The sequence below is a fragment of the Mycobacterium sp. 29Ha genome, assembly GCF_032883055.1.
GTDB classification, from domain to species: domain Bacteria; phylum Actinomycetota; class Actinomycetes; order Mycobacteriales; family Mycobacteriaceae; genus Mycobacterium; species Mycobacterium gallinarum.
Window position 1 is genome coordinate 55,728 of record NZ_JAMQTI010000024.1, and the last position, 55,727, is coordinate 111,454.

Here is a 55,727-nt window from a genome sequence, read left to right on the forward strand (position 1 = left end):
TGCGACGAACTCGTGCCAGTCGTGCGCGGCCTGACGCGCATACTCGGCTTTGACACGCTCGTCGCTGCTGTAGGCGACGTGGATGTGGTCGGGGACCGGCGCGGGCACGCGGCTGAGCCATTGGATCGCCCACGAACTCCAACCCAGGTTGACGCTGTTGGACGGGAGGATCTGCGCGTAAAAGGAGCGACCCACGGCCGAGGCGAATGTCGCCGCATCTTTTCGCAGGTAACTGTCCGGGTCGTCACTGAGTGTCTTGAACAATGCCGTGAAGTCGTTGTCCGGCAGGTCGGTGTGGACGACCAGGATCGAATGGTCGTGTCGGGTTCGCTTGCGCAGCACAGCGATAGCCGCGCACATGGGCAGAAGAGAGTTGTGGCCGTTGGCTGCGCCGTAGTCGGCGACGACGATCGGCCCTGGTTGCTTGGGCAGCGGTACCGCGTCGGCCGCCTTCTCGAATATCGCCATGGCCGCAGGCAGTCCTGCGGCCTGAAGCCGGGAACTGGCCGTGTAGGAACCGCTCTCCATCGGTTCAGGCCGCACGACGATGCTTGACTCAGGCATCGCGACCTCCGGGACGTGTGGGCAACGGGCAGCTGGGGCGTACCCACGACCGTAGTCCCCTTACGCGGGATAGGTCACCGAAGTCAGTCGCTCCGAGATCTCCCACAACCTGCGTCCGTCGGCCTCGTCACTGGCGCGGGGGAGGATCTTGGCGTCGGTGACGCCGCCGCCGGCCAGTTCGAGGATGCCCCGTGGTCCGTAGAACGCGCCGCCCTGCGCCTCGGGGGCGGTCGCGCCGTACAGGCCGGGCAGAATTCCCTCGTCGATCTCCTGCCACATGAACGGCATCGCGGTCCGGCTGACGCGGTAGAAGCGTTCCAGCAGCGTCGGGTTGGCCTGACCGTGGGAGGGGCCGCTCAGCTGGAGGTTGGTCTTGCACAAGCCGGGATGCGACGCGTTGGACATGATGTTCCACCCGCCGTGGCGACTCCTGCGGTCCAACTCGATCGCGAACATCAGGTTCGCGGACTTGGACTGCGCGTACGCCTGGGTGGCGTTGTATCGCTTCTCCCACTGCAGATCGTCGAACCGAATGCCGCCGAAGCGCGCTGCAGAACTGCTCAACGAGTGCACCCGCGGCTGGTCGGCGGCACGCAGCAGCGGCAGCAGATGACCGGTGAGCGCGAAGTGGCCCAAATGGTTACAGCCGAACTGTAATTCGAATCCGTCGGCGGTGGTCTCCCGCTGCGGTGGCTGCATGATGCCTGCGTTGTTGATCAGGAGGTCGATCGGTCGTCCCTCGGCGTTCAGTTCGTCGCCGAGCGCCTTGACGCTGGCCAGCGAGGACAGGTCGAGCGCCTTGATGGACAGCTTGGCGTCGGGGACCGTCGCGCGGATCTGCTCGATCGCGGCCTCGCCCTTCGCGCGGTTGCGGATCGCCATGACGACGTCGGCGCCCGCGGCGGCCAGCCGGGTCGCGATGCCAAGCCCCAGCCCGGAGTTGGCGCCGGTGACGACCGCGAGCTTTCCGGACTGATCGGGGACCGTCACTGTGCGCACACGGACCATGAGTTTCTCCTCTACGTCGGATGGATAACCGAACAGTAACGGACCATTGGTCTGATAACAAGAGCCCGATGGTCTGATAATGTTGCTGTCTTGTGACGTCCTTCCAGCGTGCTCGCCGGCCGGAGCAGATGGCGGCCCGCCGGATGGCGATCATGAAGGTCGCGCGCGACATGCTTGCCGAGAAGACCGTCGGTGACATCAGCTTGCGGGAACTCTCGGACCGGGTCGGACTGGCCAAGTCGAACGTACTGAGATATTTCGACAGCCGCGAGGCGATCTTCCTCGAGGTGCTCGACGAGGAATTCACGATGTGGCTCGCTGACATCGAGAGTCGGCTGGGGCTGCCACGTGCCAGAAAATCGGGCTACGCCAACGAGATCCGGGTTGCGACCGTCGTCGCGGATTCGGTGATGGCGCGCCCGCTGCTCGGCGAGCTTCTCGGGTCGATGGCCTCGGTGCTGGAACGCAACATCTCGCATCGGTTCGCCCGCGACTTCAAGGCGCGCGCGATGGGGCGGATCGCGACATTGGCGGCCCTCGTGCACCGCCATCTGCCCTGGCTGCCTGAAGAGTTCACCGCGTTCTTCGCCGAGGGGTCGCTGATGTTGACAGCGGGCGCGTATCCGTTCTCGGTGCCCACCGAACCAGTGCGCGCCGCCATCGCAGAGATCGGGCTTCCCGATCCAGGTCAGCGATTCAGCGACGGCCTGCGATTGGGTCTGCAGACATGGATGATCGGCGCGGCGGCACAGACCGAGGCGTGACAGACATACGGCCGAAGTCGTGACACACTTTCGGCCATGAAGCGCGCGCCGCGGATCGCGATCGTGGTTTCTGTTCTCACGTTGGTCGTGTCTTTCGTCGGTTTCGTGGCATCGCTTGTCCTGAACGTCTTCGTGCTCGACGAGTACGACGCGTACGGCGAGATGACAATTCCGGGCTCCACGAGCCTGCAACTTCCTGCTGGCGAGATGACCGTGAGCTTCCATACCGTGGTGGCCGACAATCCGAGGAGCGGTTTCGCGATTCCCGATCTGAGTTTCGGGATCACCCCGACCGCCGGTCTGCCGGAGCCCACGGTCATCGAAGACATCGGCGGCACAACGACACACAACAACGATGTGCGCGTGCGGGTCTGGAAGGTTCAGGTTCGGGAGGCGGGCACCTACCAGGTCGAGGCCAAGGGGTCTGTCGACGGGTTCATCACGCCCAGAATGGCATTCGGACATGACGGCTCCCGCGGATGGCTGCCGTTCGTGTTCGGCGGTCTCTTCGGACTCGGCTTACTGCAGCTCGTCGTCTCGTTGATGTGGTCCGCGCGTGCGGCCAAGAAGCGTCGCATTCTCGACGAGGGCCGAGGAACCTAATCGCCGCGAGCGACCGCTTTTGTACGTCAGTTTCCGGAGTGTCGCCGTACAGACACGGTCGGTCGCGGTGCAAGGGGATGCTCAGCTGCCGCGCTTGACCCAGTCGTCGTAATTCACGAGCTCGTCACCGATGGTGGTGGTGTCGCCGTGTCCGGTGTAGACGACGGTGTCGTCGGGCAGCTTCCCAAGCCGGCCCGAGATCGACGAGAGGATCGTGGGGAAGTCCGAGTACGACCGTCCGGTGGCCCCCGGGCCGCCCTGGAACAGGGTGTCGCCGCTGAAGACCGCGTTCAACGCGGGAGCATGCCAACACACCGAGCCCGGCGAGTGTCCAGGAGTGTGCAGCGCGTGCAGCTCGATGCCACCGACAGCGAGCGTCTCGCCATCGCTGACGGTACGGAAATCCCTCTCGGGGTGAGTCATTCGCCACAGCACGTCGTCGGCCGGATGCAGAAGCACCGGCGCGTCGAGCGCATCCGACAGCTCAGGGGCGACCGTGACGTGGTCATTGTGCCCATGGGTGCAAACGACTGCCACCACGTTGCGGCCGCCGACGGCCATGACGATCGGCCCGGCGTCGTGGGCGGCGTCGAAGACGATGACGTCGTTGTCGTCGCCGACGAGCCAGATGTTGTTGTCGACTTCCCAGGATCCGCCGTCGAGTTCGAAGGTGCCGTGGGTGACCACGCGGGAGATGTTGTCGCTCACAGGATCACCACCGAGCGCAGCACAGCGTCTGCTTCGGAGCCGGCATGCATCTTGTGGAATGCGTCCTCGATACCGTCCAGACCGATGCGTTCGGAGACGAACTTCTCCAGCGGCAGCCTGCCTTGCAGGTAAAGGCTGATCAACGTGGGGAAGTCACGCTCGGGCAGGCAGTCGCCATACCACGACGATTTAAGTGAACCGCCGCGGGAGAAGAAGTCGATCAGCGGCATCTCCAATGTCATGTCCGGGGTCGGAACACCGACCAGGACAACGGTTCCGGCCAGATCGCGGGCATAGAACGCCTGTTTCCACGTTTCGGGCCGACCGACCGCGTCGATCACCACGTCCGCGCCGAAGCCGTCGGTCAAATCCTGGATCGTCGCCACCGGGTCGAGCTCTTTGGCGTTGATGGTGTGCGTGGCCCCGAACCCGCGCGCCCAGTCCAGCTTCTTGTTGTCGGTGTCCACCGCGATGATCCGCCGCGCCCCGACCAAGGCGGCACCGGCGATCGCGGCATCACCGACACCGCCGCAGCCGATCACGGCCACAGTGTCGTCACGGTTGACCGCGCCGGTGTTGATCGCCGCGCCGATACCGGCCATCACCCCGCAGCCCAACAGGCCCGCCACCGCGGGATCGGCGGCCGGATCGACCTTCGTGCACTGGCCCTCGTGCACCAATGTCTTGTCTGCGAAGGCGCCGATGCCCAGCGCGGGCGTCAACGGGGTGCCGTCGGTCAAGGTCATCGGCTGCTCGGCGTTGAATGCGTCAAAGCACAAATGTGGGCGACCGCGCTTGCACGCCCGGCACTGTCCACACACCGCACGCCAGTTCAGGATCACGAAGTCGCCGGGCTCCACGTTCGTCACACCCGCGCCGACCGACTCCACCGTGCCCGCCGCCTCATGACCCAGCAGGAAGGGGAACTCGTCGTTGATCCCGCCCTCGCGATACGTCAGATCGGTGTGGCACACCCCGCAGGCGATGATGTCGACCACCACCTCACCGGCACCCGGATCGGGGATGACCACCTCGACCACCTCGACCGGCTCACCCTTCTTACGCGAAATCACGCCCCGCACCGTCTGAGTCATGGGGATAACATAACGTTCTCAATTAATTCATGCCCGAAGGGGCATTTGAACTTCTCCGCCCGGATATACCGTTGTACTTCACTGACATGGATACCGGCGTAGGCACCCACGGCGACCTGCTGCTGACGGCGCGCACCGCGCACGTCCGCCGAGACTGGCATGCCTCCTATTCGGCATTCTCCCGGGCAGGCGAGGACACGCCGCTGGGTACCGACGACCTCGACGCGATGGCGACTGCGGCGTGGCAGCTGGGGCGCGGCAAGGAGTCCCTGCGCATCGCCGAACGTGTCTTCGGACAGTTGTCGCGCACCGACCCGCCGTCGGCGGCGATGAAAGCCGTCGAACTCGGCCTGGCGTGGTTCACCCGCGGGGACTTCGTCATCGCGCAGGGCTGGATGAACCGGGCACGCCGACTGCTCGACGGCGCCCCCGAGGGGCCCACCGACGGCTACCTGGCATATCTCGAGGCGCTCGTGGTGATGGCCGACGGCGATGCGCTCGCCGCGCGGGTGCAGAAGCTACGAGACGTCTGTCAGCGGCTGGACATGCCCGCGCTCAACGCGCTGTGCCGGGTCGCCGAGGCGCTGACCGCGATCAGCGAGGCCCGGGTGGCCGATGCGTACGGACTGATCGACGAGGCAATGTTGCCGATCCTTGCCGACGAGGTGCCCATCGACTGGGCGGGCGACATCTACTGCGTCGTCCTCAACCAATGTCATCGGCTGGCCGACCTGCCGCGGATGAGGGCATGGACCCAATCAATGGAGCGCTGGTGCAACGACTTTGCGGGGTCGTCGAACTACGGCGGGGTCTGCGATGTGCATCGGCTGCAGCTGTCGGCTGCCACCGATGACTACCGCCAGCTCGAGGACAGGCTTGCCGAGACCAGCCGGGCGCTGGAGGACGTCAACACCTGGGCCGCCGGTGAGGGGTACTTCCAGTTGGGGGAGGTGCGGCGGCTGCGCGGCGATGCCGATGGTGCGTTCGCGGCCTTCGCGCGCGCCCGGTCACTGGGTGTGGAGCCCCAACCCGGTGAGGCGTTGCTGCGTTGCCGGATGGGTGACCGCGAGACCGCGTGGACCGATTTGCGGCTGGCGCTTGCCGGCGCCGACCGGCCGGGCCGCATGCGATTGTTGCGCGCGTCGGTCGAAGTCGCGCTGGCACGTGGCAGCCTCGACGAAGGCGAAAGATACTGTGCGGAACTCGAATCCGGCGCCGAAGCGTTCGCTACCCCCGGATTCCGGGCGTGGGCAGCACATGCCCGCGGCGCGCTGTTGACACAGCAGGGGCAGCACGCGAGGGCACTGGGATTGCTCGAAGCGGCGCTGCGCGAGTATCGAACTCAGCAATCTCGGTACGAGACCGCGCAGATTTACGAGTGGATGGCCCTCGCGCACAAGGGCCTGGGCGACGAGCAGCTGGCCGCCGCGGACTCGGCGACCGCCGAGAACATCTACGCCCAGCTGGGAGTCGAGCCGGCCCAGATCTGCGTCACCAGCACAGCCCGGGGTCTGACCAAACGCGAAATCCAGATTTTGCAGCGAATCGCCGGGGGCGCGACCAACAAACAGGTCGCCGAGCAGATCTGCATCAGTGAGAAGACGGTCGGCCGTCATCTGGCCAACATCTACGCCAAACTCGACGTCTCCTCACGCACGGCCGCGGTGGCGTGGGCATACGACAACGACATCCTGCAATGACCAACTGCATCGTATGCACCACACGGGTGTCCGAAAAGATGCATCGTTTGCCCGATGCGGGCGGTGCGCGCCCCGCGTTTAGTTCAAGTGATCACCACTCGACCACCTCTCAAGGAGCAGGATGACCGCCATCGAAGAACAGCAATTCACCGACACCACAGAAGAATTCGCCGGCCGTATCGCGGGTGCCATTGACAGCGCCAGCCTGGCGATACTGCTGTCGATCGGGCATCAGACCAATTTGTTCGACACCCTGGCCGAACTTCCACCGGCCACCAGCGCGCAAATCGCCGACGCCGCCGGGCTCAACGAACGCTATGTGCGGGAATGGCTGGGTGGGGTGGTGTCCGGCCGCGTCGTCGAGTTCGACCCGGCCACGCAGACCTACACCCTTCCGCGGCACCGCGCGGCCGTGCTGACGCGGGCGGCGGGTCCGGACAATCTGGCCCGCGTCGCGCAGTTCATACCGATGCTCGGTGAGGTGGAACAGAAGGTTGTCGATTGCTTCCACAACGGCGGTGGTTTGTCGTACAGCGACTATCCACGCTTTCACAAGCTGATGGCCGAGGAGAGCGGTGAGGTGTTCGACGCCGCACTCGTCGAGGTCATTCTGCCGATGGCCGACGGCCTGCCCGAGCGGCTGCGCGCCGGAGCCGACGTGGCCGACATCGGCTGTGGCAGTGGCCACGCGATCAATGTCATGGCACAGGCGTTTCCGGCAAGTCGCTTCACCGGCATCGACTTCTCCGACGAAGGCCTCGCCGTCGGCCGGGCCGAAGCCCAACGGCTGAACCTGCCCAACGCGACGTTCGCCGCCATGGATGTGGCGGCGCTCGATATGAGCGAAACCTATGACGTCATCACGGTTTTCGATGCGATTCACGACCAAGCCCACCCGGCGCAGGTGCTCCAGAACATCTATGCCGCACTGCGGCCGGGCGGCGTGTTGTTGATGGTCGACATCAAGGCGTCGACTCGGTTGGAGGACAATATCGGCGTGCCGTTGGCGACGTATCTCTACACGGTGTCGACGATGCACTGCATGAGCGTGTCGCTGGGTCTGGGCGGAGATGGGCTAGGCACGTGTTGGGGTCGGCAACTGGCTACGTCGATGCTCGCCGATGCCGGCTTCGGGGACGTCACGGTCCGCGAGATCGAATCCGACGCGTTCAACTACTACTACATCGCGCGCAAATCATGAGCCGGCGCGGGAGCCTTCCTCAGCTGGGCGGCGGAATGTTCGTGACCGACGGCGGACTCGAAACCGAACTCGTCTTCCATGACGGCATCGACCTGCCGGCCTTCGCGGCGTTCCCGTTGCTTGACAGTCCGGACACCCGGGACCGGCTGCGGCGCTACTACGATGGGTACCTGGCGATCGCGCGCAGGCACGGCGCCGGCTTCGTCATCGAAACACCAACGTGGCGCGCCAATCCCGACTGGGCTTCACAGCTCGGATACTCGCCCGAGCGGCTCGACGCGGTGAACCGTTCGGCGGTGGAGCTCGCCGAGGAGGTCCGTGCGGCCGCGACGGCCGAGGGTCTCACCGCGGTGGTGAGCGGCTGCGTGGGCCCGCGAGGCGACGGCTATGACCCGCGCGACGCGATGACGGCCGAGGATGCCGAGCGTTATCACGCGGTCCAGATCGCGACGTTCGCCGACACGACCGCCGACCAGGTCACCGCGATCACGATGACCAATGCCGCAGAGGGAATCGGTGTGGTGCGGGCCGCTGCCGCGGCGGGCATTCCGGCGGCGGTTTCGTTCACGGTCGAGACCGATGGCCGGCTGCCGACAGGTCAGCCGTTGCACGAGGCGATCGAGCAGGTGGATGTCGAAACAGATAGCGGTGCAGCGTATTTCATGGTCAACTGTGCGCATCCGACACATTTCGCGGATGCGCTCGACCACGACGGGGCATGGAGGTCGCGGCTTGTCGGTCTGCGCGCGAACGCCTCATCGAAGAGCCACGCTGAACTCGACGAGTCCACCGAACTCGACGAGGGCGACCCCTACGACCTCGGGGCGCGGCATGCCGCCCTGCGGGATCGCTTACCCGCGGTGACGGTGCTCGGCGGGTGCTGCGGCACCGACGCGCGCCATGTGGCGGCCATCTGCGAGGCGTGGAGCGCCCAATAGGCTAGCTGATGTGGCAGCGCTTGATGCGATCGAAGAGTGGCCGGTCCCGACCGCCGCAGCCGCGGTAGTCGGACCATCCGGAATCCTGGCCCAGCACGGCGATGTCCGGCAGCGCTTCACGTTGGCGTCGGTGACCAAGCCGCTGGTGGCCCGGGCCGCGCAGATCGCGGTCGAGGAGGGCGCCGTCGACCTCGACACCGAAGCCGGCCCGCCCGGTTCCACGGTGCGTCACCTGCTGGCACACACGTCCGGCTATTCGATGCACTCGGCGGATCTGATGGCCGAGCCCGGCAAACGCCGGGTGTACTCGAACTACGGATTCGGGGTGCTCGCCGAGACGATTCAACGGGCGGCAGACATCGAGTTCGCGCAGTACCTGACCGAGGCGGTGTGCGAGCCGCTTGGCCTGTCGGACACCACGCTGGCGGGCGGTGCCGAGGCGGCCGGATTCGGAGCCACCTCGACCGTCGCTGACCTCGTCGCCTTCGCCGGCGACCTGCTGCGCCCCTCGACCGTGTCCGAACAGATGCACACCGAGGCCACCCAGGTGCAGTTTCCCGGCGTGTCGGGGGTGCTGCCCGGTTTCGGGACGCAGCGTCCCAACGACTGGGGTCTGGGCTTCGAGATCAGGGACGACAAGTCGCCGCACTGGACAGGTTCGGCGAACTCGGACGCCACCTACGGGCATTTCGGCCAGTCAGGGACGTTTTTGTGGGTGGACCCGCGGGCTGACCTAGCGCTCGTGGTGCTCACTGACCGCGATTTCGGCGACTGGGCATATTCGCGCTGGCCCGCGCTATCTGATGCCATCCTGAGAGAATTCGAAGCAGACTAGCGCAACAGGCGCCTCACAGGGCACAATAGACACGCACGACACATACATTTGCACATCATTCGGAACCGCCAGGTCGCTTGGGGAAGACGTCCCTCGTGGAGCCGAAGGAGCAGCAAATGCGTGCAGCGAACCAATTCGCCGACGCGGCGACTGGCGTGGTGTACATCCATGCTTCTCCCGCGGCGGTAGCCCCTCATGTCGAGTGGGCGCTGTCGTCGACGCTTTCGGCGAGAGCAAACCTGAAGTGGACGCCCCAGCCTGCCATGCCCGGGCAGCTGCGCGCCGTCACCAACTGGATCGGGCCGGTGGGCACCGGGGCGGCCCTGGCGAACGCACTGCGGTCCTGGTCGGTGTTGCGCTTTGAAGTCACCGAGGACCCCAGCGCAGGCGTCGACGGTCATCGCTGGTGCCACACCCCGCAACTGGGCATGTGGAGCGGCGCGATGAGCGCCAACGGCGACGTGATGGTCGGCGAGATGCGGCTTCGGACGTTGATGCAATCGGGGGCCGACATGTTGGCGGCCGAACTCGATTCGGTGCTCGGCACCGCATGGGACGAGGCGCTCGAGCCCTACCGTGACGGCGGCGACGCCGCCGAGGTCAGCTGGCTGAGCCGGGGAGTCGGCTAGCCGCGTGTGCACGTCGTCGGTGCGCCGCGAAGATTCACCGGCAAATTTCGCAGTAGTTGCACCTTCGACTTCGAGATCGCTGAGACTGTCGTCATCTCCCTAGGAGGCGACAATGTTCACGATCCGCGTACTCACCGCAGCGACCTTCGCCACCGGCGCGCTTCTCACCGCTGCAACCGCATCGGCATCACCGGCTACCGACGCGCTGTTCGGCGCGCTTGACGGGCTCGGGTTGCCGATTTCGGGACCCGCCGTCATCACGGCGGGCAATCTGGCCTGCGATTCCTCGACCAGCGGCCTGGCCCGCGATCTGATTGCATCGCGGATCTCCAGCGAGTTCGGCCTGGACCCGGGTCAGGCGAACCAGTTCGTCGGGATCAGCCTCGCGGTCTACTGCCCGCTGCGGTAATCGCTACGGGGCCGGCGTCAGGATCTTCAGCGCGGCCGGCACCGCCGACACCTCGACGGGAAGCGGACAGGCGTACTCGCCATCGGCGTAGGCGTTGATGCCCGGCGAGTCGACGGTGATGGTGCGGGCACGCTCGGTGCGGACCTCGTCGAGGTCGACGTGCGTGCCCTTGAATACGGTGGGGAACAGTCGGATCAGCTTCGTGCGCGACGCCGATGACACCATCGTGACGTCCAGCAGTCCGTCGGTGGGGTCGGCTTTCGGGCAGATCAGCATGCCGCCGCCGTAGCTCTTGGTGTTGCCGAAGGCGGCCAACGTCAATTCGGTGTCCAGTTCGCGCCCGTCGAACGTCAGGCTGAATGGCAGCAGCCGCAATTTGGACAACTCGGCGACCATCGCGACGTTGTAGCGCATGCGGCCGTGCGGCCACTTCATCCGGTTGGTCCTGTCGGTCACCAGTGAGTCGAAGCCGGCGGCCATCACGGTGCCAAACCACTTCTGCGCGCCGTCGATGCTCCTGATGCGACCCAGGTCGACGGTCTTGGCCACGCCGTCGACGATGACGTCGGCCGCGGCCTCGGGATCCTTTGCCGGAATGCCGAATTCACGAGCGTGATCGTTGCCGGTGCCCGACGGGATGATGCCCAGCGGGATGTCGGTCTGCGCAAGCACCTGCAGCGCAAGCGAGACGATGCCGTCACCGCCGACGACAACCAGCGCATCCATCCCGCGTTCGAGTGCACCCTCGACGAGTCGTCTCGCGTGCTCGGCATCGGTACCCGCGATGGCGACGACGTCGATGCCGCGCTTGTGCAACCGTGCGACGGCGCGCTCGGCGGCGTGCGGAGCACTCCCGTGCCCCGATGCCGGATTCGTCAGCATCGTGACGCGGCCGAGCTCCGTCACGGAATCAGCTTGCCGGGGTTGAGAATTCCGGCCGGATCCAACGTCGCCTTGACGGCCCGCAGCACCTGGACGCCGAGATCGCCGATCTCGTCGCGCATCCACGGGCGGTGATCGGCGCCGACGGCGTGGTGGTGGGTGATCGTCGCGCCGGTGCGCATCATCGCCTCCGACGCGGCCGTCTTCGCCTTGTGCCACTGCTCTATCGGATTGCCGCGCTGCCCGGCAACAACCGTGAAGTACAACGAGGCTCCCGTCGGATACACATGCGAAATGTGGCACAGCACCAGAGCCGGTGTACCGGATTCGCCGAGAGACTTCGTCAGCGCCTCGGTGACCGCCGCCTTCAGCGCGGGCACATTGGACCAATTGGTCGCGGTCTCCAGCGTCTCGCACAAGGCGCCGGCCGACAGCAACGAGTCACGAAGGTAGGGCGCGTTGAACCGACCGTGCTCCCAGGCGCGGGCCGGCCCCTCACCCAGCGACGTGCCACCGGCGGCCTGCATCACCGCCTGTGTCTCGGCATGGCGACTCTCGACGTGGGCCTGGCTGCCCTCGAACGCGGTGATCGCCAGGCAGCCGCCGGTGATCTGCTCTTCGCCGATGTTCTCGGTGGTGGCCAGGTTCACCCCGGTCTCGGCCTCGTCGGACAATCGGATGACGGTCGGCCCGGCACCGGTCTGCACGACGGCGCGCAGCGCGTCGGCTCCGGTCGCGAAATCCGGGAACGACCACGCCTCATAGCGGGTCGCCGCGGGCACCGGGTGCACCTTGACCCGCACGCGGGTGATGATCCCGAACACGCCTTCCGAACCGATCATCAACTGGCGCAGGTCAGGACCGGCGGCCGACTCGGGGGCACGGCCGAGGTCGAGCACGCCCGCCGGGGTCACCGTGCGCAGTCCGCGCACCATGTCGTTGAAGCGGCCGTAACCCGCCGAATCTTGACCCGACGAGCGGGTGGCGGCGAATCCGCCGATGGTCGCGAACTGGAAACTCTGCGGGAAGTGGCCGAGGGAGAAGCCGCGTTCGCCGAGCAGGCGTTCGGCCTCGGGACCGGTCAGCCCGGCGCCGAGTTCGGCTTCGCCGGAGACCTCGTCGAGCGAATGCAGTTCGGTGAGGCGGCGCAGATCCAGCGAAATGACCGCGCCGAAGTCTCCGCGGATCGGGTCGAGGCCGCCGACCACGCTCGTTCCACCGCCGAACGGGACGATCGCGATTCCGTGCTCGGAGCAGTACCGCAGGATCGCGGCGATCTCGTCGTCACACTGGGGCAGTAGCACGGCATCGGGTGCGTCCTGCACGCCGGAGTCCTTGCGGCGCAAGAGGTCCAGAGTCGATTTGCCGCCGGCGCGAAGGAGTCGGCCGCGGTCGTCGACACGGCAGTAGTCGGCGCCCACGATGGCGGCCAGCCCGTCACGATCGGCGTCGGACAGCGCGGACGGGCGAAGGGTGACGTCCTCGGCCTCGAGATCGGGCGTAGCCGCACCGTCGACGCCGAGCGCCTGCTTCAGCAGGGTCTTTATCCCGTCGGACAGCGGTTTGGCCGCAGCGGGATCACCCCAGGCATTCCACTTCATCGGGGGCAGCAGTGCGGTCTGTTGGTCATCCGGACGCATCATGCGTTACAGTATTACACATGCTGTCAATCAGTAACGATTCACCGCAGACGATCGGAGATCGGATCCTCGCTGCGGCGGCCGAGTGCGTGTTGGCCTTCGGGGTGGACCGAGTGACGCTGGCCGAAATCGCTCGCCGCGCTGGTGTCAGTAGGCCCACGGTCTATCGGCGCTGGCCCGACACGCCTTCGGTGCTGGCGGCGCTGCTGACGTCGCGGGTCATCGGCGTGCTCGACGCCGTACCGAGCCGACAGGTCGGCCGCGGACCACTGGTCGAGCGCATCGTGACGGTTGCCGCACTGCTGCGTCGCGACGACGTGGTCATGTCGGTGCTGCGCAGCGCCCCCGATCTGGCGATGATCTACATCGCCGAGCGGTTGGGCACCAGCCAGCAGGTCCTGCTCGATGCCGTCGCCGCCGATATCAAGCTCGCGCAGGAAGAGGGCAGCGTGCGTGCCGGCGATCCCCGTCAGCTCGGAGCGATGTGCCTGCTGATCACCCAGTCGGTGATCCAGTCCGGCCAGATCGTCGCGCCGATCCTCGATGCCGACGCACTCGCCACCGAGCTCGCCCACTCACTGAACGGATACCTGAAACCGTGACCACCTCGACGGCACTCAACGAGGCCCGCCGCACCTCCGAACTTGCGGCACTGGCCGACGGCGCCACGATCGACGTTCTCGTGATCGGCGGCGGCATCACCGGTGTCGGTATCGCGCTGGACGCCGCGACGCGCGGGCTGAGCGTCGCACTGGTCGAGAAGCACGACCTGGCGTTCGGCACCAGCCGGTGGAGCAGCAAGCTGGTCCACGGCGGTCTGCGGTATCTGGCGACCGGCAACGTCGGCATCGCGCGACGCAGTGCGGTCGAACGCGGAATCCTGATGACGCGCAACGCCCCTCACCTCGTCGAGGCCATGCCCCAGCTGGTCCCGCTGCTGCCGTCGATGAACACTGCGTCGCGCGCACTCGTGCGGTTCGGTTTCGTGGCCGGCGACGGGCTGCGCAAGCTCGCGGGCACACCGTCGTCGACGCTGCCGCGGTCTCGGAGGATCGACACGAGCCGTGCCGTCGAACTCGCGCCGACCGTGCGTCGCGACGGCCTCGACGGTGCCCTGCTCGCCTATGACGGGCAGCTGATCGACGATGCACGCCTGGTCACCGCGGTGGCCCGCACGGCCGCCCAGCACGGCGCCGTGATCCTCACCCGCGTCGCGGCATCCGATGCGACAGGCACCTCGGTGACGTTGACCGATCAGCGTTCCGGGGAGTCGTTTCAGGTCTCGGCCCGGGTGGTCATCAACGCCACCGGTGTGTGGGCGGGTGAGGTGGACCCCTCGGTTCGCTTGCGTCCCAGTCGCGGAACGCATCTCGTGTTCGATGCCGAGGTGTTCGGGAATCCGGTTGCCGCCCTGACGATCCCGGTACCCGGCGAGATCAACCGCTTCGTGTTCGCGATGCCAGAGCAACTCGGTCGCGTGTACCTGGGGCTCACCGACGAGGATGCGCCCGGTCCAATACCCGACGTGCCGGAGCCCACAGCCGAGGAGACCAAGTTCCTGTTGGACACGGTCAACACCGCATTGGATGTCGCGCTCAGCGCCGGGGACGTGATCGGTGCGTATGCCGGTCTGCGGCCGCTGATCGACGCCGGAGCGGGACGCACCGCCGACGTGTCGCGCGAGCATCGGATCGTCGAGTCGCCGTCAGGTGTGCTCAGCGTCATCGGTGGCAAGCTGACCGAATACCGGTACATGGCAGAAGATGTGCTGGATCGGGCGGTCGCAGTGCGGGGTCTGACGGCCTCCGGTTGCCGCACCCGAAACCTGCCCCTGGTGGGTGCACCGTCGAATCCCGTTGCGACACTGCGCTCGCCGGCCGAACTGCCCGGCTCGTTGGTCGCGCGCTACGGTGCGGAAGCGCCGAATGTGATCGCCGCCGCGAGCTGCGACCGGCCCACGGAGCCGGTGGCCGACGGGATCGATGTCATTCGCGCGGAATTCGAATACGCCGTGACCCATGAGGGCGCGCTGACCGCCGACGACATCCTCGATCGTCGCACTCGCATCGGTTTGGTCGCCGCGGATCGCGACCGGGTCGCGGATGTGGCCGAGGAATTCGTGAATTCGGCGCGCTGATCAACCACCGCGGTGCGTATGCGCGCCGAATTCGCCTGTTATAGCGGGATGTTCTTGTGCCGGCCGCGGCGCGCGGGCGCCTCGGCCAAGGCCTGCGTCAGCCGGCTGCGAGTGTGCGACGGATCGATCTTCTCGTCGACCACGCCGATCTCGATGGCCGAATCCACGCCACCGGCGATCCGCTCGTGCTCGGCGGCCAGCTCCTCGTGCAGTGCCTCGCGCTCATCATCCGACGCTGCAGCCAGCTTCTTCTTGTGCAGGATGCCGACGGCGGCCTTGGCGCCCATGACGGCGACCTCGGCGTCGGGCCACGCAAACACCTTGGTGGCGTTCAGCGACCGCGAGTTCATCGCAATGTAGGCACCGCCGTAGATCTTGCGGGTGACCAGCGTGACACGCGGCACCGAGGACTCGCCGAACGCGTGCAGCAGCTTCGCGCCGCGACGCACGACGCCGCCCCACTCCTGGTCCACACCGGGCAGGTAGCCGGGCACGTCGACGATCACGACGAGCGGGATGCCGAAGGCGTCGCACAGGCGCACGAAACGTGCTGACTTCTCGGCACTTTCGGAGTTCAGGCAGCCACCGAGGCGCAGCGGGTTGTTGGCGATCACACCGACGGTGCGCCCGGCCAACCGGCCCAGGCCCACGACAATGGACGGCGCCCACTTGCCCTGGAACTCCTCGAACGGCACCCCCTCGTCCAGCAGGGCCTCGACGAGCGGATGCACGTCATAGGCCCGGCGTGCGGACTCCGGCAGCAGGGCGTGCAGGTCGCTGTCGCCCGCCTCGGCCTTGGTGCGGTCGAAATGGCCTTGCTGGCAGAACAATCCGACCAGGCGACGGCCGCGCTCATAAGCGTCGACCTCGTCGTCGGCGACGATGTGGCACACGCCGGATTTCTTGTGGTGGGCGTCGGGGCCGCCGAGCGACACCATGTCGACGTCCTCACCGGTGACGCTGCGGACCACATCGGGACCGGTGACGAAAACCTTGCTGTCCGGCGCCATCACGATGACGTCGGTCAGTGCCGGTCCGTACGCGGCGCCGCCGGCAGCGAAGCCGACCACCACCGAGATCTGCGGGATGTACCCGGAGGCGCGGATCATGGCCTCGAAGACCAAACCGACTGCGTGCAGCGCTTTTACGCCTTCGGCCAACCGTGCACCGCCCGAGTGCCAGATCCCGACAATCGGGCTCTGTTCCTCGATGGCGGTGTCGTACGCGTTGACGATGTGTGCACAACCCTCCACACCCATGGCGCCGCCCATGACGGTGCCGTCGGTGCAGAACGCGATCGTGCGCACGCCGTTGACGGTTCCGGCCGCGGCCAGCACGCCGGAGCGGTCCCGCTCGTGCAGCAACTCGACGGTGTTGTCGTCGAAGAACGTGCTAAGGCGCAACAGCGGATCGCGTGGATCGAGCGATTCGTTTACGGCTTCGGGAGCCATGATGGTCATTCAATCCTCCTGTAGCGCCGAGCTTGCCGGCGGGACGTCAGTACTTGCCGAACGCGAGCGCGACGTTGTGCCCACCGAATCCGAACGAGTTGTTGATCGCGTATTGATAGTTGCCGGGTCGCGGCGAGCCGGCGACCACATCGAGGTCGATCTCCGGATCGAGATTCTTCAGGTTGAGCGTCGGCGGGATGACGCCGTTCTTCAACGCCAACACGGTGAGGATGGACTCGACGGCGCCGACTGCGCCGACCGAGTGGCCCAGCGCCCCCTTCGGGGCATAGACCGCGGCCCGGTGAGAGCCCAGCGCATTGTGGATGGCCTTGCCTTCGGCCACGTCACCCACGGTGGTGCCGGTGGCGTGTGCGTTGATGTGGTCGATGTCCGCGGGGGACAGGCCCGCGAGTTGGATGGCCCGCGTCATCGCGTGGCCGGCCTGCTCGCCGTTGGGATCGGGCGCCACGATGTGGAAGCCGTCGGACGTGATGCTGGCGCCCATCAGCCGCGCGTGGATGGTGGCACCGCGAGCCTTGGCGTGTTCCTCGGTCTCGATCACCATCAATCCGGCGCCCTCACCGAAGACGAAACCGTTGCGGTCCTTGTCAAATGGGCGACAAGCTCCGGCGGGATCGTCGTTGGTGGTGGACAACACGATGCGCATCTGCGCGAAGCCGGCGATCGGCACCGCTTCGATCTTGGTTTCGACGCCACCACAGATCGCCACGTCGGCTTCGCCGAGAACGATCTGTCGCCACGCCTGCGCAATGCCCTCCGAACCCGAGGCGCAGGCCGAGATCGGCGTGCTGACGCCGGCCTTGGCCTTGCGCTCGAGCCCGACTGCGGCGGCGGCCGCGTTGGGCATGTACATCTGGACGGCGAGCGGTGACACCGCCCGAAGGCCCTTCGAGCGCAGCGCTTCGTAGGCGTAGAGCAATTCCTCGGTCGAGCCCATACCGGTGCCGATCGACACCATCAGGCGCCGCGGATCGACGTCCGGTGAACCGGCGTGGTCCCACGCACGTCTGCTCAGCACCGTGGACATCCGCTGCAGGTACGACAGCCGACGCAGTTCGACCCGCGTCAACTCCTCTTCGAAGTCCTCCAGCAGATGTCCGCCGATACGGACCGGCAGGTTGTATTGCTCGACGAACGGATCGTCGAGCAGCCGAATGCCACTCTGCCCATCCAGCAGTCGCTGCCAGGTGGTGTCCGCATCGGTCGCCAAAGCGGTCGTCATCGCAAAACCGGTGACGACCACGTTGGGGAAGCCGCTCCCCGTCGAAAGCTGGGTCAACGCTGCCATTACTGCTCTGAGATTTCCTTTCCTATCTCAGTAACGCCCGAACGCCAGGGCGACATTGTGTCCACCGAAGCCGAACGAGTTGTTGATGGCGTACTGGTATTCGCCGTATCGTGGCTCGCCCGCGACGACATCGAGATCGATCTCGGGGTCTGGGGTCTCGTAATTCAGTGTCGGTGGGATCACGCCGTCGCGCAGCGCGAGCACCGTCAGGATCGACTCCAGGGCACCGACCGCTCCGATGGAATGGCCGAGCGCCGACTTCGGTGCGTACACCGCCGCATGCTCCACTCCGGCAACGCGGATGGCGTTCGCCTCGGCGGTATCGCCGATTGGAGTAGCGGTGGCATGCGCGTTGACGTGGCTGATGTCCTTGGCATCGAGGCCTGCGGTCTCCATTGCACGCTTCATCGCGTGCCCGGCGCGCAGACCATCGGCGGCAGGCGCGACCATGTGGAACGCGTCCGACGTGATACCGGCACCCATCAACCGTGCCAGCGGCTTGGCGCCGCGAGCCTTGGCGTGCTCTTCGGTCTCGATGATCATGAGCGCACCGGCCTCACCGAAGACGAACCCGTCGCGGTTCTTGTCGAACGGCCTGGAGGCGCCCTCGGGATCGTCGTTGTTGGTCGACATCGCGCGCATCATCGAGAACGCCGCGATCGGCAGCGCCTCGATACCGCCTTCGACGCCGCCGCAGACGGCGATATCGGCGTCACCCATGACGATCTGGCGCCATGCGTGGGCGATGCCCTCTGAACCCGACGAGCAGGCCGAGACCGGGGTGATAACCCCGGCGCGGGCGCCCAATTCCAGGCCGATGACGGCAGCCGCGCCGTTGGGCATGATCATCTGAACAGCCAGCGGGGACACCTTGCGGGGCCCGCCCTCGTTCATCGCGTCATACGTCTCGACGATCTTCTCGCCGCCACCCAGACCGGTGCCGACCACGACCGCGAAACGATCGGGGTCGACCTCGGGCTTGCCCGCGGACTCCCAGAGCTGATTACCCAGGTACTTGGCCATGCGCTGGACGTACGACATGCGCCGCAGTTCCAGCCGTGTCATCAGCGGGTCAAGGGGCTCCTTGAGGTGCCCGCCGATGCGCACGGGCAGATCCCACTTGGTGACGAACTCGTCCTCGAGTACGTGGATGCCGCTTTCGCCTGCCAGCAGGCCCTTCCACGTGCTCTCGATGTCCGGTGCGATGGACGTCGTCGCAGTGACGGCGGTGACCACAACGCTGGGGAAACCGCCGTTAGCAGTGGAAGGTTTGGTCACTTGTTGTCCGACATCTGTGCGCGGATGGCGGCAGCGGCCTCGGGGTTCTCTTCCTCGAGCTTCTGGATGTAGGCAACGACGTCGCCGACGGTGCGCAGGCCCGCGAGGTCCTCGTCGGGGATCTTCACGCCGTACTTGTCCTCGGTCTGCACGGCGATCTCAACCATCGACAGCGAGTCGATGTCCAGGTCGTCGACGAAGGACTTCTCCGGGGTGACCTCGGAGGGCTCGATACCGGTGACCTCTTCGATGATCTCGGCGATGCCGGCGATGATTTCGTCCTGGGTGGTTGCCACGATGGCTCCTTCTAATTGGTTGTTACTGCCAACTGGTGTTGGTATGTGGTTGTTGCCTCCGACGGACGGAAAGCATTCCCTTTCAGAGCTCGGCGAGCCCGTCCAGGTCAGCGGGGGACTTGACGGCGTGCGTCGGTACCCCCCGAAGTTCGCGTTTGGCGATCCCCGTCAGGGCCCCGGCAGGCGGGAACTCGACGAGCGCCGTCACATTCTGTTGACGCATGGTCTCGGTGCACAGATCCCAGCGCACCGGCTTGGTCATCTGACCGACCAACTTGGCCATCGCGTCCGCGGCCGAGGCGACTGCTTGACCATCGGCGTTCGACAAGAGCGTCGTTGTCGGCTCAGCCGTTGTTACACCCTCGGCGGCGGCCGCGTACCCCTCGGCGGCGGTCGCCATGAAGTGCGTGTGGAACGCGCCTGCGGTTGCGAGCTTACGCACCCGCGCCTTCTCCGGCGGATCCTCGGCGAGCTTGTCCAGGGCTGCGATGCTGCCCGCGGCAACGATCTGACCGGCCGCGTTGCGGTTGGCGGGCACGAGATCGAGCGCCTCGAGACGGGCCAGCACCTCGGCCTCGTCACCGCCGAGCACCGCGGCCATCCCGGTGGGCTCGAGTGCACAGGCCTTGGCCATCTCGGCGCCGCGGGTCGCGGCCAGCTTGACTGCGTCGTCCGCGGAGATCACGCCAGCGATCGCGTATGCCGCGATCTCGCCGACCGAGTGGCCGGCGACCACGGTCTGCTTACCGTCCAGGACGCCGCGCCGACTCAGCTCTTCGTGGGCGAGCAGGGTGGCCGCCACCACCAGTGGCTGCGTGACGGCGGTATCGGTGATTTCCTCAGCGGTGGCGGTAGTTCCCAGCGTCGCGAGGTCCAGCCCGCTGATCGCCGACCACGCTGCGATGCGGTCAGCGGCACCCGACAGCTCGAGCCACGAGGCGAGCATGCCGGGAGTTTGAGAGCCCTGTCCGGGCGCAAGCAACGCAAGCACTCTCTAAGAGAACACTGTGAAACCACATTTGCGCGGTGTAAGAGATTATGAACCTGGTCTTAGGTTTTTGTAGGTAATCCACAAAAGCGCATGTGATGCGACGCCATCGATACCGGTCCGCGACCTTATTACTACCCGTGATCTTGAACTAGGCCCACGGAGTGACCTCCGTCACCTGGCTATGGCGGTGTTTCGCGTGCTGGCTAGGTGCGTTTGCCGACTCAGCCGGCCCAGGCTGGACGCTACCCGCAGGACGTAGGCGTCCCGCGGGACCGTCGGATCGCGACCCGTGAAGTCCGTGATCCGTTTGAGCCGGTAGCGCACGGTATTTGGATGAACGAACAATTTGCGCGCGCACGCCTCGATGGCGCCGCCCGAGTCCAGATAAGCGTCGAGGGTCTCGGCCAGCGCCGGACCCGCGTCTGCCAAGGGCCGCATGACCTCAGCTTCCAGTGCCGCGACCGCGGAGATGTCGCCCAGCAGCGCTCGTTCGGGCAGTAGCTCGCGGGCCGCGACCGGGCGCGGTGCGCCGGTCCAGCCGGCGACGGCGTTCATGCCGGCGATCGCCTCGGTGGCGCTGCGATGCGCGGCCGCCAAGGTGGTGGCGGTCGGGCCGATCACCACGGGGCCGTCGGCGAAGACCTTCATCAGATCGGTGAGAAAGCGGTCTGTCGCGGACAGTCCGCCCGACACGATCGCGACCAGCCAGGTGCCATGCACGTCGGACAGCGCGGCGCGGCCGTGACGGCTGGCGACATCGTGCACGTCGTCCCCGGCGAGGTCGTTCCGGTCCGGATGTGGAAGACCGACGATCACGGTGGCCGGGGCGGTCGCGTCCCAGTTCAATGCCGCGGCCTGCGACTGCAACTCCGGTCCGGTGTCCCCGCGGACGACCGCGTCGATGACATTGGCCTCCATCCGGGTGTCCCAGGCGCCGCGCGCTTCGGCCTGGTCGGCGTAGGCGGTGGCGGCGGCGAACGCGAGATCCCGGCTGTAGCGCAGGATTCCGGCCGTCAGCGCGGTCAACTGCTCGTCGGAGCGGGCCAACAGCGGCACCACCTCCTCGCAGTACTCCATGGTGACGCGAACCATCTCGACCGACTGCCGTAGCGCGATCTTGCGCCGGAGATCCTGTGGGACGACCTCGAACGCCTGGGCGGTGTAGCTGACATTGCTCTGCGGATTGCGCATCCACTCGACGAAGTTGACCACCGCGGCCTGCACGACCAACTGGACGCTCGCCCGCTGCGAGGCTTCGAGATCGGCGAAGAACGGTAGCCGTTGCTCGAGGGCGCGCACAGCCTCGGTGGCCAGTCGGCCCGAGTACTGCTTCAGCCGCCGCAGCACCACGTCGGGCACCGTTTCGAGCACCTCGACCGTGGACTTCGGCGGAACATACCGATTGTCGGGCATCTATAAAGGCTACGCCATCCTTCTGGAGGAATCCTCCAAGAACGCGGGTCAGGCGACGCCGGGATCCGACGTCTGTTCGGGCGCGGCCAAGACATCGTCGATCTGGTATTTGTTCGCCGCGTCGACGGCGACCGACTGATCGATGTTGCCGTCGCGCGCCAGTCCCTCGAGCACCGCGACCGCAATCGACTCGGCGTCGGTGTTGTAGTACCGCCGAGCCGCAGGCCGGGTGTCGGAGAACCCGAAGCCGTCGGTTCCGAGCGTGACGTAGGTGCCGGGCACCCACGGCCGGATCTGCTCGGGAACTGCGCGCATCCAGTCCGACACCGCGATGACCGGCCCGATCGCGTCGGCGAGGGCGGTCGTGACGAACGGCGTGCCGGCTTCCCGGTCGGGGTGGCGCAGTCGCTGCTTCTCGATCTCCACGCCGTCGCGATTGAGCTCATTCCAACTCGTCACCGACCACACATCGGCGGCGACGTCCCATTCGTCGCCCAACAGCTGCGCAGCGCGCAACGCTTCGGGCATCGCGACACCGGACGCCAGGATCTGAGCGGTGTGCGACCTCTTCTCCGGCGCGGGCCGGTAGCGGTAGATACCGCGCAGCAGCGCATCGACGTCGATCCCCTCCGGTTCGGCCGGCTGCACATACGGCTCGTTGTAGATCGTGATGTAGAAGTACACGTTCTCCGGGTCCTCGCCGTACATCCGCGCGAGGCCGCTCTCCACGATGTAGGCGATTTCGTAGGCGAACGCCGGGTCGTAGGCGACCACGGCCGGGTTGGACGACGCCAGCAGCAACGAATGCCCGTCGGCGTGCTGCAGGCCCTCGCCGACGAGGGTGGTGCGCCCTGCGGTGGCGCCGAGCACGAATCCGCGCGCCATCTGATCTGCGGCGGCCCAGAAGCCGTCGCCGGTGCGCTGGAAGCCGAACATCGAATAGAAGATGTAGAGCGGGATCATCGGCTCGTTGTGGGTGGAGTACGACGTGCCCACCGCGGTGAACGACGCCGTCGAACCGGCCTCGTTGATGCCCTCGTGCAGGATCTGGCCGATTTCACTTTCCTTGTACGCCAACATCAATTCGGCGTCGACGGCCGTGTACAGCTGCCCGTTGCGGTTGTAGATCTTCAGGCTCGGGAACCAGGAGTCCATGCCGAAGGTACGTGCCTCGTCGGGAATGATCGGAACGATGCGCTTCCCGATCTCCTTGTCGCGCAACAGTTCCTTGAACGTGCGCACGGTCGCCATGGTGGTGGCGACCTCCTGGTTACCCGAGCCCTTCTTCAGCGCTTTGTAGGTGTCGCGCGGAGGAAGGGGCAGCACCTTGGCGTGGGTGCGGCGCTCGGGTAGGAACCCGCCCAATGCCCGCCGCCGCTCCAGCATGTAGCGGATCTCGGGCGCCTCCGGGCCGGGGTGGTAGTACGGCGGGAGGTAGGGATTCTCTTCAAGCTGTTCGTCGCTGACCGGAATGCGTTGTGCGTCACGGAAATACTTGAGGTCGGCCAGCGCGAGCTTCTTCATTTGGTGCGTGGCGTTGCGGCCCTGGAAGTGCGCGCCCAGCGAGTAACCCTTGATGGTCTTGGCCAGGATGACGGTCGGCTGGCCCTTGTGATCCATCGCTGCGCGGTAGGCGGCATACACCTTGCGGTAGTCGTGGCCGCCGCGCTTGAGGTTCCAGATCTCGGCGTCCGACATCTTCTCGACAAGCTGCTTGGTGCGCGGGTCGCGGCCGAAGAAGTGGTCGCGAACGTAGGCGCCGTCGTTGGCCTTGTAGGTCTGGTAGTCACCGTCGGGCGTCGTGTTCATCAGGTTCACCAGCGCGCCGTCACGGTCGGCGTGCAGCAGGGTGTCCCATTCGCGGCCCCACACGACCTTGATGACGTTCCAGCCGGCGCCGCGGAAGAACGACTCCAGCTCCTGGATGATCTTGCCGTTGCCGCGCACCGGGCCGTCGAGGCGCTGCAGGTTGCAGTTGATGACGAACGTCAGGTTGTCCAGACCCTCGTTGGCCGCGACCTGGATCAGGCCGCGTGATTCGGGCTCGTCCATCTCGCCGTCGCCGAGGAACGCCCACACGTGCTGGTCGGAGGTGTCCTTGATGCCGCGGTCGTCCAGGTAGTGGTTGAAGCGGGCCTGGTAGATCGCGTTCATCGGGCCCAGGCCCATCGACACCGTCGGGAACTCCCAGAAGTCCGGCATCAGGCGTGGATGTGGGTACGACGGCAGCCCGCCGCCGGGGTGGCTGTGCTCCTGCCGGAAGCCGTCGAGGTCATCGGCGGTCAGCCGGCCCTCGAGGAACGCGCGCGCGTAGATGCCCGGCGAGGCGTGGCCCTGGATGAAGATCTGGTCGCCGCCGCCGGGGTGTGCCTTGCCGCGGAAGAAGTGGTTGAACCCGACCTCGTAGAGCGCCGCAGAGGATGCGTATGTCGAGATATGCCCTCCGACACCGACTCCCGGTCGCTGCGCGCGGTGCACCATGATCGCGGCGTTCCAGCGGATCCAGGCCCGGTAGCGGCGTTCGACGTCCTCGTCGCCGGGAAACCACGGCTCGAGTTCGGTCGGGATCGTGTTGACGTAGTCGGTGGACGTCAGCGCCGGGATGGCCACCCGCTGTTCGCCGGCGCGCTCCAGCAGCCGCAGCATCAGGTAGCGGGCGCGGGCGGGCCCGGACCGCTCGAGCAGCTTGTCGAACGACTCCAGCCACTCGCCGGTCTCTTCGGTGTCGATGTCGGGCAGATACGACGCGACACCTTCCCGGATCACCCGAACGCGGTCGGGTTCGGCTGCACTGCTGGAGTTTTGGGCCAGGTCCTGGCGCGCGAACTCGGTGGTCAACTTCCGCTCCTTGTTAGGCGGTATACGTGCTGCGGTGGTCGGTGTGGATGTTTTCCGCACCTCTCACCTGTGGTCACTTTGCACTCTTGTGTGCGCGGTTCCTCCATCCTTCTCCAATCCTGCATGACTTGCACCGGTGGGGTACGGGACTGGAATGAACCCGCGGTCGCGAATGGGACCCGGTAACCTCTGCAGACCGTGGTGACCGGTTGGCTGTTTCCGAGACGCCTGCGGATCGCCGCTCTCGCGATCGGCAGTGCCGCTTCCGCGGCGATGATCATCGTGGCCTGCAGCAGTGTCACCCAGGGCGCCGCGTCGGTCGATACCGCGGATGCACCCGTGTACAGGGCGTCGGTGTCGGCGTCGATCGCGGAGTCCGCGGCCAGTTCGAGTGCCCGCGAGTCCGAGCGGCAGGCGTCGCTCACCCAGGAGGCGGTGCATACGTCGTGTGAGTCGCTGAGCACCAGCAGTGTGGACGCGATCACCGCAGTCAACGCCTACGTCGACGCCTTCAACCAGAGCGCCGCCGACGCCGAAGCCAAGGCGCGACCCGCGATCGACGCCCTCAATCACAGCGCCGACCTGGTCGCACGCAGCATGTCCGAGGAGCTGCCGCCGGACCTGAAGGACTCGATGAACACCTGGGTCGACGCCGCAAGGGGCGTGGCAGTGGCGATTGAGGGCAATTACGGCCCTGAAGAATTCAACGCCGCGATCACCAAGCTCAACGATGCGAAGACCACCGCGCTGAACCGCTGCGATGCGGCATATTGATCCAGATCGGCACAACCTTGCCGCCGGTGAGTCGCTAGCGGACCCCGGCGTGCGACGATAGGGCTGGACGCACATCGCGCCAGCTGGCTGAAGGAGGACCGAAGGTGGTCGCGGCGGAGGACGCCTCGAACTTCGCCCAAAGACTGGGCATCCAAAAAGATCAGGTTGTGCAGGAGTTGGGCTGGGACGAGGACGTCGACGACGACATCCGGGCCGACATCGAGGAAGCGTGCGGCGGTGAGCTGCTCGACGAAGACGCCGACGAAGTGATCGACGTGGTGCTGCTGTGGTGGCGCGACGACGACGGCGACCTCGTCGACCGTCTGATGGACGCCATCACGCCCCTGGCCGACGACGGCGTCATCTGGGTCGTCACCCCCAAGACGGGCAAGCCCGGACACGTGCAGCCGGCTGAGATCGCCGAGTCGGCGCCGACGGCCGGGCTGATGCAGACCTCGTCGGCGAACCTCGGCGGCTGGATCGCCAGCCGGCTGGTGCAGCCGAAGTCCAAGGCCGCGGGTCGGCGATGAGCCGGTGATCGAGGTCGGAACCGAGGCGCCGGACTTCACGCTCAAGGACCAGAACGGCCAGCCGGTCACGCTGAGCGACTTCCGCGGTGCCAAAGATGTGTTGCTGGTGTTCTTTCCGTTGGCGTTCACCGGGATCTGTCAGGGCGAGCTCGACGAGATCCGTGATCATCTGCCGAACTACGAGAACGACGACACTGCGACGTTGGCCGTCTCGGTCGGCCCGCCGCCCACCCACAAGGTCTGGGCGACCGAAAGCGGCTTCCTGTTTCCGGTCCTGTCGGACTTCTGGCCGCACGGCGCGGTGGCGCAGGCCTACGGCGTGTTCAACGACGACGCCGGCTTCGCCAATCGGGGGACCTTCGTCGTGGATCGCGGCGGCATCGTCCGGTTCGCGGAGATGAAGCAGCCGGGGGAGCCGCGCGATCAGGCGGTGTGGACGGACGCGCTGGCGGCGCTTCGGTCGGATTGACGGATTTCGTGTCTGACCTCGTCGGCGTGTAATTTGCCCTGACGAGGGCGCGTAGCTCAGTGGTAGAGCTCTGGTTTTACACACCAGCGGTCGGCGGTTCGATACCGTCCGCGCCCACCAAAGTCTTTGCAGTTCAACGGCCTAATCGGCGATGACCGGCAGTGGCGGCGCGCACCGACGGCGGGCCAATGTCCCGAGAGTGTCCCAACGCTGTCGAGAACGTCGCGGATTACTACTCGATGCCGGTGTCGTAGGTAAATGCGATGGGCCGCAGCGACGCGGGCTCGGGTGCCCACGGCATGGTCAAGAGCAACTCGCCGCCCGTCGCGACCGGCTCGCCGCGCACCTGTTCCAACTCGACGTACCGAACAATCGCTAGGGCGTTGTCGGTCGCAGACGTGTGGAGCGCGACCTCGTTGGCGGTGAGCGTGATGCTCTCCCCACGGCCGGTGGTTCCCTTCACCTCGATGAGTACCTCGCGGTCGCCGAGGGTGGCTCGCACGTCGAAGGACTCGGTAGCCCCAACGTCTGCGGTCGCAAATCCGAGGCTGTGGAAGTGGTCAATAACAACGGCTACCGCCCGGCGCTCAATCGCGCTGTTCTCGGCCGCGCTCAATCGACGCTGCGGTTCCGGCGGCGGTGGCGGTGGCGGTGGCGGTGGTGGGGGTGGCGGCTCTGGCGGCCGTGGCGTTGCGCGTGGCGGCGGTGTCCTACTGATCGGAGTGTCGAACTCGCGCCACACTGCGGGCGTTCCGCCACTGCCGGGGCAGCGACGGCCGTCCGGCAGCTTGTGCGCTCCGACACGACCAGTTTGAGTAAGCCTCACGTCGTCGGCGCAGTAGTTGCACACGTTTGCGGCGCGAGGCCGTCGCTGACCGCCTCGCCGAGCCATCACTCTGCCCTCCCGGTGGTGTCGGCGGATGTCCGAGAGTAACTGCGCTGGGTCACCCGAACAGCGCCGCGCCCGCCGCCCGTAGCTCGGTGGCCTTGACGTGGGTGTAGATGCGCAACGCCACCTCGGGCGAGTGGCCGTGCCATGCGGCGACGATGTGCACCGGGACGCCCCGGTCCTGCATCAGCGACACCGACGTGTGGCGCAGTTCGTGGAGCGTGATGCGGCGCAGCCCGGCCCGCTCGCGCAGGCGGTGGAACTCGTCGGTGTAGCGGTCGGGGTGCAGCGGGGTGCCGTCTTCCTGCACGGCCACCAGCCGGTCGTCGGACCACCCGACGCCCAGCGCCAGCGCCTCGGCACGTTGGTGTGTTTTCAGGCTGCGCAGCGCCTCGGTCACGTCAGCCGGTAGCGGCAGTTCGCGGCGCGACCGGCGCGACTTGGGGTCGCCCTCCACCACAGCCCCGCCCACGGACACCCGGCCACGTTTGACCGCCAACGTGCCGGTGTCGAGATTGACCGCACTCCAACGCAATCCGAGCACTTCCGACCGGCGCATCCCGTAGCACGACAGCAATAGGCAGGCGAATAGTCGGTGATCGCGCACCGACTCGCGGAACCGTTCGCCCTCGGCGGGCGTCCACGACCGCACCGCGCCGTCGGCGTCCAGGTCGGCGGGCGCGGTGGTGTCCTCGGCGGCGTCGGTGTTCTTGGGCCGGTCCACCAGCGCGACGACGTTGCGCGGCAGCACGCCTTGCGCGGTGTAGGACTGGACCACCGCGCCGAACGTGGTGAGGGTGGACCGCACCGTCTGCGGGCTGAGCCCGCGTTCCTCGGCGGCGGCGGCCTCGGGCGCAGCGGGGGCGTAGACACCACGGCGCAGCCGGGTCACCCGCCCGGTGGCCAGCAGCGCGGACAGCGCGGTGTGGACATCGCCGGGTAGCGCGGCGGCGATGTCGGCGACAGCGATGCCGTCGGGGTGCTCGGCCACCAACGCGACCACGCGACCGTTCAGCGAATCGGCTTGGTAGTGGCGGTGATCGGTGCGCGCCGCCGTGAGCATCCACGCCACCAGACCGTCCACGTCGGCCTTGGTGAGCGCCTGCAACTTGCGCCCACCGAGGTGCCGCACAACGGGTTTCAGGTCCATCTCGTAGCCGTATTTCGTCACCTGGCGGATGCCGCGCCGCCCGGCCAGCCACGCCTCGCACGCCTCGGCGACCGTGACGGCGGTGGGGCGGTTGTAGGTGCCCGCCGCCACCTCGGACGTGATGCGGCGGTATTCGCGGCGCGCCTCGGCCAGCGTCCGGTAGGTGAACCGTCGGCGGTCTCGGGTGCCGTCGGCCTTGGTGCCCACGTCGGCGCGGAACTCGTAGGTGGTCGCGCCGTTGCTGGCGGTGCGCTTGCTGATCGGTTCGGCCCGCCGGGTGCGTTTGGCGGTCTCGGTGGTGGTCATGTCGATGGTTCTCCTCGGTGCGTGGTTGTGGTCGTAGGTGGTGGTCGTCGCGCTAGGTGGTTGTCGTGTCCCGCTGTTGGGGCGGTGGGCGTTTCGGCAGCGGCTCGGCGTCGAACCACTCCTCTGCCTTGGCCCGTTTGAGTAGCCGGTCCACGGTCTTGGTGCTGACGTGCAACTCGGCGGCAACGGTGGGGCGCACCGGCCGACCGAGGGCCAACGCCCGTTTGGCGATCTGCGCCGCCTCATACACCTTGGGGTCGTGGTTCTCGGGTTGTGTCTGGACCTCGGCGGTGTCGTCCACGTAGCCGATCTGACCGCCGAGACGTTCGATCCATTGCGCGGCGGTGACGGCCAGCCTGCGCACCGGCACCGCGCGCACCGCGTCGTAATCGACAATCGCGCCGTCGTCGGCCCGCATCGTGAGTTCGGTGATGGTTGGGCCGGTTCGGCGGTTCGTCGTAACCCGCACGACGTAGGTGACGGGGTGACCGGCCAGCCTGATCGCCACCCGCTCGTCGGGCCGGGGCGTTCGTCCGAACGGCCCGCTGCGGCTACCGGGTTCCGGGTCGGGGTCGGCGTAGTCCACCGACTCCACGTCGCCGCGTTGGTGGTGTGGTCGAGTCGTGCGCATGTTGTCCAATCTACAGTCTGGACATTGGACATCACAATGACGTCATATGGACAACATGACCACCACAGCCATCACACCCACGGCCGGGGCCGCTTGCCCCTTCATCCGGCGCGGACCCGTCACCGTCGAGTACCTGCGCCATCACCCCACGGTGAGCGCCGAGCAGGCCGCGTTGCTGCTCGGCATCAGCAAGGCGTACACCTACGACCTGATCCACGCGGGCAAATTGGAAGCAATCACGTTGGGGGAGAAGCGGTTTCGCGTTAAGTCCGTCAGCCTGCTGCGGCTGCTTGGCGAGGACTGACCCACCCCCGAACGCAGTGCGCCCCGGCCCGACAACGACACCGGAACCGGGGCGACTTACCACCGAAGCGAGGACACACCGACATGCCCAACGACAGGGCCGACTCTACCGCCGACCGGCGGGGCGGGGCCATCAACGGCCGTCGCTACGACGGGCGCGACCCGTTCCACCCCGCCGCCCCCGGCGATAGCCGTGCCCCGCGCGCGGTGTTGACCGAGGAACTACGCGAGCCCGACCCCGCCGTGGCGTTTCCGACGGCGATGCTCGCCCACCACCTCGGTGCCGAGCCGGGCGACGAGATCGCGCTGTACGTCACCGATCCGGCGAAGTGGGACGCCCTGCGCGCGTTCGGCGTCCGCTACGGCCTCAACGTCGTCGCGCCGAATCCGGTTACCGAGCGCGAGGGCACGCGGTTCGAGGAGATCGACGCGGTGCCGCCCGACGTGGCCACGATGCTATGCCCCGACCTGGACGGCACCACGCGGGCCGAGGTCGCCGAGTTCGTCGCCGAGTCGGCGCTGTACGACATCCCCGAGCCCGAGGCGGCGCTGAACGAGTTGCGGGCACGGGCCGACGCCCGCAAGCGCGACCGTGGCCAGCGCCAACAGAAACTGCGGAAGGTCAGCGTTGCCCCGCACACCGCCTACGCCCTCGCCGAGGTCGAGCGCGGCTGTGGGTCGGAGGTCGCCGACGCCGCCCGGCAGATGATCGAGCGGCAGAACCGCGACACATGGAACATGGGGCCAGCCGCCCGCAAGCACCGCCGCGAGGAGCACAACTACCTGGCGACCGCCGCCGAACTGGTCGGCCTGGACGTGCCCGTCGAGGCCATCGCCGCGCTCACGGCGGCCACCGCCGGGGACCGCAGCGCCGCGTGGGCCGAGTTGGCCGACGCCCGCGCACTGCACAAGGCCGGGGGTGTCACCGTCCGCGACTCGGTGGCCAAGCGGTGGCGCACGCTCGATGACCTCGACAACCTGCCCGGCACCGCGTGGCTGGTGGGCAAGCTGCTGCCCGCCGCGTCGTTGACGCACCTCGTCGGGATGTCCCAGTCCCTCAAGAGCTTCATCGCCCTGGACATGGCGCTGTCGCTGGCCACCGGCACCCCGTTCGCCGGGGCGGCCAAGTTCGTTGTCGCCGAGCCGGTCCCGGTGCTCTACGTCGTGGGCGAGGGCGCGGGCGGCATCGGCAAGCGCGTGCGGGCGTGGTGCGAACAGCGCGGCATCGACCGCCGCCGGGTGCTCGCCAACTTCATGGTGTTGGAGGGCGCGGCGCAACTCGGTTCGCCGCGCGACATGGATGACGTGCGGGCCAAGGTCGAGGAGACCGGCGCGCGACTGGTGGTGTTCGACACCCAGGCGCGGTGCACCGTCGGTTTGGAGGAGAACTCGGCGACCGACCAGGGTCGCGCGGTGGCGCACATCGACACGCTCATGCGGCGGACCGGCACGGCGGTGCTGGTGCTGCACCACACCACCAAGGCCGACCCCCGCAACGCGCGCGGTTCGGTCGCCTGGCTCAACGCCGTCGATGTCCAGCTACTCGCGCTGCGCGACAGCCCGAAGTCGATGGAGGTCACCATCGAGGTCGGCAAGATGAAAGACGATGCGGTCGAGGGGCCGTATCCGCTGACGGCGGTCAAGGTTTCGCTGCCCGGCGGCGGCGACTCGTTGGTGATCGCGCCCGGCGCGGACCCGTTGCAAGCGCCCTACGACCCCGATCTGCCGATGGACAAGTGGACCGGCACGGGGGCGGCGTTCGTCAAACAGATGTACGCCCTTGCGCAGGAGGGGTGCATCCCCGGTGAGGGGCTGACCCAGACCCGGCTGGCCGAGATGGCCAACGAGGAGATCGGCCAAAAGCCCAACGGCAAGGGCGGTATGCGGAAGGTGCGTCGGGTGTGCAGCAGGCACACCGCCACCGGGGCTGTGAAGCTGTTGGTGGCGCACCAGAAGTTGGTGGTGGCCAAGCGCGACCCCTTCGGGCACGTGTTCTACGAGCCCGTGGACTATCCGCCGCTTGATCCCGCCGCCATGACCGCACTGACCGGCGACGGCAGCGGCGACACGGACACCGCCCCACCGACGTGACGGGCCGACTGCACGGCGGGCACCCGGCCACCGCCCAGACACCCCCACCCGAGGCCGAAAACACCCGCTGACCTGCATATACCCACCCATACCCACCCGTACCCCGTCGCCACTTGGGTACGGGTGGAGTCGTTCGGGACGAAGTCGCAGGTCACCGCGTTTGCGGCGACGTGCGTGGGGGTGGGTACGGGGTGGGTACGGCCCGAGCCGGCAACGGGGGTACCCAGGCATACCCAAGTGCGTACCCACCCGCTCTGACCTGCGAATACCCACCCGTACCCAGGCGGTGACCCAACTACTGCCCACCACACCCATGTGTCTGTCCCCCCACGTAGTGGGGGACATGGGTAGGGACACCCAACGAAACCGGCCGCGTCGTCCGTCCCCGCACGGTTTAGGGCGGTGGCGGCGGCACCATCGGCGGCGGCTGGCCGTGGTGCGAGCGGCGGCATGGCAGGCAGCACGCGCCACGGACCCCGACCCACGGCACACCCGACCGGGGCGGTGGCGCGAAACACCAACAGCCGCAGAGTTTCCCGTCGAAGTCGGGTACTGACGAACGTGCACCCTAATGCGGTACTAATGCGGTATGGCACCGACGATGAGCCGCTACGCCAGCCGCGAGCGCGCTAAGGAGGCGTTCGAGATGCGCGCGTCTCGACACTCCTGGCGCGAGGTCGCCGACCGCCTCGGGTACCGCAGCGTCGGCGCGGCGCAGACCGCCGTGGCCCGTCACGTCGCGCGCGAGCGCCGGGAAGCGACGACGACCACCGTCGAGGCGCACAAGTTCGGCGTCGAGACCCGTTGCCGCGCGATGAGTCAGCGTTTCGCGGCGGCGTTCCGCAACGGCGACGACGACACGCTGGTGGCGCTCAACCGCGAGATCAGGGCCAACGAGGTGGAACTGGCCAAGCTGGGCGGGTACTACGCCCCCGACCGCGTAGACGTGACCGTGGACACCACCCCCGCACTGGCCACCGCCGAGTGGCTACGGCAAGTCCGCGAGGCCAGCGCGGCGGCGGTGAGCGGTGGCAACCCCGCCGCCCTCGCGTCGGCGGCCGAGGTCATCGACGCCGAGGTGGTCCGGTGACCGCGCCGACCGGCCCCGCAGTGGGGGTGCCCGACATCGGTGCCGCCGAGGCTGTCGCCGTGTTGATGCAGGAGGTGTCCGAGGGACGCCTGACCACCGCCACGTTGGCCGACCGTGCCGCCGACCGATGCCGCGAGGTGTTCGGCACCTGCGACGGCCCGACCGATCCGCTGTGGCCCGTCCACGTCGAGGTGTGCCGCACCGTGCTCGGCCACGGCGGACTCCCGGCCGCCGAACTCGCACAGTGGGCAGCCGTCGCCCGCAGCCGCGAGAATCCCGGCGAGGTGGGGGATTACCCGCCCGCGCCCGCTTCGGCCGCCAGCGAGGCGCACGGCCCCGATTCCGACGACGCCGACGACGGGGCCGTTCCCGCGTTGAAACTCGTTGCGCCCGTTGCCGACACGATGGACACAGTGGACGCGGTGAACAAAGACGACGACCTCGCCGACGTGCCGCGCGAGGTGCTGGCCGAGGCCGAGTCGGCGGCGGTGGCCGTCATCGCCGCATATCGACAACGAGAGGGCCAGACCCGATGACCGATACGACACCCACGGCCGGGGGCATCCTCGCGCGCATCCGCGCCAAGCTGGCCGCACTCGATGCCCCGCCTGCCACCGCCGCCGCCGCCGAACCGGCGACCGTCGAGGCCGAGCCGCCGCGTCGTGAGCACATGTTCGGATCGCGGTACCACGTCCGCCAGTCGTTCGAGGAGACGATGCGGCAGCGCGGATACATGGGCCAGTCGGCACTACTGCGCCGCCGACTGGTCGCGCGGGGCGACGGCCGACAGCAGCGCGACACCGCCACGCGCCGCGCCGGACACGCCCCCGGCAGCGTGATGTGGCCGCCGGAATAGTGGCCGCCACCACCGCCGGATGGGCCGTTCTTGGGACACCGGCCGCCCTGACGGCGCAACCCTCGCGGTGCGAAACACGCGGTGGCCTGCGGTGACGTGCCGACACCAACCCCGCGACCGTTTGTCGATAGAGCAAGCGGGCCGCCGATGACGATGCAAAACGCCAGGTCAGGAGCTTTCATGTTCGCCGACACCGAGACCGCCGCTCGCGCCCTGGCCGAGGCCGAACACCTCGCGCAACTGCGCGCCCGCCGGGTGCCCGACACCCCGCACGACATGGGCCGCCGGTTGCTGCCCAACTACCGGCTGACCCCGGCGGTGAGCATGGTGGGCCAGGAGATCGACCGGGCCATCCGCGAGCCGAACGACCGGCTCATCATCACGATGCCGCCGCGCGAGTCGAAGTCCACCACCGCCGCCGTGCTCGGCACGCTGCTGGCGCTGGCCCGCAACCCCGATACGCGCATCATCCTGGCCAGCTACGCCGACGAACTCGCCGAGAAACACTCGCGCGAGGCGCGCCGCCTCATCAACGACCACGGCGAACTGCTCGGGCTGGCCCTATCGGCGGACAAGTCCAGCGCGGGGCAGTGGACCGTGGCCGGGCGGCGCGGTGGCCTGCTCGCCTCGGGCATCCTGTCCGGCCTCACCGGGCACGGCACCGACGGCCTGCTCATCGTGGACGACGCCGTGAAGAACATGACCGACGCCGACAGTCCGACCCTGCGCCGCCGGGTGGTCGAGGAGTTCCGCGCCACGCTCATGTCCCGCGTCGAGCCGGGGGCGTCGGTGGTCGTCGTGGGCACGCGCTGGCACCCCGAGGACCTGATAGGCACGCTGCTGGCCGAGGAGGGCGACCGCTGGCGGCTGGTGAGCATCCCCGCCGTGGCCGCCGACGGCGTGCCCGACTCGCTGGGGCGCGCCCCCGGCGAGTGCATGGTGAGCGCGGTGGGCCGCACCGCTGCCGATTTCGCCGAGCGCCGCCGCAGCCTCGGCGAGCGGGCGTGGTGGGCCGAGTTCATGGGTCTGCCAGCCTCGCCCGACGGCAACGTGATTCGTCAGGAATGGATCGACCAGCACCGTCTCTCGGCGATGCCGTCGGCGCTGCTGCGCACGGTCGTCGGCGTGGACCCGTGCGACAGCGGCCAGGGGGACTCGGCGGGCATCGTGGCCGCCAGCCTGACGGCCGAGGGGGCGGTGGTGGTCCACCGCGACATCAGCGCGCCCATGACCCCCGACCAATGGGCCGAGGCGGCGGTGCGCTTGGCCATCGACACCGGGGCCACCGAGGTCGCGGTGGAGTCGTTCGCCGCGCGCGAGGGGTACCTGTCGGTCATGCGCACCGCGCTGGCCCGTCACAACCCGCCGCACCACATCGTCGTGTCGGCCTGGCCGCCGCGTAACAGCAGCGGCCGGGGCCGAGGCAACGCATTGCAGCGGTCGGCCAAGCTGGTGCAGGGGTTGGAGACGGGCACCACCCGCCTGGTCGGGTCGCTGCCCAATTGGGAGACCGCCGCCGTGAGTTGGCAGGGCGGCGAGCGCGACCACCAAGCCGACAACCTCGCGGCCACCGTCGTGGCGCACGACGTTCTGACTCATAGCGGGGTGTTGTACATCGTCAACCCGGCGGACGTGGCCAGGCGCGCCAACGCCGCGCCGCCCGCGTGGATGCGCCGCCGGATCGGCTAATCGCCGACGCTGCGGCGTAACTTCGGAGACATGGCACAACTCGAAATTGGCGACCGGGTGCAGGTCGAGTCGGGCTCGACGGGTCGCGTGGTGGAGGTCAACGACAGCAACGCGCGCGTGGAGTTCGACGACGGCAAACCGTCCGGCTGGTACGGGCGCGAAGAGCACCTGGTCGATTTCGGCGTGTTGAAGCTGATCTAGCCGCGATTCGATGGCCTCGACGCCGGAAAGCTGGGCGAAGAACGCGACCACGCGCGCGGTGATGCTCGGGAACAAACGTCGGGACACGTTGCCAGAGTTGCGCGTCCGGCAATTGGTGCACGCCGCCGGGTTGCGCTACCGGGTGGACTTCGCGCCGTCGTCGCAGAATCGGCGATTGCGCGCCGATCTGGTGTTCACGCGGGCGAAAGTAGCGGTGTTCATCGACGGCTGTTTCTGGCACGGCTGCCCGCAGCACTACGTGCCGTCGCGCACCAATATCGACTACTGGGGTCCGAAGATCGCCGCGAACGCCGAGCGGGATGCCCGCAACACCGCGTTGCTCGAAACCGAGGGGTGGACGGTGCTGCGATTCTGGGCGCACACCCCTGCCGACGAGGCTGCGGCTCGAATCGCCGACGCCGTTGCCGCTATTCGACCTCGGGATCGAACGGAACCGTCGGAGGGAGCAGCGCCTGCGACTTGAATAGTTCGCGGTCCAAGGCGGTGATCTCGTTGGCCGGAACGAGTCTGTAGTGCGACTCCCGAATGACGACGATGCTTTCGTCTTGCACTGCAAGCTCGAATAGCGCGATGGTGTCGCCCATAAACTGCGCGGCGATGGGCCGAGCGACAAGACCCGGGAATTTGACATCGCACATAGCGAGGTCCTGCTCTATCTGAGTGATGCCGATTCTGTCGGTGCCACCTTTAGCTTGGGTGGGCAATATGTACTGAACGCCGTAACGGTCAACGGCGAGGTACACCTCATCAACCTCCACCTGTCCGATACCGGGGACTGTGGTTCGGAGATGGTTTTGCATCGAGTAGGCGGCAACGCCGAGGAATATGTCGATCAGGCGGTTGTAGCGGACCAAGGCGAGCAATGCCTGCTCGTCGCCCAGCGCGTGGGCTCGGATTATCTCTGGCGTCGAGTCGGGCACTTTCGTGACGATTAGGTGCTCGCTCGGCAGGATCTCGGGCGAATCCTTAATTGCCACAAAGGCATACGCTGACCGACCCGTCCCTCGAATGATCCAATGCTTGCCCTCGGGCGCACGGGCAATGATCGAATCGGGAAGTGCGTGACGAAAACGAAAGTAGTAGCGAACGTCCGCCATATTGTCGGGGCGTCGGACCCCGAGTTCCTCGGCTGCGTCGATCATGTCCTGCGCCCCGAACGGAACTTCGTCGGCGCCGTCGGTGTAGTACTTGTTGAAGACGTACTCAGCGATTAACTCGTACCTGTTCGGCTGTCTCGGCACGAATCACACCAGCTTGCGGTCGCGCTGCGGAATCACCCGCGACTCGATGCCGAAGTGCCGTTCTGCCCGAGCCGCACCCATGACGAGCAGTTGTTCGTCGCGGTGCTCGGACAGCAACCGGCCCGGCTGTGGCTTGATGCCGTCAGCTGCCAGTAGCGAGCCGGCGACCGCCCGAGCCAACGGCGGCGGGACGCTATTGCCGATCTGCCGGAACCCGTGCCACTTGGTGGCGTGCAGTCGGAACCAGTCGGGGTAGGCGTGCAGCCGCGCGGCCTCGCGCACGGTGATGACCCGCGACAGCTTGGGATGGATCGGGCGGGGCGACGTGTGCGCACCACGGTCGGAGGCCGTGCCCGCGCGGAGCGTGTTGCAGATGCCCTCGGGGTGCAGTCGCAGGAACCGACTGACCTCCTCGGTGGTGCCCGGCGCAGTGGCCGCGAACCGCGTGCGCGACAGTTCGGTGTGCACGGTGCGCATGGACGACGTGAGCAGCTTCTCGTCGAACTCGCGCATGTGGCCGAAGTCGGCGGGGTCGCGCCGTAGCCCGCGCAATGCGGCGGCGTAGTCGGACGGCTCGCCGAACTTGGCGAGCACCGCGTCCCCGTCCATCAAATCGTCGTAGTCGTCGGCGTCGGGTAGGTCGCCGATGGCGTCCCAGACGGTGGGGCCGAGCGGCAAGTCGGACGGTTTCGGCATTCCCTTCATGCTGCCCGGCCCGGTGATCGGCGACGGGTACGACGGCAGCGGCACGCCCTCGCGCGCCCCGATGAGGAACAGGCGCTTGCGCGACTGCGGCACGCCGAACTCGGCGGCTTGCAACACGCGGTAGGGCATGAGGACGCGGTAGTGGCCCTCGAACTCGGCCACGATCTCGTCTAGGAATTTGCGGTGGTCGCCGACGGTCAAACCCGCGACGTTTTCCAGCACGAAGTACCGGGGCTGTAGCTCCATCACGATCCGCGAGAACTCGCGCACCAGTAGATTGCGGGGGTCGTCCAGTGCGCGCTTGCCGATCATGGAGAACCCCTGGCACGGCGCGCCCCCGACGACCGCGTGCAGCGGCTTGTTGCCGATACCGGCGTCTCTGCGGATCTCGTCGCCCGTCAACCCGACGACGCTGCGGCACATCGTGGTCGAGTACGGGAAGTTGTATTCGTGCACGGCGGCGTGCACCGGGTCCAGTTCCACGGCGGCGGCGATGTCGTAGCCAGCCTGCTCGAAACCCAAGGACAGCCCACCGGCACCGGCGAAGAGATCGACTACGAGGGGACGTTTGATACGCGAACTCGCCACCGTGTGGAGGTTAGTCTGCTACCCCGTCAGACGGGTGGAGGCGCGCCTTTGTCCCTGATCAACCGGCCTCACGGTGCGGTGGGTCGGGCTGCTAGCTTCGGTCGGAGGCGCGGCGGGCCGGTCGAGGTCGGCGGAAGGGATTGCACAGCGTGGCTAAGCGGGTGTGGAGGTCGGGCGTTCGGTTCGACTGTGCCGAGTGCGGCAAGCTGTGGCGCGACGACGACGACCACGCAGAGAAGCGCCCCGGCGACTGCCCGAATTGCAACGGCGATCTACGGCTCGTCGGCCTCGGCGAGCGGATCGTGGAGTTCGCCAAGTGGTACCGGTGCGCGGGGTGCGACGGCCTGTTCATGCGTCGTCGCGGGGAGATCGTGGAGACCAAGCCGCGCTCTGGGTTCGCGGAGTTCGCGTAGACAGCATCAGCGCGGGACGCCCAAACGCCCCGACACGCATGAGAATCCGAATCAGTTTCGTGCGGTGGGCATCGGCCCCCGTTTCACCGTATTTCGCCACGTCGTAAGCGCCAATAATCCCGTACACGTCGGTATAGCTAGGTTAGTTAGCTTGCCCCGCAACGGTTTTCGGTCATAGCTGCTATGCACGCAAGTGGCTTAACGTGGGGGCATGACAGCCACTAGCCCGCCCGCGACCGCCACCCATCCGCGCACCCACTCGGTGGAGTTCTGGCGCGCCCGGTTGGGTGCGATGGCCTCGCGCGGCGAGACCGACGGCCCCCGCGTCGATGAGGCTCGCGCCGCGCTGTCGTGGCTGCGGCGACGTGCATCACTGATGAAAACCCTGGACATCTCCGAGGAGCGAGCCGAGTCGCTGATGGACGTCATCGCCGAGGACCCCGATACCGAGGCGGTGGCCCGGTGACCGAGGTGCTGTCTCACGTCATCGGACGGCGCGGCACCTACGCCGCCCTGTCGGCTGCGCGCCCGAAACCGCCCCGCCGGTATTCGCAGGCCGAGTTGCGCGAGCGGCGGCGCACGGGGTTGACCGTCGGCCAGTACGGCGGCGACTGGTCGCTGTCCCGCGAGATCGCGGATGTGGTTGGCCCATTGGCCGAGCGCATCGCCGCCGACGCCCGGCCCGCCCGGTTCCTGCGCTCCACGGTGACGGTGCCGTGGCTGGTCGAGATGGTCCACGAACTAGTCGGCGACATCACCGGGTGGGTGGCCGAGCGCGAGGCGCGGGCCAAGACCAAGCACCTGGCCAACGAGCCGGGCAAGCGCCGCTACGCCATGACGACTCTGGTGGACCTCGCACCGCGCCCGGCACTGCCCGAGGTGACCGGTAAGGCGCTGGCCGACGGGTCGTGGGTGGCGACCTTGGTGGCGATGGCCGAGACGGTCGATGCCGAGTTCTCCGCACTGCTGGCGCACTCGCACCCGCCGAACGCCGCCGCGCTGCGCGGCCAGCCGTCTCGCTCGGACCTGTTGGCGCGGTTACTGGCTCGCACCATCGACCAGGCCGCGACCGCACTGGAACGCCGACTGAACCGCGACGACCAGGGCGAGCGAAACCAGGACCACCAGACCCCCGACGACCGCGCCCGCGCCGAACTGGCCGCAATGGGCATCGACGCATAGGAGACCGCCGTGACCACCGCGCTACCCGACTTTCCGATGACCACCCACCCCGACATGCTGCCGGTGCGGTTCGAGGCACCGCCGGTCAATCCCGCGCCCGGCGGTCTGTACTCATCGGTGTTCTGGATCGAGGTGGGCACCGACGAGGCCAGCCGACACCTGACCGGCGTGGAGGTTCGCGGCCCGAACTTCCCTGGCGATCAGGTGGGCGTCTGGGATGCGCCGTGGTGCGGCGTCCCCACCCTGGACGGCGACCGCAAGCAGGGCGAGCGCGGCGACATCCTCGCCCCGTTCGACCCGCTGGTGGTGTGGGCGTTCGACTCCTGCGACCTCACCGAGCAGTCGCGCCGCGAGGTGGAGGAGCGTGCCGCGCAGGCGTTGCGGCTGCGGGAGTCGGTCGTGGTGGCCCGGCAGTTCGCCGCCCGGCTGCTGGTCGATGCCGCCGACCTGGACGCCACCCCCGAGGTGGCCGACCTGGTGGACGCGCTGGCGCACATCGAGGCCGAGTTCGCCGAGGCCAATGTGGTCGGCTACGTCCACGCCTCGCCCGCGTGGCTGCCGGTGTTCGTTGCGGCGCAACTGATCACACGGTCGGGTGCTCGGTGGACGACGCCGGGCGGGCACGCGCTGGTGTTCGACGGCGGTTATCGCGCCGGGCTGGGCGAGACCATCGTGGCCACCAGCGCGCCCCTGTTCGGGTGGCGCGACGTGCCGCAGGTGCGCACGGCAGCAGACGAGCGCCACAACGTCTACGTGGCCGTGGCCGAGCGGTCGGTCCTGGTCGGTTACGAGGCCGTGGTGGCAGCGGTGGAGGTCGCGCCGTGACCGCCGTGAGCACCGACGCGCCGGACACCTACACCGGCCCGGTCTGCCAGTCGTGCGGCGGGCCGTGCTGGCGGTGGAAGGGGAGCGTTTGGGAGTACACCTGCGCCGACTGCATTGGCCGACACCTGGACGCGGCGGCAGACCGCGCCGCTGCCCGCGACCAGAGGGAACGCCAGAAGAACGCGCGCAAATTGTTGCAACGCAACGAAACAGAGCCATCGGTCACTATCGACCGACGCCGGGACGGTGGTGGACCGGATGTGTTCCGCACCGCCGCCCCGGCGTCGGTCCCCGCGTGACGACCACCGCCAACATCCCCAGAGAGGACACCACCATGACGACCGAGCCGACCATCACCCTGGCCGACCTCACCGCCGTGGCCGAACAGGTCGCACGCGCGACCCTTGCCGCTGCGGCCCGCCCCAGAGTCCCCGCCGCTGCGGCCCGGCCCAGCGTCACCACGGCCGCCGCCCGGCCCAGCGCACCGACGCCGCCGAGGCCAGCGCCCGCACCCAAGCGCCCGCCGACCGTCGCCGACCTGACCGCCCGCCAGCGCCAGCACCTCGAAATCTGCGTGCATGAGGCTGGCCACGCCGTCGCGGGCATCGTGCTCGGCGCGCAACTCCGCACCGCTGTGGTGTCCGACAGCCGCGTGTCGGGCGTGGAGGGCGTGACCAGCTTCTCCGACCGCCCATATGGGCGCGACGAGGAGATCGCCTACGCGGGGCCGTGGGCACAGGCGCGGTGGCGTGCCGGTGGTCGCCGCCCAACACAGCGGGAGATGTTCGCGCTGTTCGACGGCGGCGGGCGCAGTGACTGCGGCGTGCTGACCGCCGCTGGCGGCACCCACCTCGGGCACGCCGTCCAGCCCGTCATCGAGCGCGCCTGGCCCGCCGTGATGCGCGTGGCCAAACAGCTTCACCGCACCGGGGAGGTCACCCAGACCGACGTGTGCGAGGCGCTGGGCATCACCGACGGTGGTGGGCCGGGCAGTTCCCAACTGGCCGGGCTGCGGGCCGGTATGCGCCCCGTTCCGCCGCTCACCTGACGACCGACCACAACCACGCGGGGCCACCTCACCCAACGACATCGAGGAGACACCGTGACAACGACAACGACGAACCAGCCGGACCGCTGCCTGCAATTCCTGGACGACTACTGCCCCCAGTGCAACCCGGCCGGGCACCGCGCCGACAGCCGGGTGCGCCGCGCCACCCTGACCGAGCCGACCGACGTGACCGCTGGCGGCGGGGCGTGGGCGGTGTGCCGGTACGAGTGCGGCGGATGCGGGCACCAGTGGCTGCGAGACGACCTGTTCACCGTCGAGTCCGCCGGGCTGTCGGCAGCCTGATCGCGGACCCGCTACGGCGCACGCCGTGACCCATCTGAGTGTCCCAACGGTGTCCCAAGACGTGCCCGAACAGCGTGGACGCGGTGGACAGCGTGAACACGCGAACCGCCGCTGAACTGGGCGTATTGGACACCGCCGCATGCGGTTTCACACATTCCGATCCCTTTACACACCAGCGGTCGGCGGTTCGATACCGTCCGCGCCCACCCTTGCCTCTTGACCCGGACGCCGGCCGTGCTGGGATCAAGACATGACGCAACAAGAACCCCTGACCATGTCGCTCGAAGAGGCGATGCGCACACAGCGGGCCATCCGTCGGATCAAACCGGACCCGGTCGATGACGCGTTGCTCCTGCACATCCTCGAGCTGGCCATGAAGGCGCCGACGGGCTCCAACGCGCAGAACTGGGAGTTCATCGTCGTCAAGGACCGTGCGGTGGTTGCGAAACTCGGCCGCCTGAACCGTACGGCCATCAGTTTCGGCGGCGAGATGTACAAGCGCATGCTCGGCAACCGGATGGACGAGAAGATGCTGCGCAACGAGAAGGCCGTGCGGTGGCAGGCTGACCACTTCGACGAGATCCCCGTGGTGATCGTGGCATGTCTCAAAGGTGTCGTCCCGCCCTGGCCGCCGGTCGCGGTGACAAGTGCCTACGGTTCCATCTATCCCGCCGTGCAGAACCTCCTGCTGGCGGCCCGTGCCGCAGGTCTGGGCGCGGCGCTGATCACCATTCCGCTGTGGAGCAAGTTCTTGGCCCGCCGCGTCCTCGGTCTGCCGTGGAACGTCACCCCGTGCGCGGTGATCCCGATGGGCTGGCCGATCGGCAAGTACGGCCCCACCACGCGTCGTCCTGTCGGAGAACTGGTTTCGCTCGACCGGTATGGGAATCGCGCCTTTATGTAAGGCTGGCCGCGTGGACCTGGAGCTGAATCGCGAGGACCTTCACGACACCCGCATCGTCAACGGCGACCCGCCGTCGCCGGCCGACGGCGAGGCGTTGCTTCGCATCGAGTCGTTCGGCCTGACCGCGAACAACATCACGTACGCCGTGTTCGGCGACGCAATGAACTACTGGGGCTTCTTCCCGGCGTCGGACCCGGAGTGGGGGAGGCTCAACGTCTGGGGTTACGCCCACGTCGAGGAGTCCCGCAATTCCGGCCTGCCGCAGGGCATGCGCGTCTACGGCTACCTGCCGTGCGCCAGCCACCTGGTGGTCATGCCCTCCCGCATCAACGAGAAGGGCTTCTTCGACGCGGCACCGCATCGGGCGGGTCTGCCGTCGGCCTATCAGGGTTACCGCGACATCGAGACCGATCCCGTCTACTCGGCCGACCGCGAGGCCGAACACATCCTCTTCTTCCCGCTGTTCTTCACGTCGTTCCTCATCGACGATTTCCTAGCCGACGAGGACTTCTTCGGCGCCGACACGATCGTCATCTCCAGCGCGTCTTCGAAGACGGCGCTGATTGCGGCTTACCTACTCGCCAAGCGTGACCGCATCAAGGTTGTGGGACTGACGTCGCGGGGCAACAGCGAGTTCGTCGAGGGACTGAACATCTACGACTCGGTGTGTCTGTACGACGCGGTGTCCGATCTTCCCGGCGAGCGCGCGGTCTACGTCGACATCTCCGGCGACGGTAAGGTGCGCGCCCAAGTGCACGCCCACTACGGGGATCGGCTGGCCCACAGCTCGACGGTCGGTGCCACCCACTGGACCGAGATAGCATCGGGGGCAGGCGAACTCGCCGGCCCAAGCCCGGTGTTCTTCTTCGCGCCGGACAGGATCGCCAAGCGCGGCAACGACTGGGGGACCGCCGAGCTCGACCGCAAGGTCGCCGAGTCGTGGGCGCCGTTCGCGCAGTGGGCCGCCGGCTGGCTCCGGATCGAGCGGATTTCGACCGAGGACGAGATCCAGCGGGCCTACCTCGAACTGCTCGACGGGAAGGTCGACCCGGCGACGGGGATCATCGTCACGCTCAGGTAGGCGGCGCGAAGAACTCCAACGCGATGCCGTCGGGATCCCGGAAGCTGAGCCCTGACCCGTAGCTCTCGTCGACGATGCCGCTGTGCTCGACACCCAGGGCGTCGAGCCGCTGCACCCACTGTTCCAGCGCGGCGCGGTCCGCACATCCGAAGCCGACGTGGTCCAGCCCGGCGCGGAATTCGGTGAATCGTTCGTCGGGCGCTTGCTGATCGTGCTGATGGATGCCGAACAAGGTGCCGTTGTCGAACGCCCACACCAGATGGTGGAAACCCGCATCGGTGTGCTCGTCAAGGACGGGTTCGGCCTCGAGCAAGGCCCGGTACCACGGTCCGCTGACATTGAGGTCACGCACCGTCAGCGCGACATGGTTAAGGGCCGGGAACGTCATCGTGGACTCCTCGCAGTTGTGTCTGCTGTGATCATGGACCCCCGGCCAGCCGATTGTGCGCGAACCACCCTGTGAGACGCTGCCGGAGTGTTTGCGCCACATGGCCGCGGCCGCGCCGCAGGGATGGCGGTGGGGTGGCTGGCCGACCTGCTGTTCGGTGACCCCCGCCGGGGTCATCCGGTGGCGTTGTTCGGCCGCGGCGCATCGGCTTTCGAGCGGCTGAGCTACGCCGACACCCGCGCCGCCGGTGCCGTCCACACCGCCGCTCTGCTCGGGGCCCTCGGCGCGGCCGGCGTACTGATCGAGCGGGCGGCAGGGCGCGTGGGAGCGCCAGCGGCCATGGCCGCGGCGACTTTCGTGGCGCTGGGCGGGACGTCACTCACGCGGGCCGGCAATCAAATGGCGGCCCACCTGACCGCAGGCGACGTCGACGCCGCCCGCGCGCTGCTGCCGTCGCTGTGCGGACGCGATCCGTCGGTCCTCGACGCCGACGGCCTCGCCCGCGCGGCACTGGAATCGGTCGCGGAGAACACCTCCGACGCGCAGGTGGCCCCGATCCTGTGGGGCGCGGTCGGCGGGGTTCCCGCCATTCTGGTCTACCGCGGCGCCAACACGCTGGACGCGATGATCGGTCACCGCACATCGCGCTACAGCCGATTCGGTTGGGCCGCAGCCCGTTTCGACGATGCCGCCAACTTCGCCGCCGCCCGCGCCACCGCGGTCATGGTCATGGTGTGCGCACCGGTGGTCAGCGGGTCACCGCGCGGAGCGTGGCAGGCGTGGCGCCGCGACGCGGCACGTCATCCCAGCCCCAACGCCGGTGTCGTCGAAGCCGCCTTCGCCGGCGCGCTGGGCGTGCGGCTGGGCGGGCCGACCCAGTACGCCCACCAGCTCGAGATCCGGCCGACACTCGGCGAGGGGCCGCCACCGGGGATCGCCGACCTCAGCCGCGCCGTTCGCTTGTCGCGTGCAGTTCAGATCGCGACCGCACTCCTCGCCGTGCTTCTCAGCGGCGTCGGCCGTAGCGGTCGGCGAGCTTCACCTCCGTCGTGACCGGTTTCTCCGGCGTGGCGTCCGCGGCCTCCTTGGCCGCCTTGTCCCGCCGACGCTGCAGGATCTCGGCGCGCACGAAGTAGCCGAGGCCGATCGGCGCGATGATCCCGAACGCAATCCATTGGATGCCGTACGACAGGAACGGCCCGGCGTCGAGGTTGGGCAACCCCAGCACGCCCAGACCGCCGGGCTGGTCCTCGACCAGCTGCAGGTACGACCCCGCCAGCGGCACGCCGGTGAGCGTGGAGATCTGCCCCACGTTGATCGAATACACCTGCATTGCACCGTCCTCGCGGAACGGCTCCTTGTCTCGCACCAGCCCTTCGGAGTCCCGCAACCGGGCGGTGACGGTCACCGTCCCCGTCGGCGGTGCGGGAATCGGCGGGACCTTCGACCCGCCCTCCGGGCGCACGTAACCGCGGTTGACGAGCACGGTCGGGCCGCCGTCGACCGCGAAGGGCACCAGCACCTCGAACGCGGGCTCACCCTCGACCGACCGCAGCCGCGCGAGTACCTGGGCGTCGGGCAGATACTCTCCGGTCGCTGTGACCCGGCGCCACTGGTCGTCGGGCGCCGACGAATCCTGTTGCGGCAAAAGCGTTGTCACCGGCACCGGGTCGGCGGTCACCGAGTGCGAGATCTGGTTGTTCTCCCGCGACGTCTTGGTGTTCTTGCCGAGCTGCCACGGTGCCAGCACGGTGAAACACAGGTACGCGAACGCGACCACCACAACCGCCAGCGCCAGCCAGGACGGCTTGAGCAAGAAGGCCCAGCGCTTCATCAGCTCGCGATTCCACGCGCGGACAGCTGCTCGTCGACCCACTGATGCAGGCCGGGCAGGGACGCGTCGATCACGGAGAAGACGTCCTCGAAGTCGTCGTGACCGCCGTAATAGGGATCCTCGACGTCCAGCGCATGCGCCCCCGACCTCGGATCGAACGAGCGCAGCATCCTGACTCTGTCAGCATCGACGCCCATATCCGTCAGTATCCGCAGATGGTTGCGGCCCAGCGCGATGACGAGGTCGGCGGACAGATGGTCGTCGTCGATCTGCGCAGCGCGGTGCGTGGAGGGGTAACCGTGGGCGCGAAGCACGTGGCTGGCCCGCCGGTCCGCGGGCTCGCCCGCGTGCCAGCCGCCGGTACCTGCACTCGTCACCCGCACCGCGCCCGCCAGACCACGCTCGCTGAGCTGGTGGGCGAACATCTTCTCCGCCATCGGCGAGCGACAGATGTTGCCCGAGCAGATGAAGGTGACGTGCAGCGGCACGTCGGTTGATTCAGACACCGAGCACCGTCCGCAGCTCGTCCACGGTCGCGACCCGTGCGTGGGGAACGACGGCGTCCGGGTCCTCGAAGTCGGAGCGACCGTATCCCCAGGCGACCACCACGGTGTCGATGCCGTGCTCGGCGGCGCCCTCGACGTCGTGAGACCGGTCGCCGACCATCAGCACGCGGTCGGGCAGCGGCTCGAGCTGGGCCAACGCACGCTTGACGACCTCGGACTTGGTGGCGCGCAAGCCGTCGACGCTGGCGCCCGCGATGACCTCGAAATGCCCGTCGAGCCCGAAGTGGGCGAGGATCCGGACCGCCGTCGGCTCGGCCTTGGACGTCGCCACCGCCAGCCGCACCCCTGCGGCCCGCAGGTCGGCGAGCAGTGCAGGGATCCCGTCGAACGGGCGGTTCATCGCCCAACCGCGGTCCAGATAGTCCTCCCGATACGCCGCGATCGCGGCGTCGGCCACCTCGCCGAGGCCCATATCGCGCAGCGTGTGATGCATCGGCGGGCCGACGATCATGGTGGCCAGGTCGCCATCGGGGACGACGGCGCCCACGGCGTCGAGCGCATGGCGGAAGCTCGCCACGATGCCCTGAGCCGAATCGGTCAGGGTGCCGTCGAGGTCGAAGATCACCAATTGCGGGGACGCCGTCACAAACTCATTGTCCCCGACGGCCCACTAGTGTCGTGATGTGGCAAGCCAATCCCGCCCGGGAGCGCGCTATCACGGCGACCGGGCCGCAGGTCCGGGCATGCTGGACTTCGCCGTCAACGTTCGCGCCGACGCGCCGCCGTCGTGGCTGGTCGATCGACTCACGGCGCGGATGGCCGACCTGGGCAGGTACCCCAGCGCCGCCGACGAGCAGCGTGCCCGCGCTGCCGTCGCCGCCCGACACGGCCGCGATACGGCCGAGGTCGCCCTGCTGGCCGGGGGCGCCGAAGGGTTCGCGCTGTTGCCCGCACTTCAGCCACAGTCCGCGGCGCTGATCGTGCCGTCGTTCACCGAGCCCGAGGCTGTCCTCGCCGCGGCCGGTGTGCCATTCCAGCACGTCGTGCTCGCGCCGCCCTACGAGCTGGCCGATGCGGCCGTGCCCGAGGACGCGGACCTCGTCATCGTCGGAAATCCGACCAACCCGACGTCGGTGCTGCACTCGCGCGAGCAGATCACCGCGCTGCGCAGGCCGGGCCGCATCGTGGTCGTCGACGAGGCGTTCGCGGACTCGGTGCCCGGTGAGGCGGAGTCATTGGCGGCCGTACCGCTCCCGGATGTGGTGGTGCTGCGCAGCCTCACCAAGACGTGGGCGCTGGCCGGCCTGCGGGTGGGCTATGCGCTGGGAGCCGCCGACCTGCTCGATCGGATGACCGCGCGACGCCCGCACTGGCCGCTGGGCACGCTGCAGCTCGAAGCGATCGCCGCGTGCAGCGCACCGCACGCGGTGGCCGAGGCCGAACGCGGCGCCCAACGCCTGCGCCGCCTGCGCGCGGAGATGGTCGACGGGCTGACTAGCATCGGCGTAGATGTCGTCGACGGATCTGCTCCCTTTGTCCTCTTTGCCGTCGAGGACGCCGAACTGATGCGAAAACACCTCGACGGCAAGGGCATTGCGGTGCGCCGGTGCGACACCTTCGTCGGACTGGACGGCCAGTTCCTGCGTGCGGCGGTGCGGCCCGAGTGGCCGGTGCTGGTCGAGGCGATGGCCGAGGTGATCCGGTGAGTGCCCGGAGCCGCTCGGCCGGCGACATCAGACCACGGCTGTCCGACATCATCGACGTTCTCGAGACGGCCTACCCGCCGAACCTGGCCCAGGACTGGGATTCGGTGGGTTTGGTCTGCGGTGACCCGTCGGAGACCGTCGAGACGGTCACGGTCGCGGTGGACGCCACCGCCGCCGTCGTCGCCGAGGTGCCCGACCGGGGACTGCTGCTCGCGCATCATCCGCTGCTGTTGCGCGGGGTCGACACCGTCGCCGCCGACACGGCCAAAGGTGCGCTGCTGCACCAGATGATCCGCACCGGCCGGGCCCTGTTCACCGCGCACACCAACGCCGACGCGGCATCGCCAGGAGTATCGGACGCGCTGGCCGCCGCACTGGGCCTGACCGTCGAAGAAGTCTTGGCGCCCATCCCGTCCGGCACGGGTCTGGACAAGTGGGTGGTCTTCGTACCCACCGAAAACCCCGAAAACGCCGACGCGGTAAGGGAAGCGATGTTCGCCGTGGGCGCCGGACACATCGGCGACTACTCGCACTGCAGCTGGACCGCGACGGGTATCGGCCAATTCCTGCCGCACGACGGTGCAACACCGACGATCGGCGCTGTCGGGACCGTTGAGCGGGTGCCCGAGGAGCGGGTGGAGATGATCGCACCGTCGCGGATGCGTGGCCGCGTGCTGGCGGCGATGCGCACGGCGCACCCCTACGAGGAGCCCGCGTTCGACGTCTTCGAGCTGGCGCCCCTGCCGGGCGACGTCGGGTTGGGCCGGGTGGGCTCGCTGGCGCGCCCGGAGCCGTTGTCGGCCTTCGTGTCACGGGTGCACGACGCGCTGCCGGGCACATCGTGGGGGATTCGCGCCTCCGGCGATCCCGAGGCGACGGTGTCGCGGGTGGCGGTCTGCGGCGGTGCAGGCGATTCCCTGCTCGACACCGTCGCGGGCGCAGAAGTGCAGGCCTTTGTGACCGCAGACCTTCGGCACCACCCCGCCGACGAGCACCGGCGGGCGTCTGACGTGGCGCTCGTCGACGTCGCGCACTGGGCGAGCGAATACCCCTGGTGCACACAGGCCGCAGACCTGTTGCGAGACCATTTCGGCGAAGCGTTACCCGTGCGGGTGTCAGCGGTTCGTACTGACCCTTGGAACGTGGAGAGAACGAGGCATGAAAGCTGAAGTAATTCAACAACGTTCGCTGCTCGAGCTGGCCGAGCTGGATGCCGAACGAGGCCGCATCGAACATCGTGCGGGCCACCTCGCCGAGTCGCAACGGCTCGAAACCATTCAGGCGACGCACCGCGAGGCCAACGACCGGCTGGCCGTACTGCAGATCGCGCTCGACGACCTCAACGAGCAGGTGAACAAGTTCGAGGCCGAGATCGACTCGGTCCGCCAGCGTGAGGATCGCGACCGCAAGCTGCTGGACTCGGGGGCTACAGATGCCAAGCAGCTCACCGAGTTACAGCACGAACTGGAGACACTCGAGCGCAGGCAGGCGTCGCTGGAGGACTCGCTGCTGGAGATCATGGAGCGCCGCGAGGAGCTGCAGGGCGAGCAGGCTGCCGAGCTGACGAAGATCGACGAGCTGCAGAAGGACCTCGGAGAGGCGCAGCGGGCGTGCGACGAGGCGCGCAGCGAACTCGACCGCCTACGCGACCAATCACTTTTGCGGCGCGACGAACTCGTCGCCGGCCTGGACCCCGACCTGGTGGCGCTGTACGAGCGTCAGCGCACCCGCGGCGGCGCGGGAGCTGGGCTGCTTCAGGGCGGCCGGTGCGGTGCATGCCGCATCGAGATCGACCGCGGCGAACTGGCCAGGATCTCCGCCGCCGCCGAGGACGAAGTGCTGCGGTGCCCCGAGTGTGGAGCGATTCTGTTGCGGGTCAAGGGGACCGGCGCGTGAAGGTTGTCGTCGAAGCCGACGGGGGATCGCGCGGCAACCCCGGCCCGGCTGGATACGGCGCGGTCGTGTGGACCGCGGATCACAACACGGTGCTCGCCGAGCGCAAACAGGCGATCGGCCGTGCCACCAACAACGCCGCCGAGTACAGCGGGTTGATCGCCGGCTTGGAGGAGGCCGCGAACCTGGGCGCCGACGAGGTCGACGTGAACTTGGACTCCAAGCTGGTCGTGGAGCAGATGTCGGGGCGCTGGAAGGTCAAGCATCCGGACTTGGCGCCGCTATATCAGCAGGCCACCGAGCTGTCGACGCGATTCGACCGCGTCACCTACACCTGGGTTCCGCGGGCGAAGAACAGCCATGCCGACCGCCTGGCGAACGAGGCGATGGATGCGGCAGCCGAGCTGGAAACGTCCACGGCGGAACCGAAAACGGAACAGCACACCAACCCCGCCGGCTGGACCGGTGCGCGGGGTGCGCCCACCCGGTTGCTGCTGCTGCGACACGGGCAGACCGAACTGTCGGTGGAACGCCGGTATTCGGGCCGCGGCAACCCAGCGCTGACGGACCTCGGCCGCCGCCAGGCCGACGCGGCCGCGCAGTTCCTGGGCAACCGGGGCGGCATCTCGGCCGTGATCACCTCGCCGCTGCAGCGTGCGCACGACACCGCCGATGCAGCGGCCAAAGCGCTGGGCCTCGACGTCACCGTCGACGCCGACCTGATCGAGACGGACTTCGGCGGCTGGGAGGGGCTGACGTTCGGCGAAGCGGCCGAACGTGATCCGGCGTTGCACAAGCGCTGGCTGCGCGACACCAGTGTGGCGCCGCCCGACGGGGAGAGCTTCGACGCCGCGGCTGAGCGCGTCGGCAGGGCGCGGGCGCGCATCATCTCCGAGCATCCGGGTGAGACGGTACTGGTGGTGTCGCACGTGACGCCCATCAAGACGCTGCTGCGGATGGCCCTGGATGCGGGCCCGAGCGTCCTCTATCGCATGCACCTGGACCTGGCGTCGCTGTCGATCGCCGAGTTCTACCCCGACGGTGCGGCCTCGGTACGGCTGGTCAACCAAACGGCCTACCTGGGGTAGGGGACGGCCGGTTCGACGTGCTGGCCGACCCGAACACCCATCAGGCGATCGACGGCACCGGCTGGGTGCGGGAGTCGCTCGACGGCAAGCGGCTGACCGACGTCGGCCAGGTCTTTCGGATGGCGATGTATCACTCGAACTACGGGGGAATGCACTACGAGATCGCCAACCGCGTCGAGGTCTTCGAGCCGCCTCACGCGATCGCATGGCTGCCGGGCCAAGGCACCGACGACGGCAACCTCGACTTCGGCGGCTGGATCTGGCGCTACGACCTCAAGCCGGTCACCCACGACCGGACGGAGGTCACGCTGACGTATGGCTGGTCGGCCGTGCCGCCGCGCGTTCGCGAAGAGATCGGGTTCCCGCCATTCGACCGGCAGCACCTCGACAACTCCCTCAAGCACCTCGCCGAGCTGGCACACGATCGGCTGTAGATCGGCGGTCGCGTCAGATCTCAGCCGTGCAGGTGCAGCCGTTCACCGTGCACACCAAAGATGATGATCGCCTCCGCCGGACCGCCGTCCACCCCGAACCAGTGCGGTGTCCAGGTCGAGAACTCAACGGCTTCACCGGGTTTGACGATGAAGTCGCGCTCTCCGAGAATCAGCCGAATCTGGCCCGACAGCACGTACATCCACTCCTGGCCTTCATGGACAGGTAGCTCGGGAGGTGGCCTCCGGCGTCGGGCACTGACCCGGATCTTGTACGCGTGGAGTCCGCCTGCCGCGACCTGACGGGTCAGCGGCCAGTAGGTGATGCCGTGGCTGGTGTGCGAGTTCGCCCGGACCCGTGGATCTTCGGCCTCGGGGGCGCGGAGTAGTTCGTCGGTGCTCACCGAGAGTGCCGCGGCGAGGCGGGGGAGATGGTCGAGGGCCAGCCGTCGCTTACCGGATTCGAGACGACTCAGTGTCGACACGTCGATGCTCGATCGGGTGGCGACCTCTTCGAGGGTGAGGCCGCGCTGCATCCGCAGATCTCGCAGACGCTTGCGCACCCGCAGATCGACACTTTCTTCGTCATTTGCCTGCATGGCAAGAAAGCTTGGCACTTTTGCCCTAGCGCCTGCAAGGTGGGGTCATGGACAACATCTGGGACTGCATCATCGTCGGAGGCGGTGCGGCCGGCCTGAGTGCCGGCTTGGTGCTCGGACGGGCACGGCGCCGCACTCTGCTGGTCGATGCCGGAGCGCAGAGCAATCTGCCTGCTCACGGCATCGGCGGCCTGCTCGGACACGACGGACGGAGTCCGGCCGAGTTATACGAGACCGGGCGACGTGAGCTATCGGTATATCCGGGTGTCGAGGTGCGCACCGGCGAGGTGGTCGCGGGTGAACCGTCGGACGGCGACTTCGTGCTCCAACTGGCCGACGGCACCCGCGAGCGCGCGCGACGCGTACTGCTGGCCACCGGCATGGAGTACCGCCCGCCGGAGTTGCCCGGCCTCGCGCAGCTGTGGGGCGGATCGGCGTTCCACTGCCCGTTCTGCCACGGCTGGGAGATGCGGGACCAACCTCTGGGCGTCCTGGCCCGAGGTCCGCGTGCGGTCCATTCGGCGCTGCTGCTGCGCGGTTGGAGCGACGACATCGTCGTGCTGACCGACGGGCCCGACGGTCTGGAGGACGACGACCGCATCCGGCTGGCCGACGCGAACATCACCATCGACGACCGACGCGTGGCCGAACTGGACTCCGAGAACGGCGAATTGAGCGCCGTCGTATTCACCGACGGAACTCGACTGGCGCGCCGGGGTTTACTCGTCGCCACCACGCTGCACCAGCGCTCGACGCTGGCCGATGAGCTGGGCGTCGAGTCCGCCGATCCGACACCGGTCGCGCAGAACCCGATCGCCGTGGACGGCTTCTACCGGACGACGGCACCCGGGGTGTTCGCCGCAGGCGATCTGAGCGTGCCGATGCCACAGGTGGCGGCCGCGATCGCGAGCGGCTCGCACGCAGCTGCGGCGATAGTGCAGAGTTTGATGGCCGACGAATACGGTCTGGCCGTTCCTGAAGGGAGACGACGTGTCAACGCCTGACGCCAAGGAGCATTGGGAGCAGCATTACGGCGAACGCGACCGAGTGTGGAGCGGACGGGTCAACCTGCGCCTCGCCGAGGTGGTGACCGGGCTGGAGGTCGGTCGAGCACTCGACCTCGGCTGCGGCGAGGGAGCGGACTCGGTGTGGCTGGCAGAGCATGGCTGGGATGTGGTCGCCGTGGATATCTCGGATACCGCGCTGCAGCGAGCGCGGTCAGCAGCCGAGACTCGCGGCGTGCTGGACCGGATCGACTTTCAGCAACACGACCTGTCACAGACATTTCCGGACGGCGAGTTCGACCTGGTGAGTGCCCACTTCCTGCACTCCACCCTGCCGCTGGATCGCACCCGCATCTTCCTGCGGGCAGCCGAAGCCCTGAAACCGGGCGGCACGCTGCTGATCGTGGACCACAGCGCACCTCCGCCGGGTGACTCGAAGCTCGATCGCCACCGCCACATTTTCCTGAGTCCCGAGGAGGTCGTCGCCTCGCTGAATCTCTCAGATGCGGAGTGGGAGCCCGCGCAGACGAAAGTGGTCGAGCGAGAGGTGAACTGGCCCGACAGGGAGCCCTTTATCTGGCATGACAACGTGATCGTGCTGCGCCGTCGGCGAGCGGGCTAGACGCCCGATTTCCGCGCACGCGTGTACGCGTGCCGTCCGAACTGATCAGCGTGTAACGCGGCATCTCTCACGCCGCGTCGTGGAACACCAGGCCGAGCGCGAACCGCTGGCCCGATCGGACCGTCGAGACGCCGTGCCGGACCGGCGCCGCCGACCACCCGCGCGCCGAGCGGACCGGTCGCTCCCGGGTGGTGAACACGAACCCGTGACCGCGCGGCAGCAGTGTGGAGGTGCCGCGCGACTGGGCCCGGGGGCGCTGCTCGACGAGCAGGAATTCGCCGCCGGTGTGGTCGACGCCCGGCTCGCTTAGGTTGATCACCACCTGTAGTGGAAAGATCAACTCGCCGTACAGGTCTCGATGCAGCGCGTTCCAGTCTCCAGCGCCGTACTTGAGCAGTATCGCCGTCGACTTCGTCTGGCCTGCCGCGTGGCACATGTCGAGCCAGTCGTCGAGGGTGTCCGGCCACGGGGATGGGCGGCCGAGCTTGTCCCACCAGTCTCGCGCGATCGGCAACAGCCGGGGGTACAGCGCTTGCTTGAGTGCTTCGATCGGGGCGGGATAGGGCCGGTCGAAGTATCGGTACTCACCCTCGCCGAACCGGTATCTGTGCATGTCGATGGTCGAGCGGAACATGTGGTCGTCGGAGTAGTGCCGCTTGATCGCCTCGGCCTCGGCATCGGTGAGCAGCCGGGGTAGCAGTGCCCCGCCGAAGTCGTTGAGCTCAGCGGTGATTGCGTCCCAATCACCCGAGTCGACCCGCTTCCGATGCATCAGAACAGTCTCGCCGCCTTGACGCCGGCGGCCTCCTCGAGTTCGAGCAGAAACTGCTTGCGCTTCAGCCCGCCCGCGTAGCCCGTGAGTTGACCGTTGCTTCCGACCACCCGGTGGCAGGGGATGACGATGCACAGCGGATTACGGCCGACGGCCTGGCCCACTTCCTGCGCTGTCGTGCCAACGGCCAGCGCTGCGGCCAGTTCTCCATAGGTGACGGTGCCGCCGAAGGGGATGTCGGACACCAAGTCCCAGACCCGCTGCTGACGCTGGTCGCCCTGTGGGCGGACGGGCAGGTCCAAAGCGGCGAGGTCGCCGGAGAGGTAGGCCGTCAGTTGGACCTCCGCCTCGGTAAGCAGGACATCGGAGTGCGCGTCGACCCGCGCTCCGAAGGCGGATGAGTCGGGGCGACGCCAGTGATGCCGGAAGTAGACGCCGGTGAGGGCGTCGCTGTCGGCGACCAGGGTGAGCTCGCCCAGCTTGCTGTCGATGACGCAGTGTCGGGTGTTCATGTCTTGTAGACGCCGGTGGTCGGCGAGACGTGAGATCGATGCATGCCAATCCGGCGGGATATCAGGAATGGCCTAGTGTGCGCTGAGATCGACGATTCGCCCGCTTTCAGGCGATTTTGCGATCTGGCTGCACACTAGGCGGCCGCCACGGCGTGAGGCGTGGAGTCCATGCGGGCACATTGCGCCGGTATTCCTCGTACTGCTCGCCGTAGGTGCGCACCAGCGTCGGTTCCTCGTACCAGTGCACGAATGACGCCGTCGCGATCCACCCGATCACCGCGTAGACCACCAACCACAGGCTGTCGAAGAGCAGCGCCTGGCCCAGGATCGCGGTCAACAGGCCGACGTACATCGGGTTCCGGACGAAGCGGTTGAACCCTCCGACGACAAGCCG

General features: G+C 67.8%; 64 protein-coding genes and 1 tRNA gene (2 of these 65 cut by a window edge). 39 read left to right on the top strand and 26 right to left on the bottom strand.

The genetic code is table 11. The features are described 5' to 3' along the window. On the bottom strand, window positions 1-564 hold the 5' portion of the coding sequence (locus tag M1248_RS25685; RefSeq protein WP_317150110.1) for an SAM-dependent methyltransferase. The gene continues 522 nt to the left of window position 1, outside the view; only the first 564 of its 1,086 coding nucleotides appear in the window; the start codon lies at window positions 562-564; the stop codon falls past the left edge of the window. Window positions 565-624: 60 nt separating this feature from the next. After that, window positions 625-1,572: an SDR family oxidoreductase gene (locus M1248_RS25690; RefSeq protein WP_317150111.1), complete on the bottom strand. Its 948-nt coding sequence runs from the start codon at window positions 1,570-1,572 to the stop codon at window positions 625-627. A 92-nt stretch (window positions 1,573-1,664) separates the two neighbouring features. On the opposite strand from M1248_RS25690, the gene M1248_RS25695 reads away from it, so the two are divergent. Further along, window positions 1,665-2,336: a TetR/AcrR family transcriptional regulator gene (locus M1248_RS25695; RefSeq protein ID WP_317150112.1), complete on the top strand. Its 672-nt coding sequence runs from the start codon at window positions 1,665-1,667 to the stop codon at window positions 2,334-2,336. Between the two features lie 36 nt (window positions 2,337-2,372). Beyond that, on the top strand, window positions 2,373-2,939 hold the full coding sequence (locus M1248_RS25700) for an SHOCT domain-containing protein (RefSeq protein WP_317150113.1): 567 nt from the start codon (window positions 2,373-2,375) through the stop codon (window positions 2,937-2,939). An 81-nt stretch (window positions 2,940-3,020) separates the two neighbouring features. Here the strand turns inward: M1248_RS25700 and M1248_RS25705 are convergent, their stop codons facing one another. Continuing rightward, window positions 3,021-3,647 (bottom strand): MBL fold metallo-hydrolase, encoded by a 627-nt coding sequence (locus tag M1248_RS25705; RefSeq protein ID WP_083125354.1) that lies wholly within the window; start codon window positions 3,645-3,647, stop codon window positions 3,021-3,023. Beyond that, window positions 3,644-4,741, bottom strand: a complete 1,098-nt coding sequence (locus M1248_RS25710; protein WP_317150114.1) for an S-(hydroxymethyl)mycothiol dehydrogenase — start codon at window positions 4,739-4,741, stop codon at window positions 3,644-3,646. The genes M1248_RS25705 and M1248_RS25710 overlap by 4 nt, the downstream gene beginning before the upstream one ends. Window positions 4,742-4,827: 86 nt before the next feature. Between M1248_RS25710 and M1248_RS25715 the strand changes: the two genes are divergently transcribed. The 6 genes from M1248_RS25715 to M1248_RS25740 all read left to right on the top strand — a co-directional run bounded on the left by M1248_RS25715 (window position 4,828) and on the right by M1248_RS25740 (window position 10,453). Then, on the top strand, window positions 4,828-6,441 hold the full coding sequence (locus M1248_RS25715) for a LuxR C-terminal-related transcriptional regulator (protein WP_317150115.1): 1,614 nt from the start codon (window positions 4,828-4,830) through the stop codon (window positions 6,439-6,441). 121 nt (window positions 6,442-6,562) lie between these two features. Then, window positions 6,563-7,642: a class I SAM-dependent methyltransferase gene (locus tag M1248_RS25720; RefSeq protein WP_317150116.1), complete on the top strand. Its 1,080-nt coding sequence runs from the start codon at window positions 6,563-6,565 to the stop codon at window positions 7,640-7,642. After that, the gene (locus tag M1248_RS25725; protein ID WP_317150117.1) at window positions 7,639-8,580 is read left to right on the top strand and encodes a homocysteine S-methyltransferase family protein; all 942 of its coding nucleotides are present in this window, start codon (window positions 7,639-7,641) and stop codon (window positions 8,578-8,580) included. The genes M1248_RS25720 and M1248_RS25725 overlap by 4 nt, the downstream gene beginning before the upstream one ends. 10 nt (window positions 8,581-8,590) lie before the next feature. After that, entirely contained in the window at window positions 8,591-9,415 is an 825-nt protein-coding gene (locus tag M1248_RS25730) for a serine hydrolase domain-containing protein (protein WP_163729431.1), read from the top strand. A gap of 116 nt (window positions 9,416-9,531) precedes the next feature. Continuing rightward, window positions 9,532-10,044: a DUF3145 domain-containing protein gene (locus M1248_RS25735; protein WP_163729429.1), complete on the top strand. Its 513-nt coding sequence runs from the start codon at window positions 9,532-9,534 to the stop codon at window positions 10,042-10,044. A 112-nt stretch (window positions 10,045-10,156) separates the two neighbouring features. Continuing rightward, window positions 10,157-10,453: a DUF732 domain-containing protein gene (locus M1248_RS25740; protein WP_163729427.1), complete on the top strand. Its 297-nt coding sequence runs from the start codon at window positions 10,157-10,159 to the stop codon at window positions 10,451-10,453. A gap of 3 nt (window positions 10,454-10,456) precedes the next feature. Here the strand turns inward: M1248_RS25740 and M1248_RS25745 are convergent, their stop codons facing one another. Then, entirely contained in the window at window positions 10,457-11,335 is an 879-nt protein-coding gene (locus M1248_RS25745) for a diacylglycerol kinase (RefSeq protein ID WP_317150160.1), read from the bottom strand. A 20-nt stretch (window positions 11,336-11,355) separates the two neighbouring features. Then, the gene (locus M1248_RS25750) at window positions 11,356-12,936 is read right to left on the bottom strand and encodes an FAD-binding oxidoreductase (protein ID WP_317150161.1); all 1,581 of its coding nucleotides are present in this window, start codon (window positions 12,934-12,936) and stop codon (window positions 11,356-11,358) included. A gap of 59 nt (window positions 12,937-12,995) precedes the next feature. On the opposite strand from M1248_RS25750, the gene M1248_RS25755 reads away from it, so the two are divergent. Both M1248_RS25755 and M1248_RS25760 read left to right on the top strand, forming a co-directional pair. Further along, entirely contained in the window at window positions 12,996-13,577 is a 582-nt protein-coding gene (locus tag M1248_RS25755) for a TetR/AcrR family transcriptional regulator (protein WP_163729420.1), read from the top strand. Then, window positions 13,574-15,112, top strand: a complete 1,539-nt coding sequence (locus tag M1248_RS25760) for a glycerol-3-phosphate dehydrogenase/oxidase (protein ID WP_317150118.1) — start codon at window positions 13,574-13,576, stop codon at window positions 15,110-15,112. Before M1248_RS25755 ends, M1248_RS25760 begins: the two co-directional genes overlap by 4 nt. 38 nt (window positions 15,113-15,150) lie before the next feature. On the opposite strand, the gene M1248_RS25765 is transcribed toward M1248_RS25760, so the two are convergent. From M1248_RS25765 to aceE, 7 genes are all read right to left on the bottom strand, one after another. Beyond that, window positions 15,151-16,572, bottom strand: a complete 1,422-nt coding sequence (locus M1248_RS25765; RefSeq protein ID WP_163729415.1) for an acyl-CoA carboxylase subunit beta — start codon at window positions 16,570-16,572, stop codon at window positions 15,151-15,153. Window positions 16,573-16,609: 37 nt separating this feature from the next. Continuing rightward, on the bottom strand, window positions 16,610-17,872 hold the full coding sequence (gene kasB, locus M1248_RS25770) for a 3-oxoacyl-ACP synthase KasB (protein ID WP_163729413.1): 1,263 nt from the start codon (window positions 17,870-17,872) through the stop codon (window positions 16,610-16,612). A 27-nt stretch (window positions 17,873-17,899) separates the two neighbouring features. Further along, complete coding sequence (kasA, locus tag M1248_RS25775) at window positions 17,900-19,150, bottom strand: 3-oxoacyl-ACP synthase KasA (protein WP_163729411.1); 1,251 nt, start codon at window positions 19,148-19,150, stop codon at window positions 17,900-17,902. Beyond that, window positions 19,147-19,446 carry a meromycolate extension acyl carrier protein AcpM gene (gene acpM, locus M1248_RS25780; protein ID WP_083125368.1) on the bottom strand — a complete coding sequence of 100 codons (300 nt, stop codon included), beginning with the start codon at window positions 19,444-19,446 and terminating at the stop codon, window positions 19,147-19,149. Before acpM ends, kasA begins: the two co-directional genes overlap by 4 nt. Window positions 19,447-19,528: 82 nt before the next feature. Further along, window positions 19,529-20,437 carry an ACP S-malonyltransferase gene (locus tag M1248_RS25785; RefSeq protein WP_317150119.1) on the bottom strand — a complete coding sequence of 303 codons (909 nt, stop codon included), beginning with the start codon at window positions 20,435-20,437 and terminating at the stop codon, window positions 19,529-19,531. Between the two features lie 171 nt (window positions 20,438-20,608). Then, window positions 20,609-21,850: a PucR family transcriptional regulator gene (locus M1248_RS25790; protein ID WP_317150120.1), complete on the bottom strand. Its 1,242-nt coding sequence runs from the start codon at window positions 21,848-21,850 to the stop codon at window positions 20,609-20,611. Between the two features lie 48 nt (window positions 21,851-21,898). Beyond that, window positions 21,899-24,688 carry a pyruvate dehydrogenase (acetyl-transferring), homodimeric type gene (gene aceE / locus M1248_RS25795; RefSeq protein ID WP_317150121.1) on the bottom strand — a complete coding sequence of 930 codons (2,790 nt, stop codon included), beginning with the start codon at window positions 24,686-24,688 and terminating at the stop codon, window positions 21,899-21,901. Between the two features lie 198 nt (window positions 24,689-24,886). On the opposite strand from aceE, the gene M1248_RS25800 reads away from it, so the two are divergent. The 4 genes from M1248_RS25800 (at window position 24,887) to M1248_RS25815 (ending at window position 26,581) form a co-directional block, all read left to right on the top strand. Then, window positions 24,887-25,462, top strand: coding sequence for a hypothetical protein (locus M1248_RS25800; RefSeq protein WP_317150122.1), 576 nt, complete (start codon window positions 24,887-24,889; stop codon window positions 25,460-25,462). A gap of 104 nt (window positions 25,463-25,566) precedes the next feature. Then, window positions 25,567-25,992 carry a DUF3052 domain-containing protein gene (locus M1248_RS25805; protein ID WP_163729402.1) on the top strand — a complete coding sequence of 142 codons (426 nt, stop codon included), beginning with the start codon at window positions 25,567-25,569 and terminating at the stop codon, window positions 25,990-25,992. A gap of 4 nt (window positions 25,993-25,996) precedes the next feature. Continuing rightward, the gene (locus M1248_RS25810) at window positions 25,997-26,461 is read left to right on the top strand and encodes a peroxiredoxin (protein WP_163729399.1); all 465 of its coding nucleotides are present in this window, start codon (window positions 25,997-25,999) and stop codon (window positions 26,459-26,461) included. Window positions 26,462-26,506: 45 nt separating this feature from the next. Further along, window positions 26,507-26,581, top strand: a tRNA-Val gene (locus M1248_RS25815). Window positions 26,582-26,693: 112 nt separating this feature from the next. On the opposite strand, the gene M1248_RS25820 is transcribed toward M1248_RS25815, so the two are convergent. The 3 genes from M1248_RS25820 to M1248_RS25830 form a co-directional block, all read right to left on the bottom strand. Continuing rightward, complete coding sequence (locus M1248_RS25820) at window positions 26,694-27,203, bottom strand: protein NO VEIN domain-containing protein (RefSeq protein ID WP_317150123.1); 510 nt, start codon at window positions 27,201-27,203, stop codon at window positions 26,694-26,696. 202 nt (window positions 27,204-27,405) lie between these two features. Next, window positions 27,406-28,806 (bottom strand): site-specific integrase, encoded by a 1,401-nt coding sequence (locus tag M1248_RS25825; RefSeq protein WP_317150124.1) that lies wholly within the window; start codon window positions 28,804-28,806, stop codon window positions 27,406-27,408. 52 nt (window positions 28,807-28,858) lie between these two features. After that, window positions 28,859-29,437 (bottom strand): hypothetical protein, encoded by a 579-nt coding sequence (locus tag M1248_RS25830; protein WP_317150125.1) that lies wholly within the window; start codon window positions 29,435-29,437, stop codon window positions 28,859-28,861. Window positions 29,438-29,492: 55 nt separating this feature from the next. On the opposite strand from M1248_RS25830, the gene M1248_RS25835 reads away from it, so the two are divergent. The 8 genes from M1248_RS25835 to M1248_RS25870 all read left to right on the top strand — a co-directional run bounded on the left by M1248_RS25835 (window position 29,493) and on the right by M1248_RS25870 (window position 36,151). Continuing rightward, window positions 29,493-29,741 (top strand): helix-turn-helix domain-containing protein, encoded by a 249-nt coding sequence (locus M1248_RS25835; protein ID WP_317150126.1) that lies wholly within the window; start codon window positions 29,493-29,495, stop codon window positions 29,739-29,741. Between the two features lie 83 nt (window positions 29,742-29,824). Continuing rightward, window positions 29,825-31,831, top strand: coding sequence for an AAA family ATPase (locus M1248_RS25840; protein WP_317150127.1), 2,007 nt, complete (start codon window positions 29,825-29,827; stop codon window positions 31,829-31,831). Window positions 31,832-32,420: 589 nt separating this feature from the next. Beyond that, entirely contained in the window at window positions 32,421-32,921 is a 501-nt protein-coding gene (locus tag M1248_RS25845; protein WP_317150128.1) for a hypothetical protein, read from the top strand. Further along, window positions 32,918-33,457, top strand: coding sequence for a hypothetical protein (locus tag M1248_RS25850; RefSeq protein ID WP_317150129.1), 540 nt, complete (start codon window positions 32,918-32,920; stop codon window positions 33,455-33,457). The genes M1248_RS25845 and M1248_RS25850 overlap by 4 nt, the downstream gene beginning before the upstream one ends. Further along, entirely contained in the window at window positions 33,454-33,777 is a 324-nt protein-coding gene (locus M1248_RS25855) for a hypothetical protein (protein ID WP_317150130.1), read from the top strand. The genes M1248_RS25850 and M1248_RS25855 overlap by 4 nt, the downstream gene beginning before the upstream one ends. Before the next feature lie 147 nt (window positions 33,778-33,924). Beyond that, on the top strand, window positions 33,925-35,466 hold the full coding sequence (locus M1248_RS25860) for a terminase large subunit domain-containing protein (RefSeq protein ID WP_317150131.1): 1,542 nt from the start codon (window positions 33,925-33,927) through the stop codon (window positions 35,464-35,466). A gap of 30 nt (window positions 35,467-35,496) precedes the next feature. Then, window positions 35,497-35,667: a hypothetical protein gene (locus tag M1248_RS25865; RefSeq protein WP_317150132.1), complete on the top strand. Its 171-nt coding sequence runs from the start codon at window positions 35,497-35,499 to the stop codon at window positions 35,665-35,667. Between the two features lie 10 nt (window positions 35,668-35,677). Continuing rightward, window positions 35,678-36,151, top strand: coding sequence for a very short patch repair endonuclease (locus tag M1248_RS25870; protein WP_317150133.1), 474 nt, complete (start codon window positions 35,678-35,680; stop codon window positions 36,149-36,151). On the opposite strand, the gene M1248_RS25875 is transcribed toward M1248_RS25870, so the two are convergent. Further along, on the bottom strand, window positions 36,096-36,830 hold the full coding sequence (locus M1248_RS25875; RefSeq protein WP_317150134.1) for a hypothetical protein: 735 nt from the start codon (window positions 36,828-36,830) through the stop codon (window positions 36,096-36,098). The two genes, M1248_RS25870 and M1248_RS25875, sit on opposite strands and share 56 nt — an antisense overlap. 102 nt (window positions 36,831-36,932) lie before the next feature. Next, on the bottom strand, window positions 36,933-38,222 hold the full coding sequence (locus M1248_RS25880) for a DNA cytosine methyltransferase (RefSeq protein WP_317150135.1): 1,290 nt from the start codon (window positions 38,220-38,222) through the stop codon (window positions 36,933-36,935). Window positions 38,223-38,371: 149 nt separating this feature from the next. Here M1248_RS25880 and M1248_RS25885 point away from each other — a divergent pair, with 149 nt between their 5' ends. From M1248_RS25885 to M1248_RS25925, 9 genes are all read left to right on the top strand, one after another. After that, the gene (locus M1248_RS25885; RefSeq protein WP_317150136.1) at window positions 38,372-38,635 is read left to right on the top strand and encodes a hypothetical protein; all 264 of its coding nucleotides are present in this window, start codon (window positions 38,372-38,374) and stop codon (window positions 38,633-38,635) included. Between the two features lie 211 nt (window positions 38,636-38,846). Then, a complete protein-coding gene (locus tag M1248_RS25890; RefSeq protein ID WP_317150137.1) occupies window positions 38,847-39,101 on the top strand; it encodes a hypothetical protein in 255 nt (84 codons plus the stop codon). Beyond that, window positions 39,098-39,817 (top strand): hypothetical protein, encoded by a 720-nt coding sequence (locus M1248_RS25895; RefSeq protein WP_317150138.1) that lies wholly within the window; start codon window positions 39,098-39,100, stop codon window positions 39,815-39,817. Before M1248_RS25890 ends, M1248_RS25895 begins: the two co-directional genes overlap by 4 nt. A gap of 9 nt (window positions 39,818-39,826) precedes the next feature. Next, on the top strand, window positions 39,827-40,642 hold the full coding sequence (locus M1248_RS25900) for a hypothetical protein (protein WP_317150139.1): 816 nt from the start codon (window positions 39,827-39,829) through the stop codon (window positions 40,640-40,642). Then, complete coding sequence (locus M1248_RS25905) at window positions 40,639-40,941, top strand: hypothetical protein (protein ID WP_317150140.1); 303 nt, start codon at window positions 40,639-40,641, stop codon at window positions 40,939-40,941. The genes M1248_RS25900 and M1248_RS25905 overlap by 4 nt, the downstream gene beginning before the upstream one ends. Continuing rightward, the gene (locus M1248_RS25910) at window positions 40,938-41,690 is read left to right on the top strand and encodes a hypothetical protein (protein ID WP_317150141.1); all 753 of its coding nucleotides are present in this window, start codon (window positions 40,938-40,940) and stop codon (window positions 41,688-41,690) included. The genes M1248_RS25905 and M1248_RS25910 overlap by 4 nt, the downstream gene beginning before the upstream one ends. 54 nt (window positions 41,691-41,744) lie before the next feature. Then, a complete protein-coding gene (locus tag M1248_RS25915; protein ID WP_317150142.1) occupies window positions 41,745-41,993 on the top strand; it encodes a hypothetical protein in 249 nt (82 codons plus the stop codon). Window positions 41,994-42,243: 250 nt separating this feature from the next. Then, the gene (locus M1248_RS25920) at window positions 42,244-42,897 is read left to right on the top strand and encodes a nitroreductase family protein (protein WP_317150143.1); all 654 of its coding nucleotides are present in this window, start codon (window positions 42,244-42,246) and stop codon (window positions 42,895-42,897) included. A 10-nt stretch (window positions 42,898-42,907) separates the two neighbouring features. Then, window positions 42,908-43,978, top strand: coding sequence for a DUF2855 family protein (locus M1248_RS25925; protein ID WP_163729396.1), 1,071 nt, complete (start codon window positions 42,908-42,910; stop codon window positions 43,976-43,978). On the opposite strand, the gene M1248_RS25930 is transcribed toward M1248_RS25925, so the two are convergent. Then, a complete protein-coding gene (locus M1248_RS25930) occupies window positions 43,971-44,366 on the bottom strand; it encodes a VOC family protein (RefSeq protein WP_163729395.1) in 396 nt (131 codons plus the stop codon). The two genes, M1248_RS25925 and M1248_RS25930, sit on opposite strands and share 8 nt — an antisense overlap. A gap of 87 nt (window positions 44,367-44,453) precedes the next feature. On the opposite strand from M1248_RS25930, the gene M1248_RS25935 reads away from it, so the two are divergent. Further along, entirely contained in the window at window positions 44,454-45,419 is a 966-nt protein-coding gene (locus tag M1248_RS25935; RefSeq protein ID WP_163729393.1) for a cobalamin biosynthesis protein, read from the top strand. Here M1248_RS25935 and M1248_RS25940 read toward each other — a convergent pair. From M1248_RS25940 to M1248_RS25950, 3 genes are read right to left on the bottom strand one after another with little or no spacing between them, the layout of a single operon-like run. Beyond that, entirely contained in the window at window positions 45,373-46,200 is an 828-nt protein-coding gene (locus M1248_RS25940) for an SURF1 family protein (protein ID WP_317150144.1), read from the bottom strand. The genes M1248_RS25935 and M1248_RS25940 overlap by 47 nt on opposite strands. Beyond that, window positions 46,200-46,706, bottom strand: a complete 507-nt coding sequence (locus tag M1248_RS25945) for a low molecular weight protein-tyrosine-phosphatase (protein WP_317150145.1) — start codon at window positions 46,704-46,706, stop codon at window positions 46,200-46,202. Before M1248_RS25945 ends, M1248_RS25940 begins: the two co-directional genes overlap by 1 nt. After that, on the bottom strand, window positions 46,699-47,352 hold the full coding sequence (locus M1248_RS25950) for an HAD-IA family hydrolase (protein ID WP_317150146.1): 654 nt from the start codon (window positions 47,350-47,352) through the stop codon (window positions 46,699-46,701). The genes M1248_RS25945 and M1248_RS25950 overlap by 8 nt, the downstream gene beginning before the upstream one ends. 97 nt (window positions 47,353-47,449) lie before the next feature. Here M1248_RS25950 and cobC point away from each other — a divergent pair, with 97 nt between their 5' ends. From cobC to M1248_RS25975, 5 genes are read left to right on the top strand one after another with little or no spacing between them, the layout of a single operon-like run. Beyond that, the gene (gene cobC / locus M1248_RS25955) at window positions 47,450-48,412 is read left to right on the top strand and encodes an Rv2231c family pyridoxal phosphate-dependent protein CobC (protein ID WP_410506731.1); all 963 of its coding nucleotides are present in this window, start codon (window positions 47,450-47,452) and stop codon (window positions 48,410-48,412) included. Window positions 48,413-48,438: 26 nt separating this feature from the next. Beyond that, window positions 48,439-49,581, top strand: coding sequence for a Nif3-like dinuclear metal center hexameric protein (locus M1248_RS25960; RefSeq protein ID WP_317150162.1), 1,143 nt, complete (start codon window positions 48,439-48,441; stop codon window positions 49,579-49,581). After that, on the top strand, window positions 49,571-50,308 hold the full coding sequence (locus tag M1248_RS25965; RefSeq protein WP_317150148.1) for a zinc ribbon domain-containing protein: 738 nt from the start codon (window positions 49,571-49,573) through the stop codon (window positions 50,306-50,308). Before M1248_RS25960 ends, M1248_RS25965 begins: the two co-directional genes overlap by 11 nt. Next, the gene (locus tag M1248_RS25970; protein ID WP_317150149.1) at window positions 50,305-51,393 is read left to right on the top strand and encodes a bifunctional RNase H/acid phosphatase; all 1,089 of its coding nucleotides are present in this window, start codon (window positions 50,305-50,307) and stop codon (window positions 51,391-51,393) included. The genes M1248_RS25965 and M1248_RS25970 overlap by 4 nt, the downstream gene beginning before the upstream one ends. A gap of 17 nt (window positions 51,394-51,410) precedes the next feature. Then, on the top strand, window positions 51,411-51,827 hold the full coding sequence (locus M1248_RS25975) for a polyketide cyclase (protein ID WP_317150150.1): 417 nt from the start codon (window positions 51,411-51,413) through the stop codon (window positions 51,825-51,827). Between the two features lie 20 nt (window positions 51,828-51,847). Here the strand turns inward: M1248_RS25975 and M1248_RS25980 are convergent, their stop codons facing one another. Continuing rightward, a complete protein-coding gene (locus M1248_RS25980) occupies window positions 51,848-52,423 on the bottom strand; it encodes an XRE family transcriptional regulator (protein ID WP_317150151.1) in 576 nt (191 codons plus the stop codon). Between the two features lie 47 nt (window positions 52,424-52,470). Here M1248_RS25980 and M1248_RS25985 point away from each other — a divergent pair, with 47 nt between their 5' ends. Next, window positions 52,471-53,427, top strand: coding sequence for an NAD(P)/FAD-dependent oxidoreductase (locus tag M1248_RS25985; RefSeq protein ID WP_174262054.1), 957 nt, complete (start codon window positions 52,471-52,473; stop codon window positions 53,425-53,427). Then, window positions 53,414-54,049: a class I SAM-dependent methyltransferase gene (locus M1248_RS25990; protein WP_317150152.1), complete on the top strand. Its 636-nt coding sequence runs from the start codon at window positions 53,414-53,416 to the stop codon at window positions 54,047-54,049. Before M1248_RS25985 ends, M1248_RS25990 begins: the two co-directional genes overlap by 14 nt. 67 nt (window positions 54,050-54,116) lie before the next feature. On the opposite strand, the gene M1248_RS25995 is transcribed toward M1248_RS25990, so the two are convergent. From M1248_RS25995 to M1248_RS26005, 3 genes are all read right to left on the bottom strand, one after another. Continuing rightward, window positions 54,117-54,821: a 2OG-Fe(II) oxygenase gene (locus M1248_RS25995; RefSeq protein ID WP_317150153.1), complete on the bottom strand. Its 705-nt coding sequence runs from the start codon at window positions 54,819-54,821 to the stop codon at window positions 54,117-54,119. Then, on the bottom strand, window positions 54,821-55,333 hold the full coding sequence (locus M1248_RS26000; RefSeq protein WP_317150154.1) for a methylated-DNA--[protein]-cysteine S-methyltransferase: 513 nt from the start codon (window positions 55,331-55,333) through the stop codon (window positions 54,821-54,823). The genes M1248_RS25995 and M1248_RS26000 overlap by 1 nt, the downstream gene beginning before the upstream one ends. A gap of 106 nt (window positions 55,334-55,439) precedes the next feature. Then, a protein-coding gene (locus tag M1248_RS26005; protein ID WP_163729371.1) for a methyltransferase family protein crosses the window boundary here: on the bottom strand, window positions 55,440-55,727 show its 3' portion. The gene runs 234 nt beyond the window's last position; 288 of the gene's 522 nt are visible here — the last part of the coding sequence; its start codon lies off the right edge, out of view — the gene reads right to left on this strand; the stop codon is at window positions 55,440-55,442.

Bases quoted from the DNA above. Each gene is read 5' to 3' on its own strand.
- M1248_RS25830 (WP_317150125.1), bottom strand. From the start codon at position 29,437: ATGCGCACGACTCGACCACACCACCAACGCGGCGACGTGGAGTCGGTG.
- M1248_RS25835 (WP_317150126.1), top strand. From the start codon at position 29,493: ATGACCACCACAGCCATCACACCCACGGCCGGGGCCGCTTGCCCCTTC.
- M1248_RS25735 (WP_163729429.1), top strand. From the start codon at position 9,532: ATGCGTGCAGCGAACCAATTCGCCGACGCGGCGACTGGCGTGGTGTAC.
- M1248_RS25710 (WP_317150114.1), bottom strand. From the start codon at position 4,741: ATGACTCAGACGGTGCGGGGCGTGATTTCGCGTAAGAAGGGTGAGCCG.
- M1248_RS25855 (WP_317150130.1), top strand. From the start codon at position 33,454: ATGACCGATACGACACCCACGGCCGGGGGCATCCTCGCGCGCATCCGC.
- M1248_RS25690 (WP_317150111.1), bottom strand. From the start codon at position 1,572: ATGGTCCGTGTGCGCACAGTGACGGTCCCCGATCAGTCCGGAAAGCTC.
- M1248_RS25755 (WP_163729420.1), top strand. From the start codon at position 12,996: ATGCTGTCAATCAGTAACGATTCACCGCAGACGATCGGAGATCGGATC.
- M1248_RS25715 (WP_317150115.1), top strand. From the start codon at position 4,828: ATGGATACCGGCGTAGGCACCCACGGCGACCTGCTGCTGACGGCGCGC.
- M1248_RS25740 (WP_163729427.1), top strand. From the start codon at position 10,157: ATGTTCACGATCCGCGTACTCACCGCAGCGACCTTCGCCACCGGCGCG.
- M1248_RS25965 (WP_317150148.1), top strand. From the start codon at position 49,571: ATGAAAGCTGAAGTAATTCAACAACGTTCGCTGCTCGAGCTGGCCGAG.
- M1248_RS25700 (WP_317150113.1), top strand. From the start codon at position 2,373: ATGAAGCGCGCGCCGCGGATCGCGATCGTGGTTTCTGTTCTCACGTTG.
- M1248_RS25875 (WP_317150134.1), bottom strand. From the start codon at position 36,830: ATGATCGACGCAGCCGAGGAACTCGGGGTCCGACGCCCCGACAATATG.
- M1248_RS25790 (WP_317150120.1), bottom strand. From the start codon at position 21,850: ATGCCCGACAATCGGTATGTTCCGCCGAAGTCCACGGTCGAGGTGCTC.
- M1248_RS25840 (WP_317150127.1), top strand. From the start codon at position 29,825: ATGCCCAACGACAGGGCCGACTCTACCGCCGACCGGCGGGGCGGGGCC.
- M1248_RS25930 (WP_163729395.1), bottom strand. From the start codon at position 44,366: ATGACGTTCCCGGCCCTTAACCATGTCGCGCTGACGGTGCGTGACCTC.
- M1248_RS25980 (WP_317150151.1), bottom strand. From the start codon at position 52,423: ATGCAGGCAAATGACGAAGAAAGTGTCGATCTGCGGGTGCGCAAGCGT.
- M1248_RS25765 (WP_163729415.1), bottom strand. From the start codon at position 16,572: ATGACCATCATGGCTCCCGAAGCCGTAAACGAATCGCTCGATCCACGC.
- M1248_RS25865 (WP_317150132.1), top strand. From the start codon at position 35,497: ATGGCACAACTCGAAATTGGCGACCGGGTGCAGGTCGAGTCGGGCTCG.
- M1248_RS25860 (WP_317150131.1), top strand. From the start codon at position 33,925: ATGACGATGCAAAACGCCAGGTCAGGAGCTTTCATGTTCGCCGACACC.
- M1248_RS25940 (WP_317150144.1), bottom strand. From the start codon at position 46,200: ATGAAGCGCTGGGCCTTCTTGCTCAAGCCGTCCTGGCTGGCGCTGGCG.
- M1248_RS25845 (WP_317150128.1), top strand. From the start codon at position 32,421: ATGGCACCGACGATGAGCCGCTACGCCAGCCGCGAGCGCGCTAAGGAG.
- kasB (WP_163729413.1), bottom strand. From the start codon at position 17,872: ATGGCAGCGTTGACCCAGCTTTCGACGGGGAGCGGCTTCCCCAACGTG.
- M1248_RS25745 (WP_317150160.1), bottom strand. From the start codon at position 11,335: ATGCTGACGAATCCGGCATCGGGGCACGGGAGTGCTCCGCACGCCGCC.
- M1248_RS25825 (WP_317150124.1), bottom strand. From the start codon at position 28,806: ATGACCACCACCGAGACCGCCAAACGCACCCGGCGGGCCGAACCGATC.
- M1248_RS25870 (WP_317150133.1), top strand. From the start codon at position 35,678: ATGGCCTCGACGCCGGAAAGCTGGGCGAAGAACGCGACCACGCGCGCG.
- M1248_RS25995 (WP_317150153.1), bottom strand. From the start codon at position 54,821: ATGCATCGGAAGCGGGTCGACTCGGGTGATTGGGACGCAATCACCGCT.
- M1248_RS25890 (WP_317150137.1), top strand. From the start codon at position 38,847: ATGACAGCCACTAGCCCGCCCGCGACCGCCACCCATCCGCGCACCCAC.
- M1248_RS25920 (WP_317150143.1), top strand. From the start codon at position 42,244: ATGACGCAACAAGAACCCCTGACCATGTCGCTCGAAGAGGCGATGCGC.
- M1248_RS25985 (WP_174262054.1), top strand. From the start codon at position 52,471: ATGGACAACATCTGGGACTGCATCATCGTCGGAGGCGGTGCGGCCGGC.
- cobC (WP_410506731.1), top strand. From the start codon at position 47,450: ATGCTGGACTTCGCCGTCAACGTTCGCGCCGACGCGCCGCCGTCGTGG.
- M1248_RS25725 (WP_317150117.1), top strand. From the start codon at position 7,639: ATGAGCCGGCGCGGGAGCCTTCCTCAGCTGGGCGGCGGAATGTTCGTG.
- M1248_RS25720 (WP_317150116.1), top strand. From the start codon at position 6,563: ATGACCGCCATCGAAGAACAGCAATTCACCGACACCACAGAAGAATTC.
- M1248_RS26000 (WP_317150154.1), bottom strand. From the start codon at position 55,333: ATGAACACCCGACACTGCGTCATCGACAGCAAGCTGGGCGAGCTCACC.
- M1248_RS25750 (WP_317150161.1), bottom strand. From the start codon at position 12,936: ATGAAGTGGAATGCCTGGGGTGATCCCGCTGCGGCCAAACCGCTGTCC.